This is a genomic window from Nocardioides sp. SR21, from assembly GCF_022761125.1.
In the GTDB taxonomy this organism is placed as follows: domain Bacteria; phylum Actinomycetota; class Actinomycetes; order Propionibacteriales; family Nocardioidaceae; genus Nocardioides.
In genome coordinates this window covers 57,464-115,134 of the sequence record NZ_JAKWJR010000014.1, presented here as the reverse complement: position 1 = coordinate 115,134, position 57,671 = coordinate 57,464, and the positions used below count along the sequence as shown (strand labels likewise).

Here is a 57,671-nt window from a genome sequence, read left to right as displayed (position 1 = left end):
GAGTCGCTCGGCAAGCTGCCGCCGGCGTTCGCCAAGGACGGCACGATCACCGCCGGTTCCGCCTCCCAGATCTCCGACGGCGCTGCTGCGGTTGTGGTGATGAGCAAGGCCAAGGCCGAGGAGCTCGGCCTCGAGTGGCTCGCCGAGATCGGCGCGCACGGCATGGTCGCCGGCCCCGACTCGTCGCTGCAGCTGCAGCCGGCCAACGCCACGAAGAAGGCCTGCGAGAAGGAGGGGATCACCCCCGCCGACCTCGACCTGGTCGAGTTCAACGAGGCGTTCGCCGCGGTCGGCATCGAGTCGGCCCGCGCGCTCGACCTGAACCCCGACATCGTGAACGTCAACGGCGGTGCGATCGCGCTCGGCCACCCGGTCGGCATGTCCGGCACCCGGGTGGTCCTGCACCTCGCCCTCGAGCTCAAGCGCCGGGGCGGTGGCGTCGGTGCCGCCGCGCTGTGCGGCGGCGGTGGGCAGGGCGACGCCCTGATCGTGCGTGTCCCCACGACGTGACGTCTCCGTCCCGGACCTCGTCGAGCGCGCTCGCGCCGGCGAGGCCCGGGCGGTCGCCCGACTGATCTCGCTCGTCGAGGACGAGTCGCCGCTGCTGCGCGAGGTGATGGCGGCGCTGGCGCCGCACACCGGCAACGCGCAGGTCATCGGCATCACGGGGTCCCCGGGCGTCGGGAAGTCGACGTCGACGAGCGCGCTCGTGACCGAGCTGCGGCGCGCCGGCAAGCGGGTCGGCGTGCTCGCGGTCGACCCGTCGTCGCCGTTCTCCGGCGGGGCGCTGCTCGGCGACCGGGTGCGCATGCAGGACCACGCGACCGACGCCGGCGTGTACATCCGCTCGATGGCCTCGCGCGGGCACCTCGGCGGCCTGTCGTGGACGACCCCGCAGGCGCTGCGCGTGCTCGACGCCGCCGGCTGCGACGTGGTCCTCATCGAGACCGTGGGCGTCGGGCAGAGCGAGGTCGAGATCGCCGCGCTCGCCGACACCACGCTGGTGCTGCTCGCGCCGGGGATGGGCGACGGGATCCAGGCCGCGAAGGCCGGCATCCTCGAGATCGGCGACCTGTACGTCGTGAACAAGGCCGACCGCGACGGCGCCGACCAGGTCCGTCGCGACCTGCGATCGATGCTCGCGCTCGCCCAAGCCCCCGAAGGGGCGTGGAAGCCGCCGATCGTCAAGACGGTCGCGCAGAAGGGCGAGGGACTCGACGAGGTGGTCGCCGAGATCGAGAACCACCGGGCCTGGCTCGAGTCCTCGGGCGAGCTGGCCCGCCGGCGTACCCGCCGGGCCCGCGACGAGATCGAGGCGATCGCGGTGACCGCGCTGCGCAAGCGCTGGGGCGACGTGCACGGCCGCAGCGAGCTCGATGAGCTCGCCACGGCCGTGGTGGCGGGGGAGTCCGACCCCTACGCCGCCGCCGACACGCTGCTGGACTCGTTCACCGACTGACCACGGGCACCGACGTCACGGTGCTCGGGTCCAGCGTCACCTTCTTCTTGGTCCGGTAGCCCGCACCCAGCCCGGCCACGGCGTACGTCTGCCCGCCGGGCAGGCCGGTGAAGGTGAAGGCCCCGGTCTTGTCCGTCCGGACGATCGGCAGCTCCGGGTGCCCGACGACCCACATCCAGATGCCGTCCGGCTTCTTGTCCTTCGGGAGCTTGTCGGGCACGACGACACCGGACAGGGAGACCAGTCCGGGCTGGACCACGACCTCGTCCGTGACGGCGTTCGACTCGTTGCCGGCCGCGTCGCGGTACTTCACGAAGACCGTGGCGAACCCACCCGCGCCCGGCGCGAGGTTCCACGCCAGGGTGTCGGTGAACGGCTGCCAGGCCGCCCCGTCGAAGTCACCGTCGTTGGAGACCATCACCTCGGTGACGTCGCCGTCGTCGACGTGCAGGCCCAGCTTGACGGCCGCGGTCTCCGTGTAGGTCCGGCCCTCGTCGATCTGGACCGACCCGATCGGCGGCATCGGCTCCTTGCGCGGTGTCCCGCTGAACACCGGGCTCGGGACCGAGCGGTTGCCGGCGAAGTCGACCCCGACGACCTGGTAGTAGTACGTCGTGTCGTTCGTCAGCCCGGTGTCGCGCACCCGGCCGCCCTTCGCGGTGGAGTCGAACGACCTCGCCAGCTTGAACGGACCGCTCGCCGAGGTGGCCCGCATCAGCCGGATCTTGTCGTACGACGGGCTCGCCGGGTAGCGGATCAGCAGCGATCTCGGCTTGAACGCCGGCCGCGGCAGGTGGTCGACGACCTGGTCGATCACGGCTGCCCCTTCGGGACGCGGGAGCGCGTCGTCGGTGGCGTCGAACGGGTTCGCGCCACGCTTGAGCTCCGAGCCGTCCGGCTCACCACCGAGGTCGGTGTCCACGGAGCACGGGTCCGTGCCCGCGTCCCACTCGCGCTTGCTCTCGAGGCCGTCGCCGTCCGGGTCGGTCCCGCCGTCGGACGGGTCCTGGGCCTTCAGGCACGGGTGGTAGTCCTCGTAGAGGTTCGGCATGCCGTCACCGTCGACGTCCGGGTTCGGGTCGCCGATCTCGAAGAGCGCGAACGAGCGCCCGTCGAGCCGGAGGTAGTCGGCGCCGACGTTGTTCGTGCCGGCCGCCCTGACCTGCACCTGGTAGGAGCCGTCCGGCTTCGGGGCCGTGTCGTCGGCGCCGCGCTTGGAGAACTCCGTGGTGCGCGTGTAGACGCCGGCGTACACACCATCGTCGGCCGAGCCGTCGCCGTGGTTGCCGTCGTCGAGCAGCGGCAGCCGCAGGGTGGTGCCGTCGGGGTGGGTGACGTCGGCGAAGACGCGGCCGTCGGGCACCCCGCCCTTCCGGTCGTTCAGGCCGGCGACGATCGGGATCCGCTCGCCCCACCGGTGGCCGTCGGGCTCCTTCCGGAACACGTGGGTGTCACCGACGCTGGTCCACAGCGTCGTCCCGTTGCCGGGCTGGCCGGCGGCCATGCCGACCCAGCCGGTGGCCTTGCCCGGGTTCTGGACGCGCAGCAGCCAGGTTCCCTTGGCCATCGTGGGGATCCGGTAGACCACGTGGGTGTCGGTCCTGGAGACCTCGACCCCGCCTCCAGCGGTGACGACGTTCCCGTCCGGGTCCTCGAGCCGCACCTTGAGCGGGTCCGAGGTGCCGGGCCAGTTCACGCCGACGACGGCGTCGGTCATGCCGCCCTCGTCCAGCGTGATCGACCGGGTGACGGTGGCGCCCGCGCCGAGGTTGGTGCCGCCCTGCCAGAAGCGCTCGAGCTCGTTGGCGTTCTCGACGGCCGAGAAGTACGCGTTCGCGAGGGTGTTGGCGAGGCTGTTGCCGCCGACCGCCACCCGGCTCATCACCTTCGCGCTGACGCCGCTGTTGACGTCGACGTAGTAGTACGTGCCGCCGGTGTCGTCGGCGATCTGCTGGAGCAGCGCCTGGTCCGTGAGCGGGCCGAGGGCGATGGTGTCGACCTTGATGCCCGCGGCGATCACTCCGGCGCGGACGTTGTTCCAGAAGCGGCCCTCGTTCTCCATGCCGTCGGAGAGCAGCACGATGTGGTCCTCACCGAGGGTGGTGCCGCGGATCGGGAACTCGGCGGCGCTCGTGAAGACGCCGTCGCCGATGCTCGTCATGCCGCCCGCGTTCAGCCCGAGGATCTGGGCTCGCGCGGTGTCGCGGTTGGCGCCGGTCATCGTGGACAGCAGGGCGTCGAGGGTGGCGTCCTCGTCCGACTCGGAGTTGTTGCCGCTGAAGCTGACCACGCCGAGCTTGTCGTCGGCGCGGGCGGCGTCGACGTAGATCGTGGCCGCGTTGAGGGCGGCGTCGATCTTGGGCGATGCGGCCGGGTCGAGCATGGAGCCCGAGCGGTCGATCGTGAGCATCTGGTCGAGGTGCCGGACCTGGTAGCTCACGGACTGGGCGTTGGAGGCGCTGACGTCGCCGAGGCGGACGGTCAGGTCCTGCACGTCGGGGTCGGCCGCAGCGAACGTGGGTGCCTTCACGGTCAGCCAGTACTCGCCCTGGACGTAGGCCCCGCTGACGACGTTGGCGTCCTTGTTGCCGACCTCGACCGTGAAGTCGTCGGGGCGCAGCCCCTCGACCGACGGCGTGCCGAGCTCGCTGGGCCCGTGGACCTGCACCCGGACCTGGAACCGGTTGGGCGCGGACTTGGTGCCCACGAACGCCTGGTTGGTCTGGGTCGGCATCTTGATCGCGAGGTCGTAGGAGCCGCAGGCGAAGCGGTAGTCGACGTCGGCCGGGTCGTTCAGCCCCGTGATGACGGCGCCGAGGCGGGTGATCCGCTTGTCGCCGCCGGCGCGGGTGCGGACCAGGATCGCGCGGGCGAAGTGGGTGCCCACGGACCGGTCGATCCGCTGTACGGCGCCGGTGCTGCCCTGGCTGGTCAGCGCGACGCCTGCCCGGTCACCGTCGACGACGAGGCCGGCGACGCCGGTGCAGTCGCCGATGTCGGCCCGCAGGTACTTCGCGGACCAGCTGTTGACCGAGATCGCCGTCGGTCCGACGTTCGGCGGGATGGTGCCGACGTTGGTGACCGGCACGTCGTTGTACGGCGTCGCGCCGGCCTGCTGCTCGTCGACGTAGCGGAACTTCGCGCCGTCGGGGATGAGGCTGAGGTCCATGAGCTTCGTGTAGTTGGCGATCGTGAACTCGTGGAACAGGCCCTCGAGCGTCGCGTTCGAGTCGAAGTCCGAGATCGTGGTGCGCAGGGTCCCGAGGAAGTCGCGGTTGGACCCGGCGTCCTCGGCGTTCTGCCAGAACTCGCGGATGAAGTCGGTGCCGACTCCGGGCTCGGCCCGGTCGTTGCCAAGGCGCTCCATCAGGTAGTTCCAGAACAGGGCGGTCGTGTACGACAGGCCCCACAGCGTCCGGCTCGGGTCGCCCAGGTAGTTGTTGACCTGGGAGAGGTAGGTGATGCAGCCCGCGTCGTCGTCGAGGTCGCTGTAGAGCTTGTCCTGCATGACGCGCGCGGTGCCCTCGACCGGGTCGGAGCCCCAGGTCGACCAGTTCGCGAAGCCGATCGACTCGTACTGGATGTGGTGGAAGAGCTCGTGGCCCACGACGAGGCGCAGGCACTCCTCGGTCTCGCTCCGGTACATCGCGGCCGGCATGTTGATGCGGTCGGCCGGCGCGTTGCCGGAGTCGCAGCCCCCGATCGTGGAGCAGTCGAGCACCAGCGTCTGCCTGCCCGCGCCGTCGAAGTCCGGGGCGTCGAAGCCCTGGTCGGCGTAGCCGTTGTGCAGGCCGTTGGGAGTGCCGGGGACGGACGCGTTGGTGTTCGAGTACGCGTTCGCGATGCGTTGTGCCTGGACCTGCGGGAACTCGGCCGCGGTGAGCGGCGCGATCCCGTCGTCGGCCGTGTAGGTGACGCTGTAGTTGTTCGTCGCGCTGTTCTCGACAGCGCTGTGGGCCGCGGCCGTCGTGGCTACGAGCAGCGCCGCTGCCCCCAGCGCCACGAGCCGGATCGTGGAAGGTCGTCGCATGGGTCGTGCCTCCTCCGAGAAGTCCCGTCGAGCGACGGGCCAGATGGTGGGAGGAGTGCGGGGCCGGGTCGGCAGATACCCGGCCCCGCGTGTCGTCACGCGGTCTCGACGAGCTCGGCCGCCGGGTCGGGCGTTCGTGAGGGCCGGCGGGGCAGGAACGCCGCGGCCAGCGCGACAGCGACCGTGGTGGCGGTCAGGTAGACCAGGCTCGCGCCCAACGCGTCGACCATGCCGTCGTCGAGCCGGCCGAAGAACACGATGCCGACCAGCGCGACGCCCAGCGCGTTGCCGACCTGCTGGACCGTCGACGACGTCCCGGAGACCGTGCCCGCGTGCTGCGGCTCGACCGAGCCCATCGTGGTGCTGATCAGCGCCGCGAGCGCGACACCCATGCCGAGCCCGGCCACCGCCAGGCCGGGCGCCAGCCAGAGCACCGACCCAGCGGTGCCGACGTGCTCCACGGCGGCGAGCAGCAGCAGGTGGCCGGCGCCGAACACCAGGGCCGAGCAGGCGACGGTGGCGCGGGCGCCGTACCGCCCGAGGGCTGCTGCCGCCTCGGCCGTGCCGACCATGTACGACGCGGCGACGATCGTGAAGACGGCGCCGGACGCGAGCGGGCCGAGGCCGCGACCGTCCTGGAGGTAGAGCGCGAGGACCAGGAAGTACGCCGCCATCCCGGTGAACAGCAGCGCCAGCCCGGCGACGCCGACGCCGACGGGGCGGTGGCGCAGCGGCACCGGGTCGACGAGCGGCGGGATGCCGCGGCGGCGCAGGGCGCGGCCGCGCAGCCAGGCGAGGTCCCCGAGCACGAACGCACCGGCCAGGCAGAGCCAGGTCCACAGCGGCCAGCCCTCGCGCTGGCCCTCGACCAGCGGGACGATCAGGGCGGTCAGGGCGCCGATCACGAGCACCGCCTCGGCCGGGTCGACGCGCGGCGTGGTGGGGATCCGCGTGTCGGGCAGCAGGCGGGGTGCGGCGACGAGCGCAGCGAGCCCGATCGGGACGTTGACGAGGAAGATCGCGCGCCAGCCGGTGCCGGCGACGTCGAGGTGGATGAGCAGGCCGCCGATCAGCTGGCCGGACGCAGCGGCGACGCCCATCACGGTCGCGTACGCGCCGAGCGCCCGGACCCGCTGCGGTCCGGCGTACACGTCGCCGATCAGCGAGAGGACGGTCGGCCCGATCGCGGCGGCGGCCGCGCCCTGCGCGAGCCGCGCGACCAACAGCGTGGTGGTGTCAGGAGCGAGGCCGCAGAGCGCGGAGCTCGCGACGAACAAGGAGACGCCGAGCATGAACATCCGCCGGCGTCCCCAGCGGTCGGCGACCCGGCTGGCCACGAGGAGGAGGCCGCCGAAGGTCAGGCCGTAGCCGGCGACCAGCCACTCGAGGGCGGTGTTGTCGGCGCGCAGGTCGCGCTGCACCGACGGCAGCGCGACGTTGACGACGAAGAAGTCGAGGACGATCAGGAAGGTGCCGGTCAGGAGGACCGCGAGCGGCCCGCGCCGGAAGGTGGTCTCTGTCATGGCGCCGTTCTCCGGCCTCCCGTAGCGGGAGAGTCAAGCACCCCGGGAATCGCTCGACCCTCCTGCAGGGGGAGGGTGCAGAGTGGCGGTCATGGCTGACCTGCTGAGCATCGGCGACTTCTCGCGGATGACGTTCCTGACCGTCAAGGCGCTGCGGCACTACCACGACGTGGGGCTGCTGGAGCCGGCGCGGATCGACCCGCAGACGGGCTATCGCTCGTACCGGCCCGAGCAGGTCGCGCAGGCGCGGCTGATCCGGCGGCTGCGCGACCTCGACCTCCCGGTCGACGACGTGCGGACGGCGCTCGCCGCGCCGGACGAGGAGTCGCGCAACCGCGTGATCGTCGAGCACCTGGAGCGGATGAGCCGGCAGCTCCAGCAGACCCAGGAGACCGTCGAGTCGCTGAAGCGGATGCTGTCGGAGGAGGAGCGGATCGCGGTGACCCACCGTGACGAGGCCGCCGTGACCACGCTCGCGATCCGCGGGGCGGTCACCGGCGACACCGTCGTCACGTGGTGGATCGAGGCGTTCACCGAGCTGCACCGGCTCCTCGCCGTCTCCGGGGTCGAGCGCACCGGTCCCGACGGGGCGGTCTTCCCGACCGAGTACTTCACCGAGGGCGGCGCCGAGGTCGTCGCCTTCGTCCCCGTCGGCTCCGTGCCGGCGCTGCCCGGTCGCGTCGAGGTCGTCGAGCGACCCGCCGCGCGCTACGCGGTCGCGACGTACGACGGGCCGATGGTGGACCTCGACGCGGCGTACTCCGCCGTCGGCCGCGCCGTGACCGAGCAGGCGCTCGCGGCCGACGGCCCGGTCGTGGAGCGGTACCTGCCGAACGGTGACCCGGCGGACCTGATCGACCACACGACGGAGATCTGCTGGCCTACGCTGCGCGCGTGAGCATCGCGAGCGGGCCGATCACCCAGATCTGCTGGGTCACCGACGACATCGACGCGACCGAGCGGCTGCTCGGCGAGCAGTTCGGCGTCCCGTCGTGGATGCGCATCCCCGACGTGCGCTTCGGTCCGGACACGACCACGCTGCGCGGCCAGCCGGTCGACTGCACGCTGCACGTGTCGCTCGGGTACGCCGGCGACCTCCAGGTCGAGCTGATCCAGCCGGTCGGCGGCCCGTCGATCCACCAGGAGTACCTCGACGCCCACGGCGCCGGGCTGCACCACGTCTGCTTCGCGGTCGATGACGTCGACACCGCGTGCGCCGCGGCCGAGGCGGCCGGTACGCCCGTGCTGATGCGGGGCTCGATGATGGACGGCGAGATCGAGTTCGCGTACGTCGACGGGTCGGCCGGCGGAGCGCCCTACATCGAGCTGGCCCGGATCGGTCCGCAGATGCAGGCCTTCTACGACGCGGTGAGGAACGGATGAAGGTCGCGCTGGTCACTGGTGCGGGGGAGCGCACGCTGGGTGCTGCGACCGCGGACTCCCTGCGGGCGCAGGGCTTCCGGGTCCTGACCACCACACGCTCGTGTGCGGTCACCGACGACACGCACCCGCTCGACCTCACCTCGCGGGAGTCCGTCGAGGCGCTCGCCGGCTGGGTGCCCGAGCGGCTCGACGTGCTGGTCAACAACGCCGGCATCCACCTCGACCTGCGGTCGAAGTGGAAGGAGCCGCAGCTCGTCGACGGCCACGAGATCCACTGGCGCACCAACTACCTCGGCACCGCGCAGCTCACGCGCCTGCTGCTGCCGAACCTGCTCGCCGCCGGTGACGCGCGGGTCGTCAACGTCGTGTCGAAGCTGCACGACCGCGGCCGCAACGAGTGGCTGTTCGCCCCGGTGACGCCGTACGACTCGTGGGCGGCCTACGGCACCTCGAAGCTCGCACTGGTCCACGAGGCCGCCGAGATCGAGCGGCAGTACGGCGATCGCGGGGTGCACGGCTACTCGCTGCACCCGGGCTCGGTCTACACCCGGATCGCCGACCGCGGGCTCGAGACGGCGCCCGTGCTCGGTCGGCTGCGCAAGCTCGCGGCACCGCTCGAGCGGCGTACCCTCATCACCCCGGAGGTCGGCGCGAGGACGACGGTGTTCTGCGCGACGTCGCCGGACGCGGTGCCGGGTGGCTACCACCGGCGCGAGGCGCCGGCCGAGCCGTCGGCCGATGCCCAGCACGCGGAAGTGTCGGCCCGGCTGTGGGCGGCGACGTCTAGCCTCCTCTCGTGACCCTCCCGTTCGACCCGATCGACGAAGCCGCGCGCCAGTGGGGCAACCACTGGGAGCGCGTGCCCGCGATGCACGCCGTCACCTCGCTGATGCGGGCGCACCAGCTCGTGATCGGGCGCCTCGACGCGATCCTCAAGCCGCACGGCCTGACGTTCGCGCGCTACGAGGCACTGGTGCTGCTGGTGTTCTCGTCGCGGGGGTCGCTGCCGCTGGGCAAGATGGGCGAGCGGCTTCAGGTGCACCCGACCTCGGTCACCTCGATCGTCAACCGGCTCGAGTCGGCCGGCCTCGTGGTCCGCACGCCTCATCCGGACGACGGCCGCGCCGTGCTCGCCGAGATCACCGACGCGGGGCGCGCGCTGGTCGAGATCGCCACCAAGGACCTCGTCGAGTCCGACTTCGCGCTCGAGGCGCTCGGCGACGCGCAGCTCCAGGAGCTCTCGTCGCTGCTCACGCCGATCCGCAAGGCCGCCGGAGACTTCTGAGCCATGGTCACCGCCGACGACGTCCGCGGGGTCGGCCTGGCCCTGCCACGCACGTACGAGTTCTTCACCGGCGGCCGCTACAAGCTCAAGGTGAAGCAGATCGTGTACGCCGCGTTCTCCAAGGACGAGACGAAGATGGGGTTCGGCTACCCCAAGGACGCCCGCGACGGGCTGATCGAGTCCGACCCGGAGACGTTCTTCCTCCCGCCGCCACGCGACCTGCGTTACCAGTGGGTGTGCGCGCACCTCGACCGGCTGGAGGCCGACGAGATGCGCGAGCTGGTCGTCGACGCGTGGCGGATGTGCACGCCGAAGATGCTCCACGACCTGCCGGAGCTGCCCGCGCCGGCGGCGGCCGCGTGGAACGCGATGGACTCTGGGGAGTGGTCGGACCTCACGGCGCTGCTGCACCCCTCCCTGCAGTTCGCCGACGGCGATGTCGCGCTGCGCGGGCGCAGGAACGTGCTGGCCCACCTGCGCGCCCACCCGACGCCGAAGCCGCCCGTCTCGGTCGAGGTGCGCGACGGCCAGGTCTACCGCTGGAGCCGCTAGCAGTTGGAACATTTAGTAGGACGTCCTACTATCTCGACATGAGCGAGAACGCGCGCGCCCGCTGGCAGGCCCGGTACGACAAGTCCCGCGTCCGGGAGGCCGACTTCACGACGCTGAGCGGTGTCGAGCTCGAGCCGGCGTACGGCACCGAGGACTCGGAGTGGCCCGGCGAGTTCCCGTTCACGCGCGGTCTCTACCCGACCGGCTACCGCGGCCGGACGTGGACGATCCGGCAGTTCGCCGGCTTCGGCAACGCGCAGCAGACCAACGAGCGCTACCGGATGATCCTCGGCCGCGGGGGCGGCGGTCTCTCGGTCGCGTTCGACATGCCCACGCTGATGGGCCGCGACTCCGACGACCCCAAGGCGCTCGGCGAGGTCGGCCACTGCGGCGTCGCGATCGACTCGGTCGCCGACATGGAGATCCTGTTCGACGGCATCGACCTCGGCGACGTCACCACCTCGATGACGATCAGCGGCCCCGCCGTCCCGGTGTTCTGCATGATGATCGTCGCCGCCGAGCGAGCCGGCGTGGACACCGGCAAGCTCAACGGCACGCTGCAGACCGACATCTTCAAGGAGTACATCGCCCAGAAGGAGTGGATCTTCGGGCCGGAGCCGCACCTGCGCCTGATCGGCGACCTGATGGAGTACTGCGCCGAGAACATCCCGGCGTACAAGCCGCTCTCCGTCTCCGGCTACCACATCCGTGAGGCCGGCTCGACGGCCGCGCAGGAGCTCGCGTTCACGCTCGCTGACGGGTTCGGGTACGTCGAGCTCGGGCTGTCGCGCGGTCTCGACGTCGACGTGTTCGCGCCGGGCCTGTCGTTCTTCTTCGACGCGCACGTCGACTTCTTCGAGGAGATCGCGAAGTTCCGCGCCGCCCGCCGGATCTGGGCACGCTGGATGCGCGACGTGTACGGCGCCAAGACCGACAAGGCGCAGTGGCTGCGGTTCCACACCCAGACCGCCGGCGTCTCGCTGACCGCGCAGCAGCCGTACAACAACGTCGTCCGCACCGGCATCGAGGCGCTCTCCGCGGTCCTCGGCGGCACGAACTCGCTGCACACCAACGCCCTCGACGAGACGCTTGCGCTCCCGTCGGAGCAGGCGGCCGAGATCGCGCTGCGCACCCAGCAGGTGATCATGGAGGAGACCGGCGTCGTGAACGTCGCCGACCCGCTCGGCGGCTCCTGGTACGTCGAGGCGCTGACCGACCGGATCGAGGCCGAGGCGAACGCGATCTTCGACAAGATCCTCTCGATGGGCGGCTCCACGGTCACCTCCGCGCAGCCCGAGAAGATCGCCGAGGCGGTCGGCCGGGGCGAGTGGCTGGTGACGAAGGGCCTCCTGCACGGCATCGAGGAGGGCTGGTTCATGGGCGAGATCGCCGAGGCGGCGTTCCAGTACCAGGTCGCGCTCGAGAAGGGCGAGAAGCGGATCGTGGGCGTGAACTGCCACGAGGACTCCGTGACCCACGAGCTGGAGATCCTCCGCGTCTCCCACGAGGTCGAGGTCGAGCAGGTCCGCGTGCTGCAGGGCCGCCGTGAGGCCCGCGACGACGAGGCGGTGACGGTCGCGCTGGCGCGCCTGGTCGCGGCCGCGCGCGACGACGAGAACATGATCGAGCCGATGCTCGACGCCTGCCGCGCCGAGGCGACGCTGGGCGAGATCTGCGACGCCCTGCGCGCCGAGTGGGGCGAGTACCGGGAGCCGGCTCGCTTCTGAGCACGTCCGAGTCCGTATGAGGATCGGACTGCTGCTGGCGCTGGTGCTGTTGTCGACCGGTTGCACCCACGACTCCGACTGGTGGGCGGCCCCGCCCGAGGGCAGCCGCTGGGTGGGGTACGACGGCGCGGTCGTCGCCGTACCGGACTGGTGGACCACGGGGGAGACCCTGTGCGGCGCACCGGTCGAGGACACCGTCTACTTCGACTCCGGCGCGACCGTCGACTGCTCCGTTCCCGACTACGACAGGTCCGCGGACGAGGTCTCGTCGCTGGCCGTCCTGCGCGACAACGACCGGTACGACGAGGACGATCTGGACGGCGGCTGCGAGGAGTGGTTCGCCGGCGTCTGCCGGCAGCTGTTCGCCGTGGAGGGGAGCGACGCGATCTTCGCCGTGACGATCGACGAGGAGGGCGACGGCGACTTCGAGGAGATCCGGGACTCGGCGCGCGCGCTGCCGGACGGGGTCACCACGGTCCCGCTCGGAATTGGCGGCCCGGGTGGGTGGACACCGGCCTGGGGCGCCGAGCCGGCCGTCGTCGACGACCTCACCCGGGCGATCGAGGACGCCGGGCTCGAGGTCGAGGTCGAGACCGTCGAGCCGGACCCGAACGGTGACGTCGCCGACCTTCCGCCCGGATCGCTGCTGGGCGTCGAGCCCGAGCTCGGGACGCCCATCGAGGACGGCGGCACCGTTCGGGTCACCGTGATGGGGACTTCCGGCCCATGACGGGGCGATCCCGGTCTGGTGGAATCGGGGCGTGGACCTCTCCACTGCTCTCGCGGGGCTGCCGGCGAACCCGCGCATCGTCGTCACCGGCAACCACGTCACGCCCTGGCACACCGTCGGACTGGTCGACGGCGCCCTGGACGAGTACCGACTCTGGGCGCTCAACGGCCAGCCCGGCCTTCCCGACCGTGAGGGCGTCACCCTCGAGACCTGCTTCGTCGGTCCCGGGCAGCGGCGCAGCCCGCGACTGAGCTACCTGCCGTCGCGGCTGTCGATGGTGCCCACGCTGTTCGGTACGGCGCTGCCGCCGGACGCGGTCGTGCTGCACACGACCCGGCCGCGCGACGGCAAGGTGTCGCTCGGCGTCGAGGTCAACGTGCTGCCGGCCGCGCTCGAGGCGGCCCGGCGTCGCGGTGGGGTGGTGATCGCGCAGGTCAACGACCGGATGCCGTGGACGTACGGCGACTCCGTGATCGACCTCGATCTCGTCGACGTCCTCGTCGAGGCGGACGTGCCGCTGCCGAGCGCGCCGTCGACCGTCATCGACGACGACTCGGCCCGGATCGGTGAGCTGGTGGCCGCACGGGTCGGCGACGGCGCGACGCTCCAGGCCGGCATCGGCGCCGTACCGGACGCGACGCTGCACGGGCTGACCAGCCGCAGCGGGCTGCGGGTGTGGACCGAGATGTTCTCCGACAGCATCTTCGCGCTGGAGAAGGTCGGTGCGCTCGACCGCAACGTCCCCATCTCGGCCTCCTTCCTGTTCGGCTCGCCCGAGCTGATCGCCTGGGTGCACGAGAACGAGCGGGTCGCGATGGTGCGCACGGAGGTCACCAACAGCCCGGCCCGGATCGCGCGGAACCAGCACATGGTCAGCGTGAACACCGCCCTCCAGGTCGACCTGTTCGGCCAGGCGAACGCCTCGCGGATCAACGCCCGGATCCACTCCGGCTTCGGCGGCCAGACCGACTTCTTCGTCGGGGCGATGCACAGCGAGGGCGGCCAGGCGTTCATCGCCATGAAGTCGTGGCACCCGAAGGCCGACTGCTCCACGATCGTCCCGCTGGTCGACGAGCCCGTCACCTCGTTCCAGATGACCGCCGTCGTCACCGAGCAGGGCGCCGCCGAGCTCTACGGCCGTGACCAGAAGGAGCAGGCGCGCCAGCTGATCGACCACGCCGCCCACCCCCGGGTGCGCGACGAGCTGCGGGAGGAGGCGGTCGCCCTCGGACTCGGGTGACGACTCGGTGGTCGAGGTGCGAGCGAAGCGAGCCTCGACACCCCCGCTCGGGACGGGGTCAATAGGATTGCGCCCATGAGTCAGCAGCCGTTCTCCCGTCCCGGTGCCATCGACCTGTCCGGCATGAAGGCAGCCGCGCCCGCCGGCACCGCTCCCAGCGCCCCGGGTGGCGCGGCGGGCGGCGGGTCGTCGTACTCGCTCGACATCACCGAGGAGAACTTCCAGAGCACCATCGAGTCGTCGATGACGGCGCCGGTGCTGCTGGCGTTCTACTCGCCGACGCGGATGCCCGAGAGCGTCGGGCTGGCGCGCGACCTGGCGACGCTGGCGGGAGAGTTCGAGGGCCGGTTCCTCGTCGGCCTCGTCGACATCGACGCGGTGCCGTCGATCGCGCAGGCGATGCAGATCCCGTCGATCCCGCTCGTGGTGGCGATCGTGGACGGCCGCCCGGCGCCGCTGTTCCAGGACGTGCTGCCGATCGACGAGCTGCGGACGGCGCTCACCCAGGTGGTGCAGCAGCTCACCGTCAGCGGTGTCGCCGGCCGGCACCAGCCGCGGTCCAACCCTGTCGACGTGGACGGCGACGGCGTTCCGGACTTCGACCCGCGCTACGCCGCGGCCCAGGACGCGCTCGGCGAGGGCGACATCGACCGCGCGGTCACGGAGTACCAGAAGCTCGTCGACGCGAACCCCGCCGACGCCGAGGCCGCCGCCGGCCTGGCGATGGCCAAGGTGCTGCAGCGCACCCAGGGTGTCGACCTCAACACCGCGCGCGCCGAGGCCGCGGCCAAGCCCGACGACGTCGCGGCGCAGACCATGGTCGCCGACCTCGACATGCTCGGCGGCCACGTCGAGGACGCCTTCAACCGGCTGGTCGACCTGGTCCGGCGTACCGCCGGCGACGAGCGCAACCAGGCCCGCGAGCACCTCCTCGGTCTGTTCGGTGCGGTCGGCAACGACGACCCGCGCGTGCTCAAGGGACGTCAGAACCTGGCGTCCGCGCTGTTCTGAGCTGCCCACGCGAAAGTCCCCTCAGGACGGCCGTGATCGACGGCGACTCGCTCATGCTGCGCCGGTGCACCGCGATCACGTCGCGGGTCGGCTCCGGGTCGTGCGCGGGGACGCCGACCAGCTCGTCGCCCAGCGGCTGCCGGCCGAGCCGGGGCACCAGTGCGATGCCGAGGCCCGCGCGCACCAGCGCGAGGTGGGAGTCGAACTCCATCGACGTGTGTGCGATGCGGGGGAGCCGGCCGGTGCCGGCGTACATCCGGGTGAGCCACTGACGGCAGATGGTGCCGTCCGGGGTGGCGATCCAGCCCTCGTCGACCAGGTCGCGCGGCGTGACCTGCTCGCGCGCGGCGAGCGGGTGGTCGCGGTGCACGATCACGTCGGCCACGTCGTGGGCGACGACCGTGCTGGTGAGGTGGTCCGGCACCGTGATCGGTACGTCGCCCCAGCGATGGATCACGCCGAGGTCGCTCTGGCCGGACGCGACCAGGTCGACGGTGTCCCACGGCTCGCGCTCGGTCAGTGACACGGTGAGGTCGGGGTGCTCGTCGCGCAGGTCGCGGACGACGGGCGCGATCAGCCCGCGCATCGCGGTCGAGAACGCCGTCACCCGCAGGTGTCCCGAGACGGCACCGGCGCGCTGGTGCAGCGTCGCCTCCACCTGCTCGAGGTCCGCGAGCAGCCGGCCGCCCGCGTCCACGAGGTGGCGGCCGTGGTCGGTGAGGATCACGCCCCGGCCCACGCGCTCCAGGAGCGGGACGCCGGTCTGCTTCTCGAGGCGCTTGACCTGCTGGGACACCGCGCTCGGCGTGAACCCGAGGGCGTCCGCGGCCGCCACCACGGACCCGTGGGTGTCGACGGCGCGCAGGCTGGTGAGGGCGGCCAGGTCGATCATGCAGTGATGCTACATCGATCTATGCATGATCGTTCGCTGGTGCTTCACGGTCGGAGCGACGAGGCTGGTCCGTGTGAATCGCCGTGACTCGCTCCTCGCCGCCCTGGTGGCCTCGATCTGGGGCTTCAACTTCGTCGTCATCGACTGGGGCATGGACGGCATCCCGCCGCTGCTGTTCGTGGCGATCCGGTTCGCGTGCGTCGTCTTCCCGGCGATCCTCTTCGTCGCCAAGCCGGACGCGCCGTGGCGGGTGATCGCGGCGGTCGGCGTGTTCATGTCGCTGGGCCAGTTCGGCTTCCTCTACGTCTCGATGGACGCGGGCATGCCGCCCGGGCTGGCGGCGCTGGTGCTCCAGGCGCAGGTGATCTTCACGATCCTGATCGCAGCGGGCGTGCTGCGCGAGCTGCCGACGCCGACCCAGGCGGTGGGGGTGACGGTCGGGGCCGTCGGCCTCGCGGTGGTCGCGGTCGGTCGCGGCGGTCACGTCTCCGTCGTCGCGCTCTCGCTCTGCCTGCTCGCCGCGCTCTCGTGGGGGATCGGCAACGTGGTCTCGCGCGCGTCCGGCGTGAAGGGCGGGCTGTCGCTCACGGTCTGGTCCGCGGTCGTCGTACCGGTGCCGCTTCTCGCGCTGTCGTTCGCCGTCGACGGACCGGCGGCGATCGGCGACGCGCTCGCGTCGTTCTCGTGGGAGGCCGGGGTGTCGACGCTCTACACCGCCGGGCTCGCCTCGCTGGTCGGGTACGGCGTCTTCAACACGCTGCTGTCGCGCAACCCGTCGTCCTCGGTGGTGCCGTGGGTGCTGCTCGCGCCGGTCGTCGCGATGGCGTCGGCCTGGCTGCTGCTCGACCAGCGGCCGAACACCGCCGAGCTCGCCGGCGGCCTGCTGCTCATCGTCGGCGTGCTGGTCGCGATGCGGCCGCCGCGGCGCGCGTCAGCGGACCAGCCCGACCTCGTCGATGTCCACGATCTGGCGGCCCAGCGGTAGCAGCGAGATCGGCACCATCTTGAAGCTCGCGATGCCGAGCGGGATGCCGATGATCGTCAGGCACATGAGCGCGCCGGTGATGACGTGGCCGATGGCCAGCCAGATGCCGGCGACCACCAGCCAGATCACGTTGCCGAGCCCGGACCAGAACCCGGCGGTGGGCTGCCGGATCACCGTCCGCCCGAACGGCCACAGCGCGTACGCCGCGATCCGGAACGACGCGATCCCGAACGGGATCGTCACGATCAGGATGCAGCAGATGACCCCGGCGACGGCGTACCCGATCGCCATCCAGATCCCGCACAGCAGCAGCCAGATGACGTTCAGCACGAAGCGCATGTGCTGAATCTATGCCGAGCCGGTCTCGGTCCGTCCCCGATCCAGCGGCGCAATGGCGTCGTCTGCGGACTCGAGCGTCAGCGGCCGGACTCGGTGTACGCCGGCCCGCCGCCCGCGGCGAGGTTGGCCAGCGCGGACTCGACCCGGCGGGCGGTGAAGTCGGCGCAGCGCTCGCGGACCTGCTCGGGCGTGCAGAACTCCGCCGTCCGGATCTCGCGGGTCTCGCGCACGATCGTGTCGGTGAGCGAGGCGTCGTGGGTGCCGCCGTCGAAGACCAGGCAGAGCGCGTCGTCCCAGCCGCTCCAGGCCGGCAGCCAGTCCGTGAGCACCAGGTTCCCCGCGGGGATCTGGAGGCCGAGCTCCTCCTCGATCTCGCGGCTGACCGCCTCGCGCGGCGACTCGTTGACCTCGACCACGCCGCCGGGGAGGTCCCAGTCGGCCTTGTAGGTGAGGTTGCAGAGCAGCACCCGACCGTCCTGGTCGCGCACCAGCATCTGCCCGATCGCGCGCTTGCGCGGGAGGAAGGAGTTCAGCAGCGCCCGGAAGCCCTCGGGCTCGTGCAGCGGGGTGTCGGTGGCCAGGCGCGCGTAGACGATCCGGTCTACCGGGGAGCCCCCGACGGTCACGCCCCGCATCACGCCCTCGCGGCGCAGTCCGGACCACGTCGCGGTGCGCTGGGCACCCTCGTCGGCGGGGTCGATCAGGGCCTCGACGCGCGCGTGGTCGGCCAGTGCGGCGACCACGCTGTGACGGACGACGTCGATCGGCTCGTCGGTGCTCCAGGAGATCCGGGCAACCCCCTCCGCGACGGTGGTCACGGAGGTAGTGGGCTGGGTCACGCAGACACCCTAGCGATCACCCCCGCATGCGGAACCACACGGTCGCCAGTGGTGGGACGACGATCGTGGCGTGGGCCGGCTGGCCGCCGTGCTCGCCCTCGGTCGCGGTGATCGAGCCGAGGTTCCCGACGCCCGATCCGGAGTACGTCGCCGCATCGGTGTTGACCACCTCGTCCCACTCGCCGGCGGCGGGCAGCCCGAGCCGGTAGCCGTCGTGCGGCACTGCCGAGAAGTTGGCGACGCAGACCAGGTCGGCTTCGCCGGGACCGCCGCGGCGCACGAACGAGAAGACGTTGCGGCCGGCGTCGTTGGCGTCGATCCACTGGAAGCCGGACGGCTCGTGGTCGAGCGCCCAGAGCGCCGGGGTGTCGACGTACGCCGAGTTCAGGTCGCGCACCAGGTCGGAGACGCCGCGGTGCTCGGGGTGGTCCAGCAGCCACCAGTCCAGCTCGCGCGACTCGGCCCACTCGGACTCCTGGCCGAGCTCGACGCCCATGAACAGCAGCTGCTTGCCGGGGTGCGCCCACATGAAGCCCAGGTAGGCGCGCAGGTTCGCGAGCTGCTGCCAGCGGTCGCCGGGCATCTTGCGCAGCAGCGAGCCCTTGCCGTGCACGACCTCGTCGTGGCTGATCGGGAGCACGAAGTTCTCGGTCCATGCGTACACGAGCGAGAACGTCATCTCGCCGTGGTGGTAGGCGCGGTGCACCGGCTCGTGCGCCATGTAGTCCAGCGAGTCGTGCATCCAGCCCATGTTCCACTTGAAGCCGAAGCCCAGTCCGTCCTCCGACGTCGGCTTGGTGACGCCGGGCCAGGACGTCGACTCCTCGGCGATCGTGGTGATGCCGGGGACCCGCTTGTAGACGGTGGCGTTCATCTCCTGGAGGAACTGGACCGCCTCGAGGTTCTCGTGGCCACCGTGGATGTTCGGCGACCACTCGCCCTCCTCGCGGGCGTAGTCGAGGTAGAGCATCGAGGCGACGCCGTCGACGCGCAGCCCGTCGGCGTGGAACTCCTCGAGCCAGTAGAGGGCGTTCGCGTACAGGAAGTTGCGCACCTCCCGGCGCCCGAAGTTGAAGATGTGCGAGCCCCACTCCTTGTGCCAGCCGCGCTGGGGGTTGGGGTCCTCGTAGAGCGGCGTGCCGTCGAAGCGCGCCAGGGCCCACTCGTCGGTCGCGAAGTGGCCGGGCACCCAGTCGAGGATCACGCCGACCCCGGCCTGGTGCAGCCGGTCGACGAGCAGCCGGAAGCCGTCCGGGTCGCCGAACCGCGCGTCAGGAGCGAAGTACGACGTCACGTGGTAGCCCCACGAGCCGCCGAACGGGTGCTGCATCACCGGCATCAGCTCGACGTGGGTGAAGCCCAGCCCGGCGACGTACGCCGGCAGCTCGTCGGCGAGCTCGGCCCAGGACCAGAACCGCCCGTCGTGGTGCTTCTTCCACGAGCCCAGGTGCATCTCGTAGATGCTCATCGGCGACGCCACCGGCTGGCGCGAGGGTCGCTCGGCGAGCCACTCGTCGTCGCCCCACGTGTAGCTCGACTCGAAGACCTTGGACGCGGTGTCGGCCGGCTTCTCGGCCCAGGCCGCCATCGGGTCGGCCTTCTCGCGCCACTCGCCGTCCTGGCCGAGCACGGCGTACTTGTACGACGTGCCGCTGCCGACGCCGGGCACGAACAGCTCCCACACGCCGGACGTGCCGAGCTGGCGCATCGGGTGCTCGCGGCCGTCCCAGCTGTTGAAGTCCGCCTTGATCCGGACCGCGCGGGCGCTCGGCGCCCAGACCGCGAACGACGTGCCGGTCACCGGTTCGAGCGCCCCGGGGTAGTGGTGCACCCGCGCGCCGAGCACGTCCCACAGCTGCTCGTGGCGGCCCTCGTTGATCAGGTGCAGGTCCACCTCGCCGAGCGTGGGCAGGAAGCGGTACGGGTCGTCGACGACCTGCTCGTGCTCGCCGTACGTCACCGCGACGCGGTAGTCGGGCACGTCGGGGAGGGGGACGACGCCCACCCAGACGCCGTCGTGCTCGTGCGTCAGGTCGGTCTCGCCGCCGTCCCAGCGCACGGCGACCTTGGCCGCCAGGGGCTTGAGCACGCGCACGGTCACCGCTCCGTCGTGGGGGTGCGGGCCGAGCACGCCGTGCGGGTTGCCGTGCTCGCCGTTGGCGATCTGGCCGAGCTCGGTGGTGGAGACGTCGAGCGTCTTCATGCGGCTCCGATCCTCGCCACGGCCTCGAGCGGGATGTCCACCCAGGTCGGACGGTTGCGGGTCTCGTAGACGGTCTCGTACACGGCCTTGTCCGCGACGTACGCGTCGAGCAGCGCGCGCTGCTCGTCGCTGATGTCGGTGCCGGCGTACGCGGTCAGGAAGTGGTTGCGGTTGCGGTGGGCCCACTCCTCGGCCCGCACCGCGCGCTGCTCCACGCCCTCGGGGTGGTCCTCGGCGAACTGCCGCTCGACCACGTGCGGCACGTAGTCGAACGACCGCAGCATCCCGGCGACGTCGCGCCAGGGGGAGTCGGGGCGCAGCCGCTCGCTCAGCGGCTTGGCGGGCTCGCCCTCGAAGTCGACGATCTTCCAGCCCAGGCTGGTGCGCAGCGTCTGGCCGAGGTGCAGGTCGCCGTGGATCTGCTGGACCCGCACGTCGTCGAGCGACCGCAGCCGGGCGTACGCCGCTCGCAGCGCCGCGGCGTGCTCCGCCAGCCCGGGCACCACGGGGAGCGCCTCGTCCAGGCGGGCGTCCATGCCGTCGGCCAGCTCGGCGACGGCCGCGGCGTCGAGCCGCTCGACCGGGAAGTGCTCGGCCAGCACGTCGTGCACCTCGCGCAGCGCGGTGCCCAGCCGCGCGGCCTCGGCGGAGAAGTCGCCGCCCGACTCGTGGGCGTGCAGCTCGCCGTCGGCGAACAGGTTGCGCACGCTCACGAGCGCGAGGTCCCATCCGTCGCTGGCGGTGCGGAGGAACTCCTGGAGCATGGCGAGCTGGACGGTCGTACCGGCACCGCCGTCGGCCTCCTCGTCGACCCAGTCCAGCCACCCGTAGAGCGCCGCGATGTGCTCGGAGTCGGTGCGGGTCAGCACGTCGTGCACGCTGATGTCCGGGTTGACGCCGGGGGTGATCTTGCGGAACACCTTCATCAGGGCGTCCTCGCCGTACGCCACCGACGAGTTCGACTGCTCGCCGCTGAACAGCGTCGAGTGGGTCGAGAGGTCCAGGTCGTGACCGGGCAGCCGGTGGAAGCGGAGCCCGCTGTCGTCCAGGAGGTTGCCGCCGGACTCCTTCGCGGCCGTGTCGAACGCGCGCAGCCAGCAGCCCATCGCCTCGCGGTCGTGCAGGGCGTCGTACGCGTGCACCCAGCCGTGGGCCGGCTCCTCCCACCACCCGATGAACGCGTGGTCGAGCCGCGTCTCGGGGTGCTCGTAGAACGCCATCGGGACCTGGTAGACGTCGGACCCGCCCTGCGCGTCGCCGTAGGCGACCTCGACCAGCTCGATGACGACCGTCGGGTCGCCCTCGGACCCGCACGGGACCTCCCCGATCCGGCGGACCGAGGCGATCTCGAACGGGCGACCCTTGCCGGCGAACCAGCGGGTGCGCTCCAGATATCGGGCGAAGACCTCGGGCTCAGCCCCGAGATTCTGTTCAGTCACAGCAGCAGCCCTTCCTCCGTGGCCTCGGGCGCGGTCAGGCGGAACCAGTAGAAGCCGTAGCCGGCCAGCGTCAGCAGGTACGGCAGCTCGCCGATCTCCGGGAACGGCACGCCGCCGAGCAGCTCGACCGGTCGGCGGCCCTCGAAGCGGCGCAGGTCCAGCTCGACCGGCTGGGGGAAGCGCGACAGGTTGTTCACGCAGAGGATCAGGTCCTCGCTGCCGTCCGGGGCGACGTACTCGCGGACGTACGACAGCACGGACGGGTTGGACCCGCCGAGGTCGTGGAACTCGCCGAGGCCGAACGCCTGGTGGTTCCGGCGCGTGTGGATCATCCGCCGCGTCCAGTGCAGGAGCGACGAGGAGTTCTCGAACTGGGATTCCACATTGACTGCTTGGTACCCGAAGACCGGGTCCTGGATGACCGGACGGTCGAGCTTTCCCGGGGTGGCCGACGAGAAGCCGGCGTTGCGGTCGGCCGTCCACTGCATCGGCGTCCGGACGCCGTCGCGGTCACCGAGCCAGATGTTGTCGCCCATCCCGATCTCGTCGCCGTAGTAGAGGACGGGGGAGCCGGGCAGCGAGAGCAGCAGCGCGTTGAACAGCTCCATCTGGTTCGTGTCGTTGTCGAGCAGCGGCGCCAGCCGGCGGCGGATGCCGATGTTCGCCTTCATGCGGGGGTCCTTGGCGTACTCGCCCCACATGTAGTCGCGGTCCTCGTCGGTGACCATCTCGAGCGTCAGCTCGTCGTGGTTGCGCAGGAAGATGCCCCACTGGCAGCTGTCCGGGATCGCCGGGGTCTGCTCGAGGATCTCCGAGATCGGGAAGCGCGACTCGCGACGTACCGCCATGAAGATGCGCGGCATGACCGGGAAGTGGAACGCCATGTGGCACTCGTCGCCGCCCGAGGCGAAGTCGCCGAAGTACTCCACGACGTCCTCGGGCCACTGGTTCGCCTCGCAGAGCAGCACCCGGCCGGGGTACTCGTCGTCCACGATCTTGCGGACCTTCTTGAGCATCTCGTGGGTCTCGGGGAGGTTCTCGCCGTTGGTGCCCGGCCGCTCGTAGAGGTACGGCACCGCGTCGAGACGGAACCCGTCCATGCCCATGTCGAGCCAGAAGCGGATCGCGTCGAGGATCGCGTCGTGCACCTTCGGGTTGTCGAAGTTGAGGTCGGGCTGGTGCGAGAAGAACCGGTGCCAGAAGTACTGCTGGCGGACCGGGTCCCACGTCCAGTTCGACGGCTCGGTGTCGACGAAGATGATCCGCGCGTCCTGGTAGAGCTCGTCGGTGTCGGACCAGACGTAGAAGTCGCCGTACGGCCCGTCCGGGTCGGTGCGCGACTGCTGGAACCACTCGTGCTGGTCGCTGGTGTGGTTCATGACGAAGTCGATGATCACGCGGATGCCGCGCTTGTGGGCCTCGCCGAGGAAGTAGCGGAAGTCCTCGATCGTGCCGATCTCCGGGTGGATCTCGGTGTAGTGCGCGACGTCGTACCCGTCGTCGCGCAGCGGGCTCGGGAAGAACGGCGGGATCCAGAGGCAGTCGACGCCGAGCCACTCGAGGTAGTCGAGCTTCTCGACCAGGCCCCGGAAGTCGCCGGTGCCGTCACCGTTGGAGTCGCGGAACGCGCGGACCAGCACCTCGTAGAAGACCGCGGTCTTGAACCACTCGGGCGTGTTCTCGTTGAGCACCAGATCGTTGGGGGCCTGGGTCACCGCGTCCTCCGCACCGTGAGGACGTGCGCGGGCTCGTGGAACGGGTCGAGGCGCACGTAGTTGTGCGCGCTCCAGTTCCACTCCTCACCGGTGATCTCGTCGTGAACTGCGAACGTGTCGTGCTCGTCGAGGCCCAGCGCGGCCATGTCGAGGTGCACGGTGGTCTCGCGGGCGGCGTGCGGATCGGTGTTGATCACCACGATCACGGTGTCGGCGCCGGCGGACTTCGAGTAGACCAGCACGTTCTCGTCGTCGCTCCAGTGGATCGCGAGGTTGCGCAGCAGCTGCAGCGACGGGTGCTGGCGGCGGATCTCGTTGAGCCGCGTCAGGTACGGCGCGAGCGTGCGGCCGTCGCGCTCGGCGGCGTCCCAGTCGCGGACCCGGATCTGGTACTTCTCCGAGTCGAGGTACTCCTCGCTCCCGGGTCGTACGGCGACGTGCTCGAACAGCTCGTAGCCGGCGTACACGCCCCAGCTCGGCGAGCTGGTCGCGGCCAGCGCCGCACGGATCTTGAACGCCGCGGGGCCGCCGTACTGCAGGTAGGCGTGCAGGATGTCGGGGGTGTTCACGAAGAAGTTCGGGCGCACCATGTGGTCGGTCTCGTGGGACAGCTCGCGGAGGTACTCCTCGATCTCCCACTTGGCCGTGCGCCACGTGAAGTACGTGTAGGACTGGTGGAACCCGATCGCGCCGAGCCCGTGCATCATCGCCGGGCGGGTGAACGCCTCGGCGAGGAACAGCACGTCGGGATCGGTGCGCCGGACCTCCTTGAGCAGCCACTCCCAGAACGCGACCGGCTTGGTGTGCGGGTTGTCGACGCGGAACACGCGGACGCCGTGCGACATCCACAGCCGGACGATCCGCAGCACCTCCTGGGCGATGCCGGTCGGGTCGTTGTCGAAGTTGACCGGGTAGATGTCCTGGTACTTCTTCGGGGGGTTCTCGGCGTACGCGATCGTGCCGTCGGCCCGGGTCGTGAACCACTCGGGGTGCGACGTCACCCACGGGTGGTCGGGGGCGGCCTGGAGTGCCAGGTCGAGCGCGACCTCGAGGCCGAGCGAGCGGGCGCGGGCGACGAACGCGTCGAAGTCCTCGAACGTGCCGAGGTCCGGGTGGATCGCGTCGTGGCCGCCGTCCTTCGACCCGATCGCCCAGGGCGAGCCGGTGTCGTCCGGGCCGGGGTCGAGGGTGTTGTTCGGTCCCTTGCGGTTGACCTCGCCGATCGGGTGGATCGGCGGGAGGTAGAGCACGTCGAAGCCCATCGCGGCCACCGCGTCGAGGCGCTTGGCGGCGGTCTGGAAGCTGCCGCTGGTGACCTTGCCGGTCTTCGGGTCCTTGAGCGCGCCCTCGGAGCGCGGGAAGAACTCGTACCAGCTGCTGAAGAGCGCGAGCGGCCGATCGGCGTACGCCGGGAACGGACCCTCGACGGTGAGCAGCTCACGGATCGGGTGGGCGTGCAGGGCCGCCGCCACCTCGGGTGCCTGGAGCACCGCGAGCCGGGCGGCCTCGGGCCGCGCGGTGTCGGTGGCGGCCTCGAGCGCGCCCTTGAGGGCGGGGACCGCGGGGTCCGTGGCGTCGAGCGAACCGAGCACCCGCTCGATGAGCAGCCGGCCCTCGGTGAACATCAGCTCGACGTCGACGCCGGCCGGGATCTTCAGCCCGGCGGCGTGCTGCCACGTGGCGATCGGGTCGGACCAGGCGACCACCTCGAACGTCCAGGCACCGCCGGCGTCCGGCGTCACCCAGGTCTCGTAGCGGTCCGGTACGTCGCCCTGCTTGGACATCCGCACCGGTGGGCGGCGTCTGCCGTCCGGGCCGATCAGCACGACCTCGGCCCCGAGCTTGTCGTGTCCCTCGCGGAACACCGTTGCGCGGACCGGGAACGGCTCACCGACGGTCGCCTTGGCGGGTTGCCGCCCGAGGTCAACGAGCGGCGTGACGTTCATGATGGGGATGCGTCCGACCATGATCTCCAACCTAGCGAGGGTGCAACGCCGACGGATACCGCGTACCCGTCGGCGTCTGCGGGAAACCGGCCGTCTCGGTGGTCGAGCGGGCTCTCGGTGGTCGAGTAGCCGTGGCGAGGAACGAGCGACGGCGTATCGAGACCCGGCGTATCGAGACCCGACGTATCGAGACCAGGCAGCTCAGTACACCTGCAGCTCGGCCGCGTGGACGATCGTGCCGCGGTCGGAGCCGGTCTTGCAGTCGGTGTCGTTGATCGGGTCGGCGTCCTGCTCGCCGGCGTACCCGCCGAAGCCGGTGCACTGGTTCTCGAGGACGACCAGGCGGATGGCGGCCGCCTGGGTGGCCGGCACCGCGAAGCTCCGGAGGGTCAGGTCGGGAGCGACCGGGCGCGGCCGCTTCGCCGGGAACGCGTTCTTCTTCGAGGTGAAGAAGCGCTTCCACACCGCCTGGTCCGAGGAGCAGGCGCTCACGCACGCCTCGAGCGCGAAGCGCCGCAGCGCGGTGAACCGGGAGCCCGAGTCGGGGTCGGGGTCGGCCGCGAGCGGGATCTCGGTCGGGTCCGCCGGCGCCGGGTTGAGCATCGCGCTGACCTGGACCCGGCGCACGGTGTGCACGCCGCCGGCGAGGTCGACCGCGACGAACGGGTGCGTCTCGTCGACGTTCGTCTCGGAGACGCCGCCCCACGCGGTCTTCTCGGTCCCGTCCAGCAGCCAGGCCGGGTTGAGCGACCCGGCGCTGGAACCGATCAGCTTCGCGCCGTTCCTGCTGGCGGCGAGGTTCTTCGGCGCCGCGATGCGGACCGTCTTCTGCTGCCAGGGGTTCACGCTCACCGAGAACCGCTTGAACCCGGTGGCGGGGGAGACGAACACCAGGTCGTAGCGGCCGGGCGTCAGCTTCACGACGTTCTTCAGCCTGCCGCCAGGGACCGTGTCCGCGACCGGGGTGGCGCGGGCCTCGTAGTGGCCGACGTACAGCTTGCCGCGGGCGCCGCTCGCGAACGTGACGGTGGCGTTGCGCGCCTTCGGCGAGGCGAAGCTCGGGGTCACGTCGCCGGAGTCGGCGCTCGGCGTCGAGGCGCCGACGCCCATGCCGCGCTTGGCGAACGCGGCCCACATCACCTCGTTGTTGGCGCCGCCGAAGCGCATCCGGTCGGCCGCCAGCATCGCGTCGCGGGCGTCGAGCATGGACGTCGCGCCCTGCTGGAGCAGGAACGAGTCGAACACCAGCTGGATCCAGCGCCGGTTGCCCGGGCACTTGTCCGGCGGCAGCGGGGTCTGGCCCGCGGTGGCCTGGGCGCAGCGCAGCTGGAGCTTCGCGTTGCCGTACGGGAACGCGCCGTTCCACTTCTCGACCAGCGCCTGGCGGACGTCCCACTGGGTGCCGTTCCAGATCTCGCCGTCGGCATGCACCTCGTTGCCGGTGCTGTCGAAGCCGTAGTCGGAGTAGTTGAGCGGGTTCTTGTTGATCGCGTAGTCGCGGATGGCGACGGCCTTGTTGCCGGTCGCGTAGACGCCGATCGCCCAGGGGTTGCCGCCGTTCGCGTAGCCGTGGCTGAACATGTACTCGCCGGCCGTCAGGTCGCCCCACGACTCGCCCATCGCGCCACCCTGCTCGGACGTGATGCCCTCGTCGGGTCCGCCGATCATCCGGTTGCTGATCGCGTGGGTGTACTCGTGGCCGACGATGCCCATGTCGAGGCCGCCGTCGACGCACGGCGCGTAGAACGCCCCGGCGAGCGGCTGGAAGAGGTACTGGTTCGTGATGCCGGGGACGCCGTCCTGCAGCGTGATCTGGTTGGCGTTGTCGCGGCCGAGGAGCGACGGCTGGCCGCCGGTCAGCGCTCCGGCCTGCGCGTTGCCGATCTCCTGGTCGCCCTCGACGCCACCGCGGCCGAGGTTGCTGGCCTGGAGGTTGTAGTTCTCCTCGGTGAAGCCCAGGTAGTAGGAGTAGTCGTGCATCCGGTTGTGCGCCACGAACAGGTTGCCGACCGACGCGTCGATGTCGTTGCCGCCGGGGGTGAGCTGGGTCGGGTCGCACTGGGAGTTGTTCCACGCGTCGGTGAACTCCGTCGTGTACTCGCGGGTCGGCGAGATCGGCGCCTGGGCCGTACCGCCCGGGGTCAGCGGACTCACCCACGCCTCATGGGTGTTCGCGTTGTTGCCGATCGTCGTCATCGTGCCGAGGCCGGTGCCGGCCACGGTGTCCCACGGCCCGGGAGCGGCGATGTTGCGGAACGGACCCGACGGCGTGGTGCAGCCGGAGCCCGGGAGCCAGCAGCCGACCACGGTGTTGGTGGGCGTGTTCTCGGGGGAGTAGTCGAGCGTCGGGTTCGCGGTGAAGTAGCGCCACCTCGGCTCGAAGCCGAGGTCGTCGGTCGAGGGCCCCTCGGTGTCGCTGGTGGTCACGCTCGCGACGTAGGTGCCCGGCGGCAGGAACGGCACGGTCGGCGCGTCGAACGGGCAGACCTGCATGGAGTAGGTCCCCTTCGGGATCGAGGCGGCGGCGTACGTCGCGGTCTCCGGGCTGGTGCCGAGGTCGCCCGACACGAGCAGGTCGCCGCCGGGGGAGAACAGCTTCACCACGACGTCGTTCGCGGTGTTCGCCATCGCCGCGACCGCGACGATCTGCTTGGTGTTGCCGTCGGTGAGCTCGAACTCGTGCTTCGGGCCGCACGCGGTCGCGGTGACCTCGCCCTGGTACGGGTGGACGTCGTTGTTGCTCTCGGCCTGGTTCTGCCGGTGCAGGATCGCGCCGGTGACGCCGTCGACCATCACCGTGTAGGCGAACGGTGAGCCGCCTTCGACGTCGAGCACGTTGGTCTCGAACACCGGCCGGACGCTGCCGTCGGCCAGGGCCAGCGCGCGCAGCCGGACCAGCTGCTGCTGCGCGAAGCCGGGGACGGTGAGCACGTTCCAGCCGTCGGTGACCGCGCCGGTGATGTCGGTGATGTCGCCGGCCCCGACGGTCCGGCCGACGTCGGCCGCGGCCTTCACGAACGCCTGGACCGGGGACAGCGTGGCCGCCGGGGGAGCTCCGTCGGTCTTGGTGATGGAGGACGACGCGTACGCGATCGCCCCGTTCGCGACGCCGACCGTGACCATGCTGCCGAGCGCCGGGGTGAGGTCGCCGAACGTCTGGCGGAACAGCACCGCGCGGGCGTCGCTCTGTGCGAGCTCCTGGCTGTTGACCAGCTCGAGCCCGTCGACCTGCTCGCGGGTGAGGCCGAAGACGGCGGCGTTCCTGCGCAGCCACGTGCGCGCCGCGGTCGCCGGGTCGCTGGACGTCGTACGGGCGAGCTCGCCGTTGACGGGCAGGATCGAGGACGGCGTACCGAACTGGTTCCACCGCAGGTCGACCGCGTTGAGCCGGCCGGCGGCGGCGCGCTGGGCGGCCGTCGGGAGCACGGTGCCGCGCAGGTCGAGGTCGGGGAGGCCCGCCACCGGGTCGGTGAGCGTGACCGTGACGTCGCCGGCCCGGGCGAGGGGAGCCTTCGTGGGGCTCGTGGCGAGGGCGGGGAGCTGCGCGAGCCCGGGGACCAGGGTGGCGGTCAGGAGGGCCAGCGCGACGCCGTGGTAGCGGCGGCGGCGCACGGAGGATCGGGTCATGCCGGAGTCAACGCCGGACGTGATCGTTCGTTATGTGAACCGGCTCGCACCGCGGTTTCGGCGTCTCTTTGATCGTTCCAAGAAAATGACGGTACCGTCCTGCTGTGCGTGCCATTCGTCGCTTCACCGTCCGTCCCGTCCTGCCCCCGGCGCTCGCCGCGCTGGGCGATCTCGCCGGCAACCTGCGCTGGTCCTGGGACTCCGCGGCCCAGGATGTCTTCGAGTATGTCGACCCCACGCTGTGGGAGTCCACGGGGCGTGACCCGGTCAAGCTGCTCGGCGCCGTGGGCCGGTCCCGGCTCGAGGAGCTCGCCTCCGACGCCGCGTTCCTGGAGCGCCTCGGCGCCGCCCGCGCGGACCTCGAGCGCTACCTCACCGGCGAGCGCTGGTGGCAGCGCCGCCAGGCCGCGGGCGAGGACACCCCGAACGCGATCGCCTACTTCTCCCCGGAGTTCGGCATCACCGCGGTGCTCCCGCAGTACTCCGGCGGCCTCGGCATCCTGGCCGGCGACCACCTGAAGGCCGCCAGCGACCTCGGCGTACCGATCATCGGCGTCGGCCTGCTCTACCGGCACGGCTACTTCAAGCAGGCGCTGTCGCGTGAGGGCTGGCAGCAGGAGTCCTACCCCGTCCTCGACCCCGACGGCCTGCCGATCTCGCTGCTCCGTGAGGAGAACGGCGAGCGCGCGACGATCAGCATCGCCGTCCCCGGTGGCCCGGACATCGAGGCGCGCATCTTCGTCGCCAGCGTCGGCCGGGTGCCGCTGCTGATGCTCGACACCGACCTCGAGAACAACCCGGAGACCTACCGCGACATCACCGACCGGCTGTACGGCGGCAACAGCGAGCACCGGCTGCGCCAGGAGCTGCTGCTCGGCGTCGGCGGCGTCCGCGCGATCCGCGCGTTCTGCCGGATCACGGGCCACGCGGCGCCCGAGGTGTTCCACACCAACGAGGGCCACGCGGGCTTCCTCGGCCTCGAGCGGATCCGTGAGCTCACCGTCGCCGAGGGCGGCCCGAAGCTCGACTTCGACACCGCGCTCGAGGTCGGCCGCGGCTCGACGGTCTTCACGACCCACACCCCGGTGCCCGCGGGCATCGACCGGTTCCCGCGCACGCTGATCGAGCAGTACTTCGGCGACGCCGGCCCGACCCCGGGCGTCCCGGTCGACCGGGTGCTCGCGCTCGGCGCCGAGGACTACGAGAGCGGCGATGCCTCGGTCTTCAACATGGCGGTGATGGGCTTCCGCCTCGCGCAGCGCGCGAACGGCGTCTCCCAGCTGCACGGCCACGTCAGTCGTGGCATGTTCCGCGGGCTGTGGCCGGCGTTCGACGAGGCCGAGGTCCCGATCACCTCGATCACCAACGGCGTGCACGCGCCGACCTGGGTCGCGCGTGAGGTCGTCGAGCTGGCCGTCGGCCAGGGCGCCGACCCCGAGGGCGACGACACCACCGCGTTCTGGGCCGCCGCCGACAAGGTGCCGGGCGCCGAGATGTGGTCGACCAAGCGGCAGCTGCGCGAGCGGCTGGTCAAGGACGCCCGCAAGCGGCTGGCCCGCTCGTGGGAGAAGCGGGGCGCGGCGCGCGCCGAGCTCGGCTGGATCGAGAGCGCTCTCGACCCCGACGTCCTCACCATCGGCTTCGCGCGCCGGGCGGCGTCGTACAAGCGCCTGACGCTGATGATGCGCGACCCCGCGCGGCTCAAGCGCCTGCTGCTGCACCCCGAGCGGCCGATCCAGCTGGTGATCGCCGGCAAGGCGCACCCGGCCGACGACGGCGGCAAGAAGCTGATCCAGGACATCGTCCGCCTGTCCGACGACCCGGAGATCCGGCACCGCATCGTGTTCCTGCCGAACTACGACATCGCGATGGCGCAGCCGCTGTACCCCGGCTGCGACGTGTGGCTCAACAACCCGCTGCGTCCGTACGAAGCCTGCGGCACCTCGGGCATGAAGGCCGCGCTGAACGGCGGGCTCAACCTGTCGGTGCTCGACGGCTGGTGGGACGAGTGGTACGACGGCAACAACGGCTGGGCGATCCCGACCGCCGACGGTGTCGAGGACGTCGACCACCGTGACGACCTCGAGGCCGACGCGCTCTACGACCTCATCGAGAACGAGGTCGCGCCGCGGTTCTACGACCTCGACGCCGAGGGCGTGCCGACCCGCTGGATCGAGATGACCCGGCACACGCTGAAGTCGCTCGGCCCGAAGGTGCTCGCGACCCGGATGGTGCGCGACTACGTGCGCCAGCTCTACACGCCGGCCGCGCTGACCGCGCGGGCGCTGAACTCCGACTACGCGGGCGCCGCCGAGCTGGCCGCCTGGAAGAAGAAGGTCAAGGGCGGCTGGTCCGGCGTACGCGTCGAGCACGTCGAGAGCAGCGGCGTCAGCGACGCCCCCGAGGTCGGCGACCAGATGAGCGTGCGCGCCTTCATCGCTCTCGGCGAGCTGTCGCCCGACGACGTCGACGTCCAGCTGGTCCACGGTCGCAGCAACGGCGAGGACGAGCTCACCGAGACCACCGTCGACTCGCTGCGCGTCGTCGAGACGTACGACGGGGGCCGCTACCGCTTCGACGGCGACGTGGTCCTCGACCACTCCGGCTCGTTCGGCTACACCGTGCGCGTGGTCCCGCGGAACAACCTGCTGGCCTCCACCGCCGAGCTCGGGGTCGTCGCCCTGCCGTAGCCGCGCGCTGGCGCGTCGTGCGATTCGCGCGCGGGGGTGCGTGCTGCTCCCTAGGGTGTGCTCCGTGATCAGAGTTCTCGGGCCGCTCGAGGTGGACGGGGCGGACGGTCCCGTCGAGATCGGTTCGCCGCGGCACCGTGAGGTGCTGGCGGCCCTGATCGTCGACGTCGGGCGGGTCGTCTCGACCGACGCGATGTACGAGCGGGTGTGGGGCGACGGTGCCCGCGGTGCCACGACCGCGAACCTGCACGCGATCATCTCCCGGCTGCGTGGCCGGCTGAAGGTGGTCGACGGGCTGGAGATCGTGACGGTGCCACCGGGCTACCGGCTCGACGTCCCCGCTGACGCGATCGACGCCGTCCGCTTCACCGCGCTGCTCGGCCGGGCCCGCTCGGACCGCGCCGCCGGCGACCTCGAGCTCGCGCGGCAGCACGTCGGGGACGCGCTCGACCTGTGGCGGGGCGAGGCGTACGCCGAGATCCAGCAGCCCTTCGCGCAGGCCGAGGCCGCCCGGCTCGCCGGTCAGCGCCTCGCGGGCCATGAGCTCGCCGCCGACCTCGACCTGGCGCTGGGCCGGCACGACCGGGTGCTCTCGGAGCTCGCACCCCTGGTGGCGGAGCACCCGTTGCGCGAGCCGCTGCGGCTGCGTCAGATGCTGGCGCTGTACCGCGCCGGCAACCAGGCCGACGCGCTCGCCGTCTTCGCCGACGTGCGCGCGGTGCTCGTCGAGGAGCTCGGCCTCGACCCGGGGCCGGAGCTCCAGCGGCTCTACCAGCGCATCCTCGAGCAGGACCCGACCCTGCTCGACGAGGTGCGGCCCGCGGACGTCCCGACGGACGTACGGGCCGGCGTACGAGCGGACCCGCGGGCGGACCTGCGGAGGGACATCGTCCCGCCTGCCGGCGCCCTGGTCGGCCGCGACGACCAGGTCGCCTACGTGCGCTCGCTGCTCGACGGCAGCGCGCAGCGGATCGTCACCCTCACCGGGGTCGGCGGCGTCGGCAAGACCCGGCTGGCCCATGCCGTGGCGACGGCCGCGGCCCCGGCGTACCGCGACGGCGTCGCGATGATCTCCCTGGCGCCGCTGACGGACCCGGCGACCGTGCTGCCGGAGATCGGGCGCGCGACCGGGCTGCCGGCCGTCGACGGGACCGACCCGGTGGCGACCGTCGCCGAGCACCTGCGCAACCGCGAGGTGCTGGTCGTGCTGGACAACCACGAGCACCTCCTGGAGGCGGCCGGCCAGGTGAGCCGCCTGGTGGCCTCCTGCCCCGGCCTCACCCTGCTCGTGACCAGCCGCGCCCCCTTGCGGGTGCGCGGCGAGATCCAGTACCAGGTGACGCCGCTGCCGCTGCCCGACCCGGACGCCGCTGCCCCGGAGGAGATCGAGTCGTCCGCTGCCGTGGCGCTGTTCGTCGAGCGCGCCGAAGCGGCCTCGCCCGGCTTCGTGCTGGACGCGTCGAACGCCGTCGCGGTGGGCGCGATCTGCCGCCGGCTCGCGGGCATCCCGCTGGCGCTCGAGCTGGCGGCGGCCCGCGTCCGGCTGCTGCCGCCGGTCGCGATGCTGCCCCGCCTCGACGAGATGATGGCGACGTCGAGCGCCCGCGACCTGCCGGCCCGCCAGCGCACGATGCGGGCGGCGATCGACTGGAGCCACGACCTCCTCGGGCCCGAGGAGCAGCAGCTCTTCCGGAGGCTGTCGGTGTTCGCGGGCGGCTTCAGCCTGGACGCGGCGGAGGCGGTGGCCGACCAGGCCGACGCCCTGTCGCTCCTCGACTCGCTGGTCGAGCACTCGCTCGTCGTCCCGGACGGCACGACGGATGCCACGCCCCGGTTCCGGATGCTCGAGCCGATCCTGCAGTACGCCGCCGGCCGGCTCGTCGGTGACGAGGCGCTCGCGGTGCGGGCCGGCCACCGGGCCTACTTCCGGGCGCTGGCGGCGGCGACCGAGCCGCACTACCGGGGCGAGGGCACCATCGAGGCCCTCGCCCTGACCCAGCGCGAGCACCCGAACTACGTCGCGGCCCTGGAGTCCGGTCTCGCCGACGGCGATGCCGAGTCCACCGGCCGGCTGGCGTGGGACCTCTGGCTGTTCTGGTGGCTGCGCGGGCACCTGGTCGAGGGCAGGCGGATCACGACCGCGGTGCTGGAGCGCGACGTTCCCGACGACGTCCGGGTCCGGGCGCTCGCGGCGCGCGGTGCGATGACCTTCGCGCAGGGCGACCTCGAGGAGGCCCGGTGCTGGGCCGAGGGGGCCGCACTCGCCGCGGCGACGGGCGACCCGGTCGGCCAGTCGCACTGCGTCGCCGGGGTCGGCCTGATCGCCCTCGCCGAGGGCGATCTCGAGGCCGCGGAGCGGGCCATGGACGCCACGATCCCGCTCTGCGAGCAGACCGGGGACCGCGGTGGCTGGCTGTGGACGCTCGCGCACATCTGGCAGGCGACGATCGCGCTGCTGCGCGGCGCCCCGGAGCGAGCCGACGCCCTCCTGACCCTCGGGTTGGAGGCCGGGCGGAGCAGGCACGATCCGCTCGCGGTCTACATCGCGCTCTTCACCGCGGCCCAGATCGCCATCGCCACCGGCGACACCGATCGCGCTCGCCGCCAGCTGGAGGAGGGGATCGCGCTGAGCCTCCAGACCGGCGACCTGGCCAACCTGGCGTACTTCCTCGAGGCGCTCGCGGTCGTCGAGTCCCAGGCCGGACGGCACGACCGGATCGGCGTCCTGCACGGCGCGTCCACGCGGCTGCGTGAGTCGGTGGGGGCCAACGTCTACGGCTACTACAAGCCGGACGAGACGCTGCTCGCGGAGGCGCTGGGGGTCGCCGCGACCGCGCTCGGCGAGACGGAGTTCGCGGCGGCGGTCGACGAGGGCCGACGGCTCACGGTGACCGAGGTCGCGGCCTACGCGCAGGGGCTACAAGCGAACGACAGGTGATCCGCAAGGGCCGCCGCCGAGGGTGGTGGCCATGGAGATCCGCACCGAGACCTGGCTGCCGGCCGGCTGGCAGCACCCGACCAGGGTCGACCTGCCCACGGGCCACCACCTGCGCCCGATCCGGGCGTCCGACGTCGACCTCGACCTGCCCGCTGTCATGGGCTCCCGTGACCGGCTCTGGTCGATCTACGGCGCCGCCTGGGGGTGGCCCCCGGCCGGCATGACCCACGAGCAGGACCGGGTCGACCTCGCGCGGCACGAGGCCGAGATCGAGGCGCACGAGTCGTTCAACTACGCGCTGTTCGACGCCGACGAGTCCGCCCTGCTCGGGTGCGTCTACGTGGACCCGCCCGAGAAGCCCGGCGCCGACGCCGAGGTCTCGTGGTGGGTCGTCGACAGCCTCGTCGGCACCGAGGTCGAGGCAGCGCTCGACGAGCTGGTGCCGCGGTGGATCGCCTCCGCGTGGCCGCTCGAGCAGCCGCGCTACGTCGGGCGAGACCTGACCTGGTCCGAGTGGATCGCCCTCCCCGACCTGCCGGCGCTCGACCGCGACTGAGCACGACTGGCCCCGACTGACCCCGACTGACCCTGACTGGCCCCGCATGGCCAACACGACACCATCCCGCCCCACCAGTAGAGGAAGACAGAGATGAAGAAGCCCCTCCTGGCCCTGCTCGCGACCACCGTCGCGCTGCTCGGCCTGCTCGCCCCGTCCTCGCCCGCACACGCCGCAGGCGAGTGGCAGGACGGCAAGTCCGACGCGGACACCGTCGTCGACTGCATCACCGGGTTGCCGAGCACCGGCGTCAGCGCGAACGTCGGCTGGCTCTCGCCCGACGGCGAGGTGCCGACGATCGGCGAGAAGTTCTACCTGCGCGGCTACATCGGGCTGATCAGCCTGCCGTGCAGCGGGAAGGTCTCCGTCCTGCCGGAGATCCTGGTGCCGCGCGGCATCGAGTTCGTCGACGAGGACGTGCGGTGGGACCTCACCGAGGCCGGTGAGGACCAGGACCTCGGCACCGGTCCTCTCGCGTTCGACAACGGCGTCAACGGCGGCATCCTGATCGGCAACGCCGACTACTCGCCGTTCGTGCTGCGGCAGGGCGACATCCTGGAGTTCCAGTTCCCGGTCCGCGCGACCCGCGAGCTCAAGGGGCCGGCGACCCAGCAGCCGGAGTGCCAGGACCGGCGAGACGGTACGGCGCCGTGCCCGATCGACCAGGCCGGCGACCACTTCCAGGTCGGCTTCACCGTCGGCGGTCACGGCGGCGACAAGTACTACGTGACCCCGTACGTCGGGCTGTTCGCCGCCAAGTCCGGGCCGGGCGGCCAGGACGGCAAGGTCGGTTCGACCACGACGGCGACGTACGTCGCGAAGGCGGGCAAGCCGGCGCGGGCGACGGTCGTCGTCCGGGCCGACCGCACGCCGCTCGGCAAGGTCGTCGTCCTCGACAAGGGCAAGGTGATCGCCTCCGCCCACCTCGAGGAGGACGACCGCGGCCGGATCTCGATCGCGCTCGGCAGGCTCGCAGCGGGGCCGCACAAGCTGGTCGCGAAGTACCAGGGATCCGGCACCGTCCAGGCTTCCGCATCGAAGCCGAAGACGGTGAGGGTGGGCTGATTCGGTCAGCCGTGGTGGGGTCGGCGCAGTCCTTTCGAGGGCTGCGCCGACTCGCCTTGCTGGTGAGGTCAGACCGGTCTCGACACGCCGGTCGCGACGTCGTTCCTCGGTCGCGCGGCTCGCTCGACCACCGTCAGCGGATCCGCTGACGCGTCCCTGCTCAGTCCTCGCGGATCACGACCACCGTGCGCGGGCCGAGGGTGAGCCGGTCGCCGGCCTCGACCGGGCTGCCGACGGGCAGGTCGTCCTCGGTGGAGAGCACGATCTCGCCGGAGTGCACCCAGTCGTTCTCGGGCAGCGTGATGCGCAGCGGCTCGGGGTCGGAGTTGAACCAGAGGACGAAGGAGCTGTCCACCAGCTGCTCGCCGCGCGGGCCGGGGGAGCGCAGCGGGGCGCCGGAGACGAACATCCCGACCGCGCGGAGGTTGGCGTCGTACCAGTCCTCGTTGGCCATCTCGCGTCCTGAGGGATGCAGCCAGGCCAGGTCCTTCGGGCCGCCCCGGATCGTCGGGCGGCCCTCGAACCAGTGCCGCTGCCGCAGCGCCGGGTGCTCGCGACGCAGCCGCAGCGCGGCCTTGGTGACCTCGTAGACGTCGAGCCACGCGTCGTCGGGCCGCCAGTCGATCCACGACGTCTCGTTGTCCTGGGCGTAGGCGTTGTTGCTGCCACCCTGGGTCCGGCCGCGCTCGTCGCCCGCGGTGATCATCGGGACGCCGTTCGAGAGGCACAGCGTCGCCATCATGTTCGCCGCCTGCCGCCGGCGTACCGCCACGACCTCCTTGTCGTCGGTCTCGCCCTCGACGCCGTGGTTCCAGGAGCGGTTGTTGTCGGTGCCGTCGCGGTTGTCCTCGCCGTTGGCCTCGTTGCGCTTGTGCTCGTAGGTGACCAGGTCGCGCACGGTGAACCCGTCGTGGGCGGTGACGAAGTTGATCGAGGCGTACGGCGAGCGCCCGTCGTCGAGATAGAGGTCCGACGAGCCCGCCAACCGGGTGGCGACGGTACGGATGCCGCTGGAGTGGTTGCGCCAGAAGTCCCGGATCTCGTCGCGGTACTGGTCGTTCCACTCGACCCACGGCGGCGGGAACTCGCCGACGCGGTAGCCGTCCATCGAGGCGTCCCAGGGCTCCGCGATCAGCTTCACGTGCCGCAGGACCGGGTCCTGACCGATCGCGGTCAGCAGGGGACAGGCCATGTCGACGCTGTGCTGCACGCGGGTGAGCGCGGACATCAGGTCGAAGCGGAAGCCGTCGACGTGCATCTCGGTGACCCAGTACCGCAGCGAGTCGAGGATCAGCCGCAGCACGAACGGGTCCGAGGCGTCGACGGTGTTGCCGCAGCCGGTGACGTCCCAGTACGTGTCGTCGAAGTCCGTCGCGGGATCGCCGTCGCTGACGCGGCAGTAGAAGCCGCGGTCGTCGAGGCCGCGGAACGACAGCGTCGGCCCCAGCGCCCCGGCCTCGGCGGTGTGGTTGAAGACGACGTCGAGGATCACCTCGATGCCGGCCTCGTGGAACGCCTTCACCATCGCCTTGAACTCGGCGACCTGCTGGCCGCGGTCCCCGGTGGCGGCGTAGGCGTTGTGGGGCGCGAAGAACCCGAGCGAGTTGTACCCCCAGTAGTTCACCAGCCCGCGCTCGACCAGGGCGGGCTCGCTGGTGAACTGGTGGATCGGCAGCAGCTCGACCGCGGTGATGCCGAGGTCCTTGAGGTAGTCGACGACAGCGGGGGTCCCGAGGCCGGCGTACGTGCCGCGAAGCTCCTCGGGCACCCGGTCGTGCAGCGCCGTCATGCCCTTGACGTGCACCTCGTAGATCGCGGTGTCGCGCCAGCGGTGCCGCAGCGGTGCGTCGTCGCCCCAGTCGAAGTCGTCGTCCCCGACGACCACGCTGCGCGGGACGTACGGCGCCGAGTCGTCGGTGTTCATGTGGGCGGGGTCGTCGAACCGGTACCCGAAGATCGCGGGGTCGACGGTCACGTCGCCGCTGACCGCCTTGGCGAACGGGTCGAGGAGCAGCTTGTTCACGTTGAAGCGGAAGCCCTGCTCGGGGTCCCACGGGCCGGCGACCCGGTAGCCGTAGCGAGTGCCGGGGGCGACGCCGGGGATGGCGCCGTGCCAGATCCCGAGGGTCTGCTCGGTGAGCCGGTGCCGCTGCTCGACGCCCTCGTCGTCGTACAGGCAGACCCACGCCGCGGTGGCGCTGGGCGCGTGGACGGCGAAGTTCGTCGCCTCGGCCGACCACGTCGACCCCAGGGGCCAGTTCCGCCCGGGCCAGACGGAGGCTCGCTCGCCGCGGTTGCGCCAGAGTCCTGGGGTCACCCGCGCCATTGTTCACGATCACGACACAATGCCGGTGACCGAGTTCGGAGACAGACGAGAGGCAGGGCGTGACATGGGCGAGTTCGTACGACTGGAGGTTGCTGACGGGATCGGCACGATCCGGCTCGACCGGCCGAAGATGAACGCGCTCAACGTCCAGGTCCAGGAGGAGATCCGCGCGGCCGCCATCGAGGCCACCGAGCGCGACGACGTGCGGGCCGTGGTCGTGTACGGCGGCGAGCGGGTCTTCGCCGCGGGAGCGGACATCAAGGAGATGGCCGACATGTCGTACACCGACATGGTCAAGCGCTCCGGCGCGCTGCAGTCGTCGTTCGGCGCCGTGGCCCGGATCCCCAAGCCGGTCGTCGCCGCGGTCACCGGCTATGCCCTGGGCGGCGGCTGCGAGCTGGCGCTCTGCGCCGACATCCGGATCGCGGCCGAGGACGCCGTGCTCGGGCAGCCCGAGATCCTGCTCGGCATCATCCCGGGCGCCGGCGGCACGCAGCGGCTCACGCGCCTGGTCGGGCCGAGCAAGGCCAAGGACCTGATCTTCACCGGCCGGTTCGTGAAGGCCGACGAGGCTCTCGCCATCGGCCTGGTCGACAAGGTCGTCCCGGCCGCCTCGGTGTACGACGAGGCGCTCGCCTGGGCCGGTCAGTTCACGAAGGCGGCGTCGTACGCGATCCGCGCGGCCAAGGAGAGCATCGACCGCGGCATCGAGGTCGACCTGGAGACCGGCCTGGAGATCGAGCGGCAGCAGTTCGCGGCGCTGTTCGCGACCGAGGACCGGACGATCGGCATGCAGTCGTTCGTCGAGAACGGGCCCGGCAAGGCCGAGTTCGTCGGGCGTTGAGACTTTTCTGATTTCTGTGTGAGAAATCATATATTTCGCACAACTTCCGCTTAAGGTGCTGTTCACAGCCCGGTGGGTGGGCTGTCCCCGGCCGTTCGGCGGCGGGGGAGTCAGTGGCCGCCGTGGCGGCCCGGGAGGAGACAGATGATTCACAAGACGACGCGCCGCCGGGTGGCTGCGCTGACGTCGGGTGCCGTGGCGGCCCTGGGCCTCGTGGTCGTGCCCGCCGTCGCCGGCCTGAGCACCGCCTCGGCGACGGTCAGTGCGACGAGCATCCCCTACGCCTGCGTGTACTCGGGCTTCCAGCTCCCGGGCAAGCTCACGCTCTCGGTCGCGACTCCCGACAGCGCCGCTGTCGGTGACGCCGTGAACCCGGCCATGACCGGTACCTTCGCCTGGGACGACGCCGCCTTGTCGATGCTCCGGATCGCCAACCTCCAGGCCGTGCCGGACACCCTGAAGTTCACGATGGACACCACGACGGGCGCCGCGGCGGGCACCGCCGTCCTCAACATCCCGTCCGCGCCGCTGCCGGCCTCCGGCCCGGTCGCCTGGGACGGCAACGGCTCGTGGGGCGCCATCGACACCAGCACCCCGGGCGCCGTCGCGCTGTCGATCGGCAACGCCACGCTGGCGGGCAAGGCCACCACGAGCTTCTCCGGGCCCAACCCGGTCGACATCAGCATCCCGTGCACCGCGGCCACCACCAAGCTCGGTGAGTTCAACGTCACCGACGGTGGCGTCGACCCCGAGCCCGAGGGTCTCTCGTACACCTGCGTCCTGACCGGTGGCCCGGCCCCGGTGGATCTCCCGTCGACGGTGAACCTCGAGGTCACCCCGCCGGCCAGCGCGACCGCCGGTCAGCCGTTCGAGGCCGACGTCGACGTCACCATCGACATGGGCAACCTGGCCCTCGGTCCGGTTGGCGGCTTCACCGGTGAGCTCGACCTCGACTTCCTCGTCGGCGACCAGGCCTCGGTCGGCACGCTCCCGATCGACCCGGTCACGCTCGTCCCGAACGAGAAGAACGACGTCGTCCTGCACGCTGCCGGTCCGGTCCAGCTGCTCGCCCCGGCCACGGCTGGTCCCGCAGACATCGACATCGCTGACATCGTTCGGAACCTGCAGGCGAACGTCTACGGCTCCAACATTCCGAACACCGGCGACTGCACCCCGGACGCCGGCCAGGACCTGACGGTCGGCTCGATCGACGTCGAGCAGGCCGAGCCGGTCGCGGTTCCCGTCGACGGCGCGGTCAAGATCACCGGCACCGCCAAGGTCGGCAAGACCGTGAAGGCCGTCGCCGGCAAGACCGATGGCGCGACCGTCAAGTACCAGTGGCTCTCGGGCGGCAAGGCGATCAAGGGCGCGACCAAGCCCTCGCTGAAGCTGACCAAGGCCCTCAAGGGCAAGAAGGTCTCCGTCAAGGCGACCTACAGCAAGGACGGCTTCCTGCCGGTCACGCAGACCTCGAAGGCAGTGACCGTCAAGAAGTAGCAGCACCTGGATCCACAGATCGGCCCCGACGCCTTCCCGTCGGGGCCGATCTGCGTTCCGGGCCAGGTTTGGAACCTCGGTCGCTGTGCCATCCTTCGTCCGTGGCAGAGCGGAAGTCGACGAGGTCAGGCAGCGCGATCCGGCTCCGGCTGAGCCAGGTCGTATGGGTGGCGGCGGTCGTGTGCGCCCTGTTCCTGGCCGTCGGGGCGCTGTTGATCGCGCTCGACGCGAACCGCGACAACGCCCTCGTGGCCTTCGTCCTCGACGTCGCCGACGTCGTCGACCTCGACGTGTTCTCCCGTGGCAACGGGGTCTTCCACTTCACCGGCGAAGACGCCGCGACCAAGAACGCGCTGACCAACTGGGGCCTCGCCGCGGTCGGGTACCTCGTCGTGGGTCGGATCCTCGAGCGGATCATCCGGCCTTGACGACCCTGACAGCGTCGCTGTGACAAACCCGACGCTCCAGCGAGTTTCTACCGTGGGTACGCGACGGTAGCCTCACAGCCACACACCTAGTGCACAGGAGGGGCCGCTCCGGCCACACACCACTATGAACATTGTCGTCTGTGTGAAGTACGTTCCCGACGCCACTGCCGACCGGCAGTTCGAGTCGGACAACACCGTGGACCGCGTCGGCGTCGACGGGCTCCTGTCCGAGCTCGACGAGTACGCCGTCGAGCAGGCCCTCCAGATCAAGGAGAAGGCCGGCGACGACACCGAGGTCACCGCGGTCTGCATCGGCCCCGAGAAGGCCGTCGACGCGGTGCGCAAGGCGCTCCAGATGGGTGCCGACAAGGGCATCCACGTCGTCGACGACGCGATCGCCGGCTCCGACGCCGTCGCCACCTCGCTCGTCCTCGCCAAGGCCGTCGAGAAGGCCGGCCCCGCCGACCTGATCGTCTGCGGCATGGCCTCGACCGACGCCGTCATGAGCGTCGTCCCGGCGATGCTCGCCGAGCGGCTCAGCCTGCCGCAGGTCACGCTCGCCTCGGTCGTCGAGACCCAGGGCGACCAGGTCCGCGTCAAGCGCGACGGTGACACCGCGACCGAGGTCATCGGCGCGACGATGCCGCTGGTGCTGTCGGTCACCGACCAGTCCGGCGAGGCTCGCTACCCGTCGTTCAAGGGCATCATGGCCGCCAAGAAGAAGCCGCTCGAGACCTGGTCGCTGAGCGACATCGGTGTCGACGCCGGCGACGTCGGCCTGTCGGTCGCGTGGACCGAGGTCGAGGACACCACGCCCCGTCCGCCGCGCACCGCCGGCGAGATCGTCAAGGACGAGGACGGCTCGGGCGCCACTGCGCTGACCGAGTTCCTCGCCTCGAAGAAGTTCATCTGAGGACCTGGAGAGTATTAGCTGATGTCTGAAGTTCTCGTTCTCATCGATCACGTCGACGGCGCCGTGCGCAAGCCGACCTACGAGCTCCTGACCATCGCCAAGCGGCTCGGCGAGCCGTCCGCGGTCTTCATCGGCAGCGGCGCCCAGGGCGCCGAGGTGGCCGAGAAGGTCAAGGCGTACGGCGCGGAGAAGGTCTACGTCGTCGACGACGCGCAGATCAAGGGCTACCTGGTGGCTCCGAAGGCCGAGGCGCTGCAGCAGCTGGCCGAGAAGACCTCGCCGGCCGCGATCCTGATCCCCTCCACCTCGGAGGGCAAGGAGGTCGCCGGTCGCCTGGCGATCAAGATCGGCTCGGGTCTCATCACCGACGCCGTCGACGTCCAGGAGGGTGGGGTGACCACGCAGAGCGTGTTCGCCGGCAACTACACCGTCCAGGCGAAGGTCACCAAGGGCACGCCGATCATCACGGTGAAGCCGAACTCCGCCGCTCCGGAGGAGTCGGCCGGTGCCGGTGCCGTCGAGGAGTTCTCGGCGACCATCTCCGACGCCGCGAAGGGCGCCCAGATCGTGGCCTCGCAGCCGCGCAAGGCGACCGGTCGTCCCGAGCTCACCGAGGCCGCGTCTGTGGTCGCCGGTGGTCGTGGCACCGCCGGCAACTTCGAGCCGATCGAGGGTCTCGCCGACGCGCTCGGCGCCGCGGTGGGTGCCTCGCGTGCCGCCGTCGACTCCGGCTGGATCCCGCACACCTTCCAGATCGGCCAGACCGGCAAGACCGTGTCGCCGCAGCTGTACGTCGCCGCCGGTATCTCCGGTGCGATCCAGCACCGCGCCGGCATGCAGACCTCGAAGACCATCGTGGCCGTCAACAAGGACGAGGAAGCCCCGATCTTCGAGCTGGTCGACTTCGGTGTGGTCGGCGACCTGAACGCCGTTCTCCCGGCCGCCGCCGACGAGATCAACAAGCGCAAGGGCTGACCCTGGACCTCGGAGACTTCGCGTCGCTTCAGCCGCTCGAGGGTGGCTGGTCCGGGGAGACGTTCGTCGCAGAGGCCGGCGGAGACCGCACCGTGGTGCGGATCTTCGCCGGCCTTCGCCATTCCCCGCACGCCGCCGAGATCCAGGCGGCGCTGCTGCGCCTGGTCCGCGGCCTGCTGCCGGTGCCCGACGTGCTCGAGGTGCGCCCCGAGCTGCTGGTGACCACGTTCCTCCCCGGAGTGCGCGCGGACCTGCTGCTGCCGACCCTCGACGACGAGGGGCTGCGTCGGGTGGGGGAGTCGTTCGGCCGGGTCGCCGGCACCCTCGCGGGCATGCCGCTGCTGGCCCGCGGTGTCTTCGCCGACGGCGAGCTGCGCATCGAGCGGTACGACCTCGAGCTGCCCGACTCGCTCGGCGAGCTCGCCGCGCGCGCGGACACGCTGCTCGACCAGGAGCGGCGTACCTCCCTGGTGCACAGCGACCTCAACCCGAAGAACCTGCTGGTCGACCCGGACACGCTCGCGGTGACGGGCGTGCTCGACTGGGAGTTCGCCCACGCCGGACACCCCTTCACCGACCTCGGCAACCTGCTCCGCTTCGACCGCGAGCCGGCGTACGTCGAGGGCGTCCTGTCGGCGTACTGCGCGCTGCGCGGCACCTCGCCCGAGCGCTCCCTCGACCTCGCCCGCGCCGCCGACCTGTACGCGCTGACCGAGCTGGCGTCGCGAGCGGGGGACAACCCGGTCGCCGACCGCGCCGCGACCCGCGTCGACGCGATCGTCGCCGCGCAGGACTGGCACGCGACCTAGTCGCTGACCTCTAGCCTGTGCGCGTGGCGAGAACCCTGTGGCTGGCGCTGGTGCTCGGCGGCGCCGTGGGCGTGGTGGCCGGGCTGTACCTGGAGGTCGTCCGCCTGGCCCAGGAGCTGCTGTGGGAGGGCACCGATCCGTGGGTGCTGCCGGGGGACAGCTGGTGGCAGGTGATCGCCCTCTGCGGGGTGGGTGGGCTCGCGGTCGGGGCGCTGCGGATCCGGCACGACCGGGACACGCCGCACGACCTCGAGGACGCGCTCGCCGAGCTCGACGACGTGGTCGACGAGGATCGCAAGCCGCCGGTGAAGGTGAGCTACCTGACGCGGGCGGTGCTGCTGGGCGTGGTGTCGCTGGCGTTCGGGGCGTCGCTCGGGCCGGAGGCGCCGCTGATCGTGCTGGCCGCCGGCCTGGGCGACCGGGTCGCGCGGATCCTGCGCACCAGCCGCAGCGAGGCTGCCCTGATCTCCGCGTCCGGTGCGCTGTCGGGGCTGTTCGGCGGGCCGCTCGCCGCGATCGCCCTCCCGCTGGAGCGCGGCCGCGACAGCGACAAGAAGGTCCGGATGATCGGGGCGTCGTTCGTCGCGGGCGTCGCCGGCCTGATCACGATGCTGCTGGTGCTGCCGGAGTCCGGCACCCACTACGAGCTGCCGCCGATCGAGACCGGTACGGCGCGCGAGCTGCTCGAGGCCGTCGGGTGGTCGGCGCTGGCCGCCGTACCCGCCGCGATCGCCGGCCTCCTGCTGCTGATGTCGACGGAGCCGGCCCAGCGCTGGGCGACGAGGCTCGCGCCGGCGACCGTGCCGCGCGCCGTCGTCGGCGGGCTGGTGCTCGGGGTCTGCGGGGCGATCGACGGGCTGACCCTGTTCTCAGGCGAGCACCAGGGCCAGGACCTCATCGACTCGGCCAGCGACACCGCGGCCTCGGCCCTGCTGGTCCTGGTGCTGCTCAAGCTCGTGGCCACCCTGGCCTGCCTGAGCACCGGGTGGTTCGGCGGTCAGATCTTCCCGTCGGTGTTCATGGGCATGGCCGCCGCGCTCGCGCTGGCCGAGGTCTGGTCGGCCGTCCCGGTGGGTGCCGCGGTCGCAGCGGGCGGCGCCGCAGCGGCGAGTGCCGTGCTGCGCCGCCCGCTGGCGACCGTGCTGATCCTGCTGCTGTTCTTCCCGCTCGGCGCGCTGATCCCGCTCGCCGTCGGCGCCGGGGTCGGCGCGCTCGCGGTGTCGCTGCTGGGCGACCGGGCGCCGGAGCCGCACCAGCTCGCGGCGCCCTGAGGCTCAGCCGGTCCCGCCGTACACCTCTTCCTGGATGATGCCGACCTGGGGCACGACCACCTTCCGGGCGCCCTCCTTGCCCTTCAGGCGGATCTCGCGGAGCTCGAGGTTGTTGGTCTTGTCGGACTCGACGAGACGGTTCTCCGGGTTCGCGAGGACCGCGATGTAGTAGGTGCCGTTCGGCAGCCCGCGCAGGTCGAACGACTGGCCGGCGCGGTACTGCGTGTAGGTGTCGCCCCACCCGGCCGCGAGCACCTCGCGGATCGAGAGGGACGAGTAGTCACCGCACGACGTCGAGAGGTCGGTGTTCTCCGGCTTCCACTCGGCGTCCTCGACCGTGAGGTCGACCGAGTCGGTGTTCGCGAGGCAGAACGCCTCCTTGCGCGACCGCACCGCCTCGGCCATGTCGGCGTCGAGCAGCGAGTAGCGGGCGAAGTCCTCGAAGTGCCAGTGCGAGTGCGACGGCTTCGCGTCCCACTCCATCGAGCCGACCTCCTCGTAGCCGGTCTGGTTGCCCTCGGCGTCGAAGAAGTACTGGTACGCCGTCATCTCCTCGTCGGCGGTCCGGAAGCCGTCGACGACCACCGGGCTGTTGCCGGCGTTCCACACCGTTGCGGAGAAGCGCAGGAAGTTGCCGTTCTCGGAGACGTTGATGCCCCACGCCGGCAGCGACTGCAGGTCCGGCATCGGGCCGTCGGCCCGCAGGCCCTGGGGTCCGGTCGGCGCCTGCGCCGCGGGGCGGTACGCCGGGCTGCGGTGCTCGTGCGGCGGCTCGGGGCCGACGTCGCCGTCGCCCTCGTCGGTCACCGTCAGCCCGAACGTGCGCGTCGCCTGCTCCTCAGAGAGACCGAACAGGTCGGCGTACGCCGGCGCGATCCGCGCGGTCACGGTGTACTTGCCCGAGGGGATGCGCAGCGGCCGGTCGGTGTTGAGGATCGGGGTCGCCCAGCCCTCCTGCACTCCCTGCACGGAGCCGACGCTGTACGGGTTGTACCAGCAGCCGGTCGGGTAGGGGGAGCGCGCCGGCGCCGTCGGCTCGACCCGCTCGGAGTAGCCGTTGAGGCAGGCCTTGCGGGTGAGCGTGCGGGTCTTGCCCTTCTTGACCGGGTCGACCTCGAGGGTGAGGAAGCGGTCGAGGCCGGAGAACGTGGTCATCGAGCCGACCGGCAGCGCCACGTCGCCGCCCGGCGCGCGCCAGACGGTCTCGATCTTCTGGTCGTACGACGGCCGGCCCGACCACAGCTCGAACGGACCGTTCTCGGCGACGACGCGCAGCCCGAGGTCGGTCCAGGCCTGGTCGCGGAAGCCGTACGCCGTGACGTGCTTCGGCGCCCAGAGCGTGATGGCAGGGGTCTCGTCAGCCTTCTGCCGCGGCTCGTCCGGCGCCGCGATGGCGACCGGGACCGCGGCCAGCGCTGAGACCGCGAGCGCGAACGCGGCGGTGAGCCCGAGGGCTCGAGGGGTACGGAGGAACAAGGCGGGTCCTTCCCCGACGGCAGCGCGGGCGCTGCGATGATTCCGACGAGCGTACGACGGTCGGCGGGGCCGTTTGGTTGCTTTAACCTCGGGCCATGAGCGAGCGAATCATCCAGAGCAGCGCACCAGGTGCCTCGTGCGCGCACGGAGCGAAGCGAGTACGCGCATGAGCATGAACGACGTCATCGCCGTGGCGGAGCGGGCGCGCGAGGCGAGCCACGGCCTGGCGCTGGCCACCCGTGCCGAGAAGGACCGGGCGCTGCACGCCATGGCCGACGCTCTCCAGGCCCGCGCCGAGGAGGTCCTCGCCGGCAACGCCGCGGACGTCGAGCGGGCCGAGGCAGGTGGCACGCCGGCCAACATCATCGACCGGCTCCGGCTCACCCCGGAGCGTCTCGACGCGATGGCCCAGGGACTGCGCGACGTCGCCGGGCTCCCGGACCCGGTCGGCGAGGTCGTGCGCGGCGGGACCCTCGCCAACGGTCTCGAGCTGCGCCAGGTGCGCGTGCCGTTCGGCGTGGTCGGGATGATCTACGAGGCCCGGCCCAACGTCACCGCGGACGCCGCCGGCATCTGCCTGAAGTCCGGCAACGCCGTGCTCCTGCGCGGCAGCTCCAGCGCCCGCTCCAGCAACGCCGCGATCGTCGCCGTCCTGCGCGATGCCGTCGCCGAGGCCGGGCTCGACGCGGACGTCGTCCAGCTGGTCCCCGGCGACACCCACGACAGCGTCAAGGCGCTGATGCGTGCCCGCGGCCACGTCGACGTGCTGATCCCGCGCGGGGGAGCGGGCCTGATCCGCTCGGTCGTCGAGGAGTCGACGGTCCCCGTGATCGAGACCGGCGTCGGCAACTGCCACGTGTACGTCGACGCCGCGGCCGACCTCGACAAGGCGCTCGCGATCGTCCTCAACGCCAAGACCCACCGCACCAGCGTCTGCAACGCGGCCGAGTCGCTGCTGGTGCACGCCGACCTCGTCGACACCTTCCTCCCGCGCGTGGTCGCGGCGCTCCAGGACGCCGGGGTGACGATCCACGGCGACGCCGCGTTCGGTGCGTACGACGGCGTGGTGGCCGCCACCGAGGAGGACTACGAGCAGGAGTACCTCTCGCTCGACATCTCCGCGGCCGTCGTACCCGACCTGGACGCGGCGGTGCGGCACATCCGGCGCTACTCGAGCCAGCACACCGAGGCGATCGTCACCGAGGACCTCGCCGCGGCCCGCCGGTTCACGGCCTCCGTCGACTCGGCGGCGGTGCTGGTCAACGCGTCCACGCGGTTCACCGACGGGGGCGAGTTCGGCTTCGGCGCCGAGATCGGGATCAGCACGCAGAAGCTCCACGCGCGCGGGCCGATGGGGCTGCCGGAGATGACGTCGACCAAGTACGTCGTGACCGGCGACGGTCACGTCCGCCCGTGACGCTAGGATTCGGCTCATGAACGCGCTGCTCACCGTGCTCCACACCGAGAACCCCAACGTGCCCAACGAGTGGTTGCTCGGCGGGGTCACCCTGGCGATCCTCATGGCGCTGCTCCTCGGCCTGATCTTCTTCGGCGCTGGACGCGAGCACAGCTGACCAGCGACGCGGCCCTCGAGCCCCTGCCCCGACGGGTAGGGGTCATGGGCGGCACCTTCGACCCGATCCACCACGGCCACCTCGTGGCCGCGTCGGAGGTGCAGGCGTGGTTCGACCTCGACGAGGTCGTCTTCGTCCCGACCGGCGCGCCCTGGCAGAAGGCTGACCGTGCGGTCACTCCCGCCGAGGACCGCTACCTGATGACGGTGATCGCGACCGCGTCCAACCCGCGGTTCACCGTCTCCCGCGTCGACATCGACCGGGCCGGCACGACGTACACGATCGACACGCTGCGCGACCTGAAGGCCCTGTGGCCCGACGCGGAGCTCTACTTCATCACCGGCGCCGACGCGCTGGCCGACATCTTCACCTGGCGCGACGCGGAGGACCTCTTCGAGCTCGCCAGGTTCGTCGGCTGCACCCGGCCCGGCTACACCATGGACGAGGCGACGATTGCGTCGATCCCCGCCGACCGCGTCACCATGGTGGAGATCCCCGCCCTGGCGATCTCGTCCACCGACTGCCGCGACCGCACGCGGCGCGGGGAGCCGGTTTGGTACCTCGTGCCGGACGGCGTCGTCCAGTACATCGCCAAGCACGACCTGTATCCCAAGGCCACTCCCAAGGCCATTCCCAAGGACACTGCATGACTGCCACCGACCATGCCATCGAGCTCGTCGAGGCCGCCGCCCGCGCCGCCTCCGAGAAGCTCGCCCAGAAGATCATCGCCTTCGACGTCAGCGAGCAGCTGGCGATCACCGACGCGTTCGTGCTGGCCTCGGCCACCAACGACCGCCAGGTGAAGGCGATCGTCGACGAGATCGAGGACAAGCTCCGCGAGATCGGCGCCAAGCCGATCCGTCGCGAGGGCGAGCGCGACGGGCGCTGGGTGCTCATCGACTACGGCGAGATCGTCGTCCACGTGCAGCACGAGGAGGAGCGCGAGTTCTACGCCCTCGAGCGGCTGTGGCGCGACTGCCCGCTGATCGAGCTGCCCGCCGACGTCGTCTCGCATGAGCGCTAGCCACCTCCCCGTGAAGCACCTGGTCCTGCTCCGCCACGGTCAGACCGCCTGGAACGCCGAGGGCCGGATCCAGGGCCAGCTCGACGTCGAGATCAACGAGACCGGCCACGGGCAGGCGGCCGCGGTCGCTCCGCTGCTGGCCGCGCTGCGGCCGGTGGTCCTGTGGTCCTCCGACAGCGCGCGAGCGCGGCAGACGGCGGCGTACGTCGCCAAGGAGACCGACCTCGAGCCGACGTACGACGCACGGCTGCGGGAGTACTACCTCGCGGACTGGCAGGGCCGCACGCATGCGGACGCCGTCGCTGCCGACGCCGCGCTGTTCGAGCGGTTCCGTGCCGGCGACTTCGACGCGGTGCCCGGCGGCGAGACGACCGCCGAGGTGTCGGCCCGCATGGTCGAGGCGCTGACCGAGCTGCTCGACTCGATCGAGCCCGGCGAGGTGGCGATCGCCGTCTCCCACGGAGCCGCGATCCGCGACGCCGTGCCCGTCCTGCTCGGCTGGCCGGTCGGGGAGCGCGCCGCGCTGCGCGGTCTGGCCAACTGCGGCTGGGTCGAGCTCGAGCAGGCCGCCGCGGGCGAGCCGCTGCAGCTGCGGGCGTACAACCGCGTGGCCGCTCCCTGACCCCCCGATTTCACATCGGCGGATCTGGTTGGTTAGTATTCCGCGAGTTGCGACCCGCAAGGGAAGCAATGGCTCGGGGGTGTGGCGCAGCTGGTAGCGCACCTGCATGGCATGCAGGGGGTCAGGGGTTCGAGTCCCCTCACCTCCACCGAACACGAGAAGGCCGGTCCGTTCGGACCGGCCTTCTCGGCATTTCGGGGATCGGCGGTTCCATGTCCGACCACCGGGGGAGCCCCCGGATTTCACTGCGTGTTTTCTTGACTCGTTCAAGAAAAAGGGAAAGACTGCGCGGGTGACGACGACCCCCGAGCAGCAGCTGCGGGAGGTGGGCCTGCGGGTCACCCGCCCGCGGCTCGCCGTGCTCGCGGCGGTGCACGCGCACCCCCACTCGGACACCGACGCCATCCTCGGTGTCGTCCGTGCGGACCTGCCTGAGGTGTCCCACCAGGCCGTCTACGACTCGCTGCACGCGCTGACCGGCCACGGCCTCGTACGCCGGATCAAACCGGCCGGCTCGGTCGCGCGCTACGAGTCGCGCACCGGCGACAACCACCACCACGTGGTGTGCCGCTCCTGCGGCGCGATCGCCGACGTCGACTGCGCGGTGGGGCACACGCCCTGCCTGACCGCGTCCGACGACCACGGCTTCGTCATCGACGAGGCCGAGGTCGTCTACTGGGGCCTGTGCCCCAGCTGCTCCACCCGTACCCCTCAGTGAAACCCGTGGAAGGAACGACATGACCGACAGTGGATGCCCCGTCGCGCACGACGGCGGCAGCGAGAGCGAGAACCCGGCGATCGACTCGCCGAAGCCGAAGACGGGTGGACGGCCGCACTCCAACAAGGACTGGTGGCCCAACCAGCTGGACCTGTCGGTCCTGCACGCGCACTCGCCCGCGGGCAACCCGCTGGGCGAGGACTTCAGCTACGCCGCCGAGTTCGAGAAGCTCGACCTCGCCGAGCTGCGCCGCGACATCGTCCAGGTGCTGAACACCTCGCAGGACTGGTGGCCGGCCGACTTCGGCCACTACGGCGGCCTGATGATCCGCCTCAGCTGGCACGCGGCCGGCACCTACCGGATCTACGACGGCCGCGGCGGCGCCGGCGACGGCTCGCAGCGCTTCGCGCCGCTCAACAGCTGGCCGGACAACGCCAACCTCGACAAGGCGCGCCGCCTGCTGTGGCCGGTCAAGCAGAAGCACGGCCAGAAGATCTCGTGGGCCGACCTGCTGGTGCTCGCCGGCAACGTGGCGCTGGAGGACATGGGCTTCACGACGTTCGGCTTCGGCTTCGGCCGAGAGGACGTCTGGGAGCCGGAGGAGATCTTCTGGGGTCCCGAGGACACCTGGCTCGGCGACGAGCGGTACGCCGAGGAGCGGACCCTCGAGGAGAACCTCGGCGCGGTCCAGATGGGCCTCATCTACGTCAACCCCGAGGGCCCGAACGGCAACCCGGACCCGCTCGCCTCGGCGCGCGACATCCGCGACACGTTCGCCCGGATGGCGATGAACGACGAGGAGACCGTCGCGCTGATCGCCGGTGGCCACACGTTCGGCAAGACCCACGGTGCCGGTGACGCCGACCTGGTCGGCCCGGAGCCGGAGGCCGCGCCGCTGGAGGAGCAGGGCCTCGGCTGGAAGAGCGGCTTCGGCTCGGGCAAGGGCGCCGACGCCGTCACGTCCGGTCTCGAGGTCACCTGGACCACCACGCCGACCCGCTGGAGCAACGACTTCTTCAAGCTCCTGTTCGGCTACGAGTGGGAGCTCACGAAGAGCCCGGCCGGTGCGCACCAGTGGACCGCCAAGGACGCCGAGGACATCATCCCCGGCCCGACCGCGGACTCGCCGAAGCGCAAGCCGACCATGCTGACCAGCGACCTCGCTCTCCGGTTCGACCCGGAGTACGAGAAGATCTCCCGCCGGTTCCTGGAGAACCCCAACGAGTTCGCGCTGGCCTTCGCCAAGGCCTGGTACAAGCTCCTGCACCGCGACATGGGCCCGGTTGAGCGCTTCCTCGGCCCGTGGGTGCCCGAGCCGCAGCTGTGGCAGGACCCGGTCCCGCCCGTCGCGGGCGAGCTCGTCGGCGACGCCGACGTCGCCGCGCTCAAGGAGAAGGTGCTCGGCTCCGGCCTCACCGTCTCCCAGCTGGTCTCGACCGCCTGGGCCTCAGCCGCCAGCTTCCGCTCCACCGACAAGCGCGGTGGCGCGAACGGCGCCCGCATCGCCCTCGAGCCGCAGCGCGGCTGGGCGGTCAACCAGCCCGAGCAGCTCGCGACGGTCCTCGAGACCCTCGAGGGCATCCGGGCCGAGTTCAACGGCGCCGGCGGCGCGCAGATCTCGCTGGCCGACCTGATCGTGCTCGCCGGTTCGGCAGCGGTCGAGAAGGCGGCGAAGGACGCGGGCACCGAGGTGAGCGTGGCGTTCCACCCGGGCCGCACCGACGCGACCCAGGAGCAGACCGACGTCGACTCGTTCAAGGTCCTCGAGCCCCGCGCCGACGGCTTCCGCAACTACCTGCGGGCCGGCGAGAAGCTCCAGCCGGAGACCCTGCTCGTCGACCGGGCCTACATGCTCGACCTGAGCGCCCCGGAGATGACGGTCCTGGTGGGCGGCCTGCGCTCGCTCGGCGCCAACGTCGGCGGCGCGCAGCACGGCGTGCTCACCGACCGACCGGGCGTGCTCTCGACCGACTTCTTCGTCAACCTGCTGTCCCCGGGCACGCAGTGGAAGGCGTCGGAGTCGGAGGAGAACGTCTACGAGATCCGCGACCTGGCGACCGGCGAGACGAAGTGGACGGCGACCGCGGTCGACCTGATCTTCGGCTCGAACTCCCAGCTCCGCGCGCTCTCCGAGGTCTACGCCAGCGGCGACGCGAACGAGAAGTTCGCCCGCGACTTCGCGGCCGCGTGGACGAAGGTCATGGAGCTCGACCGGTTCGACCTGGCCTGATCTCGCGGTCGAGACCCCCGCAGCCCACGTGACACGTCGGCTGCGGGGGTCTCGACAAGCTCGGCCACCGAGCGGTTAGCATCGCCGAAACGAGAACCGGTTCTACCAAGGCGGTGCGCATGTCAGGTCCCGGTCCGGACGGCTTCAACCTCGCGACGGTGTTCGCCACGGTCGCGCGTGCGGTGCCCGACCAGGAGGTGCTGGTCTGGCGGGACCGCCGGCTCACGTACGCCGAGGCCGACGCCCGCGCCGACGGCCTCGCGCACTACCTCGCCGACCAGGGCCTCGGCTGCCACACGGAGCGCGACCGGCTGCAGGGGCACGAGTCCGGGCAGGACCACGTCGGGCTGTACCTGCGCAACGGCAGCGAGTATCTCGAAGGCATGGTCGCGGGCTACCGCGCCCGGGTGGCGCCGTTCAACGTGAACTACCGCTACGTCGAGGAGGAGCTCCTCTACCTGCTCACCGACGCCCGCACCAAGGCGCTCGTCTACCACGCGGAGTTCGCCCCGCGGGTCGCCGCGATCCGGGACCGGCTGCCCGACCTCGGCGTCCTGATCCAGGTCGCCGACGACTCCGGCCACGACCTGCTCCCCGGGGCGGTCGACTACGAGTCCGTACTGGCCACCCCGGCGCCGGCCGGCGGGATGCCGGTGCCGACGGGCGACGACCTCTACATGCTCTACACCGGTGGCACCACCGGCATGCCCAAGGGCGTGCTCTGGCGCAACGACGACATCTACGTGACGTCGATGGGCGGCACGCCGTTCGGCACCAACGAGCCGCGGACGTCGTACGACGAGATCGCGGAGGCGGCCGTCGCCGGCGGTGGCGGCATGTGCCTGATGATGGTCCCGCCGTTCATGCACGGCGCCGCCCAGTGGTCGACGTTCCACACGATCACCGGCGGCGGCAAGATCGTGCTCCCCGACGACGCACGCCGCTTCGACGCGGCCGACGTCCTCCGGGTGGCGGAGCGCGAGCGGGCCGTGAGCATCCCGGTCGTGGGTGACGCGGTGGCGCTTCCGCTGGTCGAGGAGATCGAGCGTGGCAGCTACGACCTGTCGGGGCTGGCCGCGGTCAACAACGGCAGCGCGGCGCTGACGCCGACCGTGCGCGAGCGGCTGCTGACGGCGCTGCCGCACATCATCGTGATGGACGCCGCCGGCGCCTCGGAGACGGGGCTGCAGATGAGCTCGATGTCGCTGAAGGGCATGGAGGCCGACACCGCAACGTTCACGCCGGTCACCGCGACCACCGTGGTCGACGACCTCTTCAGCCGAGTGCTCGACCCGGGCGAGGGCGGCGGCTGGCTGGCCCAGCGCGGACGGGTGCCGCTGGGCTACCTCGGCGACGCGGAGAAGACCGCGCGCACGTTCCCGGTGATCGGCGGCGAGCGGTTCTCGATCCCCGGTGATCGCGCGAACCTGCTCGAGGACGGCCGGATCCAGCTGCTCGGCCGCGACGGCGTCACGATCAACACCGGCGGGGAGAAGGTGTTCGTCGAGGAGGTCGAGCGCGCGTTCGTCGCGCACCCCGCCGTCCGCGACGTGGTGGTCGTCGGCCGCCCGTCACAGCGGTGGGGGAGCGAGGTGGTCGCGGTCGTCCAGCTCGACGACGACAGCGCCGCCACGGACGAGGAGCTGCTGGCCGAGGCGGGTCGGCACATCGCCGGCTACAAGCTGCCGAAGGCGATCGTCCGGGTGCCGCGGGTCGAGCGCTCGCCGTCCGGCAAGGCCGACTACCGCTGGGCGAAGGCGCAGGCGACGCCCGTCTGACGCATCGGCCGGCCGCGAGCCGGGTACCAGTCGCCGTGGCTGACTACGACGTCGCCGTCCTCGACATCGACGGCACCCTCCTGGACTCGAACTACCACCACTCCGTCGCCTGGTCGCGCGCGTTCGACCAGGTCCTGAAGCGGCACGTTCCGGTGGCGAGGATCCATCGCGCGATCGGGATGGGCGGCGACCGGCTGGTCGCCCACGTCGCCGGCGACAAGGTGGAGCAGGAGCACGGCGACGAGGTCCGCGGGCTGTGGCAGAAGGAGTACGACGCGATCATCGGCGACACGAAGCTGTTCCCGTACGCCCGCAACCTGCTCGACGGCCTGCGGGCGGCCGGGCTGAAGGTCGTGCTCGCCAGCTCGAGCATCCCGCGGCACGCCGAGCACGCGCTCTACCTCCTCAACGCGCAGGAGCGGGCCGGGGCGTGGACGACCAGCGAGGACGCCGAGGAGTCCAAGCCCGACCCGGAGCTGCTCGACGTCGCCCTGGAGAAGGTCGGCGACGGCCGGGCGCTGATGATCGGCGACGCGGTGTGGGACGTCAAGGCCGCCCGTCGCCTCGACATCCCGACGATCGGCCTGCTGTCCGGCGGCTCCGGCCGCCAGGAGCTCCTCGACGCCGGCGCGGTGGCGGTGTACGACGACCCCGCGGACCTGCTCGACCATCTCGGCGAGGCGCTGTCGGTGGACGGTCCTCGCGTGCGATGAGTTCCGGCGGTGACGCCGGTCAACCCGGCACCGACCCGCCCACTTCCCGAAGGAGCCCACCATGGCGACCGTCCTCAACCCCTACCTGAACTTCCGCGCCCAGGCCCGGGAGGCGATGTCCTTCTACCAGTCCGTGCTCGGCGGTGAGCTGACCGCGATGACGTTCCGCGACCAGGGCGGCATGGGCGTGCCGGAGGACGAGCTCGACCTCGTCATGCACTCCCAGCTGGTGGTCTCCGACTCCGTGCAGCTGATGGGCGCCGACGTCCCGAGCCACATGGACACCGGCGGCGACGTCGCGAACGGCTCCATCTCGCTCAGCGGCGACGACGAGCCCACGCTGCGCGGCTGGTTCGACGGGCTCAGCGCCGGCGGCACCGTCGGCGTACCGCTGGAGAAGGCGCCGTGGGGCGACTCCTTCGGCATGTTCACCGACAAGTACGGCGTCGGCTGGATGGTCAACATCGCAGGGTCTACTGCGAGCTGACCTCCTCCAGCTCGGACCAGTCGACGGTCGCGGTCCGCCGCTTGTACTCCGCTACCAGTCCGGGCCAGTTCGTGGTGATCCGCTGTCCGTCGCGGTACCAGCTGTCGCAGCCCGACCAGATGCTGTCGCCGAGGCGCCGCTGCATCTCGGTGTCGTAGGCCTGCCAGACCTCGGGCCGCACGGCGAGCCGGCGCGCCTTCCCGTCCTCGATCCGGCGGGCGACCTGGGCGATCCAGCCGGCCTGCGACTCGAGCATGTTGATGATCGAGCTGCCGCCGAGGTTGGTGTTGGGGCCGTAGACCACGAACAGGTTGGGGAAGCCCGGCATCGCCATGCCGAGGTGCGCGCGGGCGCCGTCGGCCCACAGCTCCTTGAGCGAGGTGCCGTCGGCGCCGCGGACGTCGAGGCCCCCGAGGAAGTCCGTCGCGGCGAACCCGGTGCCCCAGATCAGCACGTCCGCCTCGTGCAGCGTGCCGTCGCCGGTGCGGACCCCGCCCGGCTCGACCGCGGTCACCGGCGAGTTCGTCAGGTCGACGTGGTCGCGGTCCAGCGCGCGGTACCAGTCGTTCGAGAACAGCACCCGCTTGCAGCCCATCTCGTAGTCCGGCACCAGCCTGCGGCGCAGCTCCGGGTCGCGGACCTGGCGGCGCAGCTGCAGCCTCCACGTCGCGCGCAGCGTCGCCATCAGCGGCTTCGCGATGGGGGAGGTGCCCTCGAGGGCACCGTTGAACTGCTCGGTGATCCAGTACGTCAGCCGGCGCTCGCCCGCGGGCACCCTCGGGTACTTCTCGAACAGCTGGTGGTGGCGCGCGGTGTAGCCGGTGTCCGGCTTCGGCAGCACGTACGGCGCGGAGCGCTGGAACACCGTCATCGAGGCGACCCGGTCCGCGATGCCCGGCACGAACTGGATCGCGCTCGCGCCGGTGCCGACCACCGCGACCCGCTTGCCGGTCAGGTCGACGTCGTGGCGCCACTGCGCCGAGTGGAACACCGGGCCGGCGAAGGTCTCCGCGCCGGGGACGGCCGGCACGACCGGGTTCGACAGCTGGCCGGTCGCGCACACGACCAGGTCGGCCTCGAGCACGTCGGAGTCGGTTGTGACCCGCCACGCGTGGTCGACGTACTCCAGAGAGGTGACGGTGGTGCCGGTGCGGACCAGGTCGAGCAGGCCCTCGGCCGCGGCGGTCCGCCGGATGTAGTCGAGGATCTCGGCCTGGCCGGAGTACCGCCGCCCCCAGGTGGGGTTCGTCGCCCAGGACCAGGAGTAGAGCGGCGACGGGACGTCGCACGCGGCCCCGGGATAGGTGTTGTCGCGCCACACGCCGCCGACGTCGTCGGCGCGCTCGAGGATGGTGATGTCGCGGACCCCGGCCTCGCGCAGCGCGCGCGCCACGCCGAGCCCGCCGAACCCGGCACCGATGACGACCACGCGGAGAGTCATGGCCAGAACATACCGGGAGTACGACGCCGCTCGCCGTTCACGTGTCCGTGGGGCGCTCGTGCGCGGCTCACGAGCCGGGGCTGCCGCCCGGAGTACGCCGTCCGTTCATGTCGGCGACATGCTTGCACCACCGTTTCCTCCACCGGCCGTCCCTAGCGTGACGCCGTCGTGTCCAGACATTCCGGTGAGGGAGAAACAACACAGATGACGACCACCCCGACCAACCCCGCTCCGCAGCCGAAGTTGCTTCCGTTGGTGCAGGACGGAAACCGGCACGGTTCTCGCTCGTACCTGACGTGCCTGTTCAAGTGCGGCAACGCCTGCGACCACCCCATCCCGAACACCTCGGACAACCCCGAGTTCAAGGACGT

At 71.4% G+C, this 57,671-nt stretch carries 46 protein-coding genes, 1 tRNA gene and 1 pseudogene (2 of these 48 running past the window's edge); 35 read left to right on the top strand and 13 right to left on the bottom strand.

Translation table 11 applies throughout. From position 1 onward, the window contains the following. On the top strand, nucleotides 1–510 hold the end of the coding sequence (locus MJ604_RS22005) for an acetyl-CoA C-acetyltransferase (protein WP_243060858.1). It extends 684 nt beyond the left edge of the window; the window shows 510 of its 1,194 coding nt (coding positions 685–1,194); its start codon lies off the left edge, out of view; the stop codon is at nucleotides 508–510. Further along, a complete protein-coding gene (gene meaB / locus MJ604_RS22000) occupies nucleotides 494–1,459 on the top strand; it encodes a methylmalonyl Co-A mutase-associated GTPase MeaB (RefSeq protein ID WP_243060857.1) in 966 nt (321 codons plus the stop codon). The genes MJ604_RS22005 and meaB overlap by 17 nt, the downstream gene beginning before the upstream one ends. On the opposite strand, the gene MJ604_RS21995 is transcribed toward meaB, so the two are convergent. Both MJ604_RS21995 and MJ604_RS21990 read right to left on the bottom strand, forming a co-directional pair. Then, nucleotides 1,449–5,489: a choice-of-anchor X domain-containing protein gene (locus tag MJ604_RS21995; RefSeq protein WP_243060856.1), complete on the bottom strand. Its 4,041-nt coding sequence runs from the start codon at nucleotides 5,487–5,489 to the stop codon at nucleotides 1,449–1,451. The two genes, meaB and MJ604_RS21995, sit on opposite strands and share 11 nt — an antisense overlap. Before the next feature lie 95 nt (nucleotides 5,490–5,584). Then, a pseudogene (locus tag MJ604_RS21990) lies at nucleotides 5,585–7,015 on the bottom strand (MFS transporter); the annotation flags it as partial. Between the two features lie 88 nt (nucleotides 7,016–7,103). Here MJ604_RS21990 and MJ604_RS21985 point away from each other — a divergent pair. The 9 genes from MJ604_RS21985 (at nucleotide 7,104) to MJ604_RS21945 (ending at nucleotide 14,940) form a co-directional block, all read left to right on the top strand. Continuing rightward, entirely contained in the window at nucleotides 7,104–7,910 is an 807-nt protein-coding gene (locus MJ604_RS21985; RefSeq protein ID WP_243060854.1) for a MerR family transcriptional regulator, read from the top strand. After that, the gene (locus tag MJ604_RS21980; RefSeq protein ID WP_243060853.1) at nucleotides 7,907–8,395 is read left to right on the top strand and encodes a VOC family protein; all 489 of its coding nucleotides are present in this window, start codon (nucleotides 7,907–7,909) and stop codon (nucleotides 8,393–8,395) included. Before MJ604_RS21985 ends, MJ604_RS21980 begins: the two co-directional genes overlap by 4 nt. Then, nucleotides 8,392–9,195, top strand: coding sequence for an SDR family NAD(P)-dependent oxidoreductase (locus MJ604_RS21975; protein WP_243060852.1), 804 nt, complete (start codon nucleotides 8,392–8,394; stop codon nucleotides 9,193–9,195). Before MJ604_RS21980 ends, MJ604_RS21975 begins: the two co-directional genes overlap by 4 nt. Beyond that, nucleotides 9,192–9,680 (top strand): MarR family winged helix-turn-helix transcriptional regulator, encoded by a 489-nt coding sequence (locus MJ604_RS21970; RefSeq protein WP_243060851.1) that lies wholly within the window; start codon nucleotides 9,192–9,194, stop codon nucleotides 9,678–9,680. The genes MJ604_RS21975 and MJ604_RS21970 overlap by 4 nt, the downstream gene beginning before the upstream one ends. Nucleotides 9,681–9,683: 3 nt before the next feature. Then, nucleotides 9,684–10,232, top strand: a complete 549-nt coding sequence (locus MJ604_RS21965) for an MmcQ/YjbR family DNA-binding protein (RefSeq protein ID WP_243060850.1) — start codon at nucleotides 9,684–9,686, stop codon at nucleotides 10,230–10,232. Nucleotides 10,233–10,270: 38 nt separating this feature from the next. Continuing rightward, the gene (locus MJ604_RS21960; RefSeq protein ID WP_243060849.1) at nucleotides 10,271–11,959 is read left to right on the top strand and encodes a methylmalonyl-CoA mutase; all 1,689 of its coding nucleotides are present in this window, start codon (nucleotides 10,271–10,273) and stop codon (nucleotides 11,957–11,959) included. Nucleotides 11,960–11,975: 16 nt separating this feature from the next. Next, complete coding sequence (locus MJ604_RS21955; protein WP_243060848.1) at nucleotides 11,976–12,689, top strand: PASTA domain-containing protein; 714 nt, start codon at nucleotides 11,976–11,978, stop codon at nucleotides 12,687–12,689. Nucleotides 12,690–12,720: 31 nt separating this feature from the next. Next, nucleotides 12,721–13,929 (top strand): acetyl-CoA hydrolase/transferase family protein, encoded by a 1,209-nt coding sequence (locus MJ604_RS21950; protein WP_243060847.1) that lies wholly within the window; start codon nucleotides 12,721–12,723, stop codon nucleotides 13,927–13,929. Between the two features lie 75 nt (nucleotides 13,930–14,004). After that, entirely contained in the window at nucleotides 14,005–14,940 is a 936-nt protein-coding gene (locus MJ604_RS21945; RefSeq protein WP_243060846.1) for a tetratricopeptide repeat protein, read from the top strand. Here MJ604_RS21945 and MJ604_RS21940 read toward each other — a convergent pair. Continuing rightward, nucleotides 14,903–15,832 carry a LysR family transcriptional regulator gene (locus tag MJ604_RS21940; protein ID WP_243060845.1) on the bottom strand — a complete coding sequence of 310 codons (930 nt, stop codon included), beginning with the start codon at nucleotides 15,830–15,832 and terminating at the stop codon, nucleotides 14,903–14,905. The two genes, MJ604_RS21945 and MJ604_RS21940, sit on opposite strands and share 38 nt — an antisense overlap. Before the next feature lie 73 nt (nucleotides 15,833–15,905). Between MJ604_RS21940 and MJ604_RS21935 the strand changes: the two genes are divergently transcribed. Then, on the top strand, nucleotides 15,906–16,817 hold the full coding sequence (locus MJ604_RS21935) for an EamA family transporter (RefSeq protein ID WP_243060844.1): 912 nt from the start codon (nucleotides 15,906–15,908) through the stop codon (nucleotides 16,815–16,817). On the opposite strand, the gene MJ604_RS21930 is transcribed toward MJ604_RS21935, so the two are convergent. From MJ604_RS21930 to MJ604_RS21900, 7 genes are all read right to left on the bottom strand, one after another. After that, nucleotides 16,764–17,156, bottom strand: a complete 393-nt coding sequence (locus tag MJ604_RS21930; RefSeq protein WP_243060843.1) for a YccF domain-containing protein — start codon at nucleotides 17,154–17,156, stop codon at nucleotides 16,764–16,766. The two genes, MJ604_RS21935 and MJ604_RS21930, sit on opposite strands and share 54 nt — an antisense overlap. A 77-nt stretch (nucleotides 17,157–17,233) precedes the next feature. After that, nucleotides 17,234–17,995 (bottom strand): NUDIX hydrolase, encoded by a 762-nt coding sequence (locus tag MJ604_RS21925; protein WP_243060842.1) that lies wholly within the window; start codon nucleotides 17,993–17,995, stop codon nucleotides 17,234–17,236. Between the two features lie 16 nt (nucleotides 17,996–18,011). Further along, nucleotides 18,012–20,198, bottom strand: coding sequence for a 1,4-alpha-glucan branching protein GlgB (glgB, locus tag MJ604_RS21920; protein ID WP_243060841.1), 2,187 nt, complete (start codon nucleotides 20,196–20,198; stop codon nucleotides 18,012–18,014). Beyond that, nucleotides 20,195–21,637 carry a hypothetical protein gene (locus MJ604_RS21915; RefSeq protein ID WP_243060840.1) on the bottom strand — a complete coding sequence of 481 codons (1,443 nt, stop codon included), beginning with the start codon at nucleotides 21,635–21,637 and terminating at the stop codon, nucleotides 20,195–20,197. Before MJ604_RS21915 ends, glgB begins: the two co-directional genes overlap by 4 nt. Then, nucleotides 21,634–23,352, bottom strand: a complete 1,719-nt coding sequence (gene treS / locus MJ604_RS21910) for a maltose alpha-D-glucosyltransferase (protein ID WP_243060839.1) — start codon at nucleotides 23,350–23,352, stop codon at nucleotides 21,634–21,636. The genes MJ604_RS21915 and treS overlap by 4 nt, the downstream gene beginning before the upstream one ends. Then, nucleotides 23,349–25,319 (bottom strand): alpha-1,4-glucan--maltose-1-phosphate maltosyltransferase, encoded by a 1,971-nt coding sequence (locus MJ604_RS21905; protein ID WP_243060838.1) that lies wholly within the window; start codon nucleotides 25,317–25,319, stop codon nucleotides 23,349–23,351. Before MJ604_RS21905 ends, treS begins: the two co-directional genes overlap by 4 nt. Before the next feature lie 180 nt (nucleotides 25,320–25,499). Then, nucleotides 25,500–28,925 carry a M36 family metallopeptidase gene (locus MJ604_RS21900; RefSeq protein ID WP_243060837.1) on the bottom strand — a complete coding sequence of 1,142 codons (3,426 nt, stop codon included), beginning with the start codon at nucleotides 28,923–28,925 and terminating at the stop codon, nucleotides 25,500–25,502. Between the two features lie 104 nt (nucleotides 28,926–29,029). On the opposite strand from MJ604_RS21900, the gene glgP reads away from it, so the two are divergent. From glgP to MJ604_RS21880, 4 genes are all read left to right on the top strand, one after another. Then, entirely contained in the window at nucleotides 29,030–31,615 is a 2,586-nt protein-coding gene (gene glgP, locus MJ604_RS21895; RefSeq protein WP_243060836.1) for an alpha-glucan family phosphorylase, read from the top strand. A 64-nt stretch (nucleotides 31,616–31,679) separates the two neighbouring features. Continuing rightward, entirely contained in the window at nucleotides 31,680–34,553 is a 2,874-nt protein-coding gene (locus MJ604_RS21890) for a BTAD domain-containing putative transcriptional regulator (protein WP_243060835.1), read from the top strand. Between the two features lie 31 nt (nucleotides 34,554–34,584). Beyond that, entirely contained in the window at nucleotides 34,585–35,109 is a 525-nt protein-coding gene (locus MJ604_RS21885) for a GNAT family N-acetyltransferase (RefSeq protein WP_243060834.1), read from the top strand. Between the two features lie 93 nt (nucleotides 35,110–35,202). Continuing rightward, nucleotides 35,203–36,174, top strand: coding sequence for an Ig-like domain-containing protein (locus tag MJ604_RS21880; RefSeq protein ID WP_243060833.1), 972 nt, complete (start codon nucleotides 35,203–35,205; stop codon nucleotides 36,172–36,174). 160 nt (nucleotides 36,175–36,334) lie between these two features. Here MJ604_RS21880 and glgX read toward each other — a convergent pair whose 3' ends face one another. Further along, on the bottom strand, nucleotides 36,335–38,500 hold the full coding sequence (gene glgX / locus MJ604_RS21875) for a glycogen debranching protein GlgX (protein WP_243060832.1): 2,166 nt from the start codon (nucleotides 38,498–38,500) through the stop codon (nucleotides 36,335–36,337). A 64-nt stretch (nucleotides 38,501–38,564) separates the two neighbouring features. Here glgX and MJ604_RS21870 point away from each other — a divergent pair, with 64 nt between their 5' ends. The 7 genes from MJ604_RS21870 (at nucleotide 38,565) to MJ604_RS21840 (ending at nucleotide 45,237) form a co-directional block, all read left to right on the top strand. Beyond that, nucleotides 38,565–39,344, top strand: a complete 780-nt coding sequence (locus MJ604_RS21870) for an enoyl-CoA hydratase/isomerase family protein (protein WP_243060831.1) — start codon at nucleotides 38,565–38,567, stop codon at nucleotides 39,342–39,344. Nucleotides 39,345–39,488: 144 nt separating this feature from the next. Continuing rightward, nucleotides 39,489–40,841 (top strand): hypothetical protein, encoded by a 1,353-nt coding sequence (locus MJ604_RS21865; RefSeq protein ID WP_243060830.1) that lies wholly within the window; start codon nucleotides 39,489–39,491, stop codon nucleotides 40,839–40,841. A gap of 101 nt (nucleotides 40,842–40,942) precedes the next feature. After that, nucleotides 40,943–41,269: a hypothetical protein gene (locus MJ604_RS21860; RefSeq protein WP_243060829.1), complete on the top strand. Its 327-nt coding sequence runs from the start codon at nucleotides 40,943–40,945 to the stop codon at nucleotides 41,267–41,269. A gap of 142 nt (nucleotides 41,270–41,411) precedes the next feature. Next, nucleotides 41,412–42,182, top strand: coding sequence for an electron transfer flavoprotein subunit beta/FixA family protein (locus MJ604_RS21855; RefSeq protein WP_243060828.1), 771 nt, complete (start codon nucleotides 41,412–41,414; stop codon nucleotides 42,180–42,182). A gap of 21 nt (nucleotides 42,183–42,203) precedes the next feature. Beyond that, the gene (locus MJ604_RS21850) at nucleotides 42,204–43,157 is read left to right on the top strand and encodes an electron transfer flavoprotein subunit alpha/FixB family protein (protein WP_243060827.1); all 954 of its coding nucleotides are present in this window, start codon (nucleotides 42,204–42,206) and stop codon (nucleotides 43,155–43,157) included. Continuing rightward, nucleotides 43,154–43,966 (top strand): phosphotransferase, encoded by an 813-nt coding sequence (locus tag MJ604_RS21845; protein WP_308194169.1) that lies wholly within the window; start codon nucleotides 43,154–43,156, stop codon nucleotides 43,964–43,966. Before MJ604_RS21850 ends, MJ604_RS21845 begins: the two co-directional genes overlap by 4 nt. A gap of 23 nt (nucleotides 43,967–43,989) precedes the next feature. After that, nucleotides 43,990–45,237 carry a chloride channel protein gene (locus MJ604_RS21840; RefSeq protein WP_243060826.1) on the top strand — a complete coding sequence of 416 codons (1,248 nt, stop codon included), beginning with the start codon at nucleotides 43,990–43,992 and terminating at the stop codon, nucleotides 45,235–45,237. 3 nt (nucleotides 45,238–45,240) lie between these two features. On the opposite strand, the gene MJ604_RS21835 is transcribed toward MJ604_RS21840, so the two are convergent. Then, entirely contained in the window at nucleotides 45,241–46,713 is a 1,473-nt protein-coding gene (locus MJ604_RS21835; protein ID WP_243060825.1) for a lysyl oxidase family protein, read from the bottom strand. Between the two features lie 166 nt (nucleotides 46,714–46,879). Between MJ604_RS21835 and MJ604_RS21830 the strand changes: the two genes are divergently transcribed. From MJ604_RS21830 to MJ604_RS21780, 11 genes are all read left to right on the top strand, one after another. Continuing rightward, nucleotides 46,880–48,130: a glutamate-5-semialdehyde dehydrogenase gene (locus MJ604_RS21830; protein ID WP_374458366.1), complete on the top strand. Its 1,251-nt coding sequence runs from the start codon at nucleotides 46,880–46,882 to the stop codon at nucleotides 48,128–48,130. A gap of 16 nt (nucleotides 48,131–48,146) precedes the next feature. Further along, nucleotides 48,147–48,287, top strand: coding sequence for a hypothetical protein (locus tag MJ604_RS21825; protein WP_243060823.1), 141 nt, complete (start codon nucleotides 48,147–48,149; stop codon nucleotides 48,285–48,287). Between the two features lie 23 nt (nucleotides 48,288–48,310). Next, nucleotides 48,311–48,937, top strand: coding sequence for a nicotinate-nucleotide adenylyltransferase (gene nadD / locus MJ604_RS21820; protein WP_279236482.1), 627 nt, complete (start codon nucleotides 48,311–48,313; stop codon nucleotides 48,935–48,937). After that, nucleotides 48,934–49,311, top strand: a complete 378-nt coding sequence (rsfS, locus tag MJ604_RS21815) for a ribosome silencing factor (protein WP_243060821.1) — start codon at nucleotides 48,934–48,936, stop codon at nucleotides 49,309–49,311. The genes nadD and rsfS overlap by 4 nt, the downstream gene beginning before the upstream one ends. Nucleotides 49,312–49,321: 10 nt before the next feature. Then, on the top strand, nucleotides 49,322–49,933 hold the full coding sequence (locus MJ604_RS21810) for a histidine phosphatase family protein (RefSeq protein ID WP_243060820.1): 612 nt from the start codon (nucleotides 49,322–49,324) through the stop codon (nucleotides 49,931–49,933). A 75-nt stretch (nucleotides 49,934–50,008) separates the two neighbouring features. Beyond that, nucleotides 50,009–50,081 (top strand) — tRNA-Ala (locus tag MJ604_RS21805). Between the two features lie 144 nt (nucleotides 50,082–50,225). Continuing rightward, nucleotides 50,226–50,651: a Fur family transcriptional regulator gene (locus tag MJ604_RS21800; protein WP_243060819.1), complete on the top strand. Its 426-nt coding sequence runs from the start codon at nucleotides 50,226–50,228 to the stop codon at nucleotides 50,649–50,651. A 19-nt stretch (nucleotides 50,652–50,670) separates the two neighbouring features. After that, a complete protein-coding gene (gene katG, locus MJ604_RS21795; RefSeq protein ID WP_243060818.1) occupies nucleotides 50,671–52,881 on the top strand; it encodes a catalase/peroxidase HPI in 2,211 nt (736 codons plus the stop codon). A gap of 119 nt (nucleotides 52,882–53,000) precedes the next feature. Then, nucleotides 53,001–54,659 carry an acyl-CoA synthetase gene (locus tag MJ604_RS21790; RefSeq protein WP_243060817.1) on the top strand — a complete coding sequence of 553 codons (1,659 nt, stop codon included), beginning with the start codon at nucleotides 53,001–53,003 and terminating at the stop codon, nucleotides 54,657–54,659. Between the two features lie 35 nt (nucleotides 54,660–54,694). After that, nucleotides 54,695–55,372 carry an HAD family hydrolase gene (locus MJ604_RS21785; RefSeq protein WP_243060816.1) on the top strand — a complete coding sequence of 226 codons (678 nt, stop codon included), beginning with the start codon at nucleotides 54,695–54,697 and terminating at the stop codon, nucleotides 55,370–55,372. A 61-nt stretch (nucleotides 55,373–55,433) separates the two neighbouring features. Continuing rightward, nucleotides 55,434–55,859 carry a VOC family protein gene (locus tag MJ604_RS21780; protein ID WP_243060815.1) on the top strand — a complete coding sequence of 142 codons (426 nt, stop codon included), beginning with the start codon at nucleotides 55,434–55,436 and terminating at the stop codon, nucleotides 55,857–55,859. On the opposite strand, the gene MJ604_RS21775 is transcribed toward MJ604_RS21780, so the two are convergent. Further along, nucleotides 55,846–57,300, bottom strand: coding sequence for an NAD(P)/FAD-dependent oxidoreductase (locus MJ604_RS21775; RefSeq protein WP_243060814.1), 1,455 nt, complete (start codon nucleotides 57,298–57,300; stop codon nucleotides 55,846–55,848). The two genes, MJ604_RS21780 and MJ604_RS21775, sit on opposite strands and share 14 nt — an antisense overlap. A 204-nt stretch (nucleotides 57,301–57,504) precedes the next feature. Here MJ604_RS21775 and MJ604_RS21770 point away from each other — a divergent pair, with 204 nt between their 5' ends. Beyond that, nucleotides 57,505–57,671, top strand: the 5' portion of a protein-coding gene (locus tag MJ604_RS21770; RefSeq protein ID WP_243060813.1) for a PhoX family phosphatase. The gene runs 1,981 nt beyond the window's last position; 167 of the gene's 2,148 nt are visible here — the first part of the coding sequence; the start codon lies at nucleotides 57,505–57,507; the stop codon falls past the right edge of the window.

Excerpts from the sequence above, each read along its gene's own strand:
- MJ604_RS21995 (WP_243060856.1), bottom strand. The coding sequence starts at position 5,489 with ATGCGACGACCTTCCACGATCCGGCTCGTGGCGCTGGGGGCAGCGGCG.
- MJ604_RS21985 (WP_243060854.1), top strand. The coding sequence starts at position 7,104 with ATGGCTGACCTGCTGAGCATCGGCGACTTCTCGCGGATGACGTTCCTG.
- MJ604_RS21975 (WP_243060852.1), top strand. The coding sequence starts at position 8,392 with ATGAAGGTCGCGCTGGTCACTGGTGCGGGGGAGCGCACGCTGGGTGCT.
- MJ604_RS21965 (WP_243060850.1), top strand. The coding sequence starts at position 9,684 with ATGGTCACCGCCGACGACGTCCGCGGGGTCGGCCTGGCCCTGCCACGC.
- MJ604_RS21960 (WP_243060849.1), top strand. The coding sequence starts at position 10,271 with ATGAGCGAGAACGCGCGCGCCCGCTGGCAGGCCCGGTACGACAAGTCC.
- MJ604_RS21955 (WP_243060848.1), top strand. The coding sequence starts at position 11,976 with ATGAGGATCGGACTGCTGCTGGCGCTGGTGCTGTTGTCGACCGGTTGC.
- MJ604_RS21945 (WP_243060846.1), top strand. The coding sequence starts at position 14,005 with ATGAGTCAGCAGCCGTTCTCCCGTCCCGGTGCCATCGACCTGTCCGGC.
- MJ604_RS21940 (WP_243060845.1), bottom strand. The coding sequence starts at position 15,832 with ATGATCGACCTGGCCGCCCTCACCAGCCTGCGCGCCGTCGACACCCAC.
- MJ604_RS21930 (WP_243060843.1), bottom strand. The coding sequence starts at position 17,156 with ATGCGCTTCGTGCTGAACGTCATCTGGCTGCTGCTGTGCGGGATCTGG.
- glgB (WP_243060841.1), bottom strand. The coding sequence starts at position 20,198 with ATGAAGACGCTCGACGTCTCCACCACCGAGCTCGGCCAGATCGCCAAC.
- MJ604_RS21905 (WP_243060838.1), bottom strand. The coding sequence starts at position 25,319 with ATGGTCGGACGCATCCCCATCATGAACGTCACGCCGCTCGTTGACCTC.
- MJ604_RS21900 (WP_243060837.1), bottom strand. The coding sequence starts at position 28,925 with ATGACCCGATCCTCCGTGCGCCGCCGCCGCTACCACGGCGTCGCGCTG.
- MJ604_RS21885 (WP_243060834.1), top strand. The coding sequence starts at position 34,585 with ATGGAGATCCGCACCGAGACCTGGCTGCCGGCCGGCTGGCAGCACCCG.
- MJ604_RS21880 (WP_243060833.1), top strand. The coding sequence starts at position 35,203 with ATGAAGAAGCCCCTCCTGGCCCTGCTCGCGACCACCGTCGCGCTGCTC.
- glgX (WP_243060832.1), bottom strand. The coding sequence starts at position 38,500 with ATGGCGCGGGTGACCCCAGGACTCTGGCGCAACCGCGGCGAGCGAGCC.
- MJ604_RS21870 (WP_243060831.1), top strand. The coding sequence starts at position 38,565 with ATGGGCGAGTTCGTACGACTGGAGGTTGCTGACGGGATCGGCACGATC.
- MJ604_RS21865 (WP_243060830.1), top strand. The coding sequence starts at position 39,489 with ATGATTCACAAGACGACGCGCCGCCGGGTGGCTGCGCTGACGTCGGGT.
- MJ604_RS21850 (WP_243060827.1), top strand. The coding sequence starts at position 42,204 with ATGTCTGAAGTTCTCGTTCTCATCGATCACGTCGACGGCGCCGTGCGC.
- MJ604_RS21830 (WP_374458366.1), top strand. The coding sequence starts at position 46,880 with ATGAGCATGAACGACGTCATCGCCGTGGCGGAGCGGGCGCGCGAGGCG.
- MJ604_RS21825 (WP_243060823.1), top strand. The coding sequence starts at position 48,147 with ATGAACGCGCTGCTCACCGTGCTCCACACCGAGAACCCCAACGTGCCC.
- rsfS (WP_243060821.1), top strand. The coding sequence starts at position 48,934 with ATGACTGCCACCGACCATGCCATCGAGCTCGTCGAGGCCGCCGCCCGC.
- katG (WP_243060818.1), top strand. The coding sequence starts at position 50,671 with ATGACCGACAGTGGATGCCCCGTCGCGCACGACGGCGGCAGCGAGAGC.
- MJ604_RS21790 (WP_243060817.1), top strand. The coding sequence starts at position 53,001 with ATGTCAGGTCCCGGTCCGGACGGCTTCAACCTCGCGACGGTGTTCGCC.
- MJ604_RS21780 (WP_243060815.1), top strand. The coding sequence starts at position 55,434 with ATGGCGACCGTCCTCAACCCCTACCTGAACTTCCGCGCCCAGGCCCGG.
- MJ604_RS21775 (WP_243060814.1), bottom strand. The coding sequence starts at position 57,300 with ATGACTCTCCGCGTGGTCGTCATCGGTGCCGGGTTCGGCGGGCTCGGC.